At 71.7% G+C, this 56,064-nt stretch carries 50 protein-coding genes and 2 pseudogenes (1 of these 52 only partly in view); 30 read left to right on the top strand and 22 right to left on the bottom strand.

The features are described 5' to 3' along the window. Positions 1-182: 182 nt before the first annotated feature. Genes KBY19_RS05240 through KBY19_RS05250 form a run of 3 tightly spaced genes read left to right on the top strand, consistent with a single transcriptional unit; the run spans position 183 to position 3,060 of the window. A complete protein-coding gene (locus KBY19_RS05240) occupies positions 183-1,280 on the top strand; it encodes a type III polyketide synthase (protein ID WP_099884078.1) in 1,098 nt (365 codons plus the stop codon). Continuing rightward, complete coding sequence (locus KBY19_RS05245) at positions 1,277-1,861, top strand: cupin domain-containing protein (protein ID WP_099884080.1); 585 nt, start codon at positions 1,277-1,279, stop codon at positions 1,859-1,861. The genes KBY19_RS05240 and KBY19_RS05245 overlap by 4 nt, the downstream gene beginning before the upstream one ends. Next, entirely contained in the window at positions 1,858-3,060 is a 1,203-nt protein-coding gene (locus KBY19_RS05250) for a cytochrome P450 (RefSeq protein ID WP_247690622.1), read from the top strand. The genes KBY19_RS05245 and KBY19_RS05250 overlap by 4 nt, the downstream gene beginning before the upstream one ends. A 57-nt stretch (positions 3,061-3,117) precedes the next feature. On the opposite strand, the gene sodN is transcribed toward KBY19_RS05250, so the two are convergent. Beyond that, the gene (gene sodN / locus KBY19_RS05255) at positions 3,118-3,513 is read right to left on the bottom strand and encodes a superoxide dismutase, Ni (RefSeq protein ID WP_099884084.1); all 396 of its coding nucleotides are present in this window, start codon (positions 3,511-3,513) and stop codon (positions 3,118-3,120) included. 163 nt (positions 3,514-3,676) lie between these two features. Between sodN and sodX the strand changes: the two are divergent. Beyond that, positions 3,677-4,105, top strand: a pseudogene (sodX, locus tag KBY19_RS05260) (nickel-type superoxide dismutase maturation protease); the annotation flags it as partial. On the opposite strand, the gene KBY19_RS05265 reads toward sodX, so the two are convergent. Then, positions 4,051-4,725, bottom strand: coding sequence for a CGNR zinc finger domain-containing protein (locus KBY19_RS05265; protein ID WP_307842716.1), 675 nt, complete (start codon positions 4,723-4,725; stop codon positions 4,051-4,053). The pseudogene sodX and the gene KBY19_RS05265 overlap by 55 nt on opposite strands. A gap of 77 nt (positions 4,726-4,802) precedes the next feature. On the opposite strand from KBY19_RS05265, the gene KBY19_RS05270 reads away from it, so the two are divergent. Beyond that, positions 4,803-5,588 (top strand): trans-aconitate 2-methyltransferase, encoded by a 786-nt coding sequence (locus KBY19_RS05270; protein WP_210965259.1) that lies wholly within the window; start codon positions 4,803-4,805, stop codon positions 5,586-5,588. A gap of 154 nt (positions 5,589-5,742) precedes the next feature. Here the strand turns inward: KBY19_RS05270 and KBY19_RS05275 are convergent. Next, positions 5,743-6,888: pseudogene (locus tag KBY19_RS05275) on the bottom strand (NADP-dependent malic enzyme); the annotation flags it as partial. Between the two features lie 582 nt (positions 6,889-7,470). Between KBY19_RS05275 and KBY19_RS05280 the strand changes: the two are divergent. The 6 genes from KBY19_RS05280 (at position 7,471) to KBY19_RS05305 (ending at position 12,932) form a co-directional block, all read left to right on the top strand. Next, a complete protein-coding gene (locus KBY19_RS05280; protein ID WP_247690623.1) occupies positions 7,471-8,427 on the top strand; it encodes an ABC transporter substrate-binding protein in 957 nt (318 codons plus the stop codon). 89 nt (positions 8,428-8,516) lie between these two features. Then, the gene (locus tag KBY19_RS05285; protein ID WP_099886774.1) at positions 8,517-9,449 is read left to right on the top strand and encodes an amino acid ABC transporter permease; all 933 of its coding nucleotides are present in this window, start codon (positions 8,517-8,519) and stop codon (positions 9,447-9,449) included. Beyond that, positions 9,446-10,207, top strand: coding sequence for an amino acid ABC transporter ATP-binding protein (locus tag KBY19_RS05290; RefSeq protein WP_282103016.1), 762 nt, complete (start codon positions 9,446-9,448; stop codon positions 10,205-10,207). The genes KBY19_RS05285 and KBY19_RS05290 overlap by 4 nt, the downstream gene beginning before the upstream one ends. Before the next feature lie 82 nt (positions 10,208-10,289). Continuing rightward, complete coding sequence (locus KBY19_RS05295; RefSeq protein ID WP_099884094.1) at positions 10,290-11,195, top strand: TIGR03620 family F420-dependent LLM class oxidoreductase; 906 nt, start codon at positions 10,290-10,292, stop codon at positions 11,193-11,195. Positions 11,196-11,304: 109 nt separating this feature from the next. Further along, entirely contained in the window at positions 11,305-11,898 is a 594-nt protein-coding gene (locus KBY19_RS05300) for a Uma2 family endonuclease (RefSeq protein WP_099884096.1), read from the top strand. 71 nt (positions 11,899-11,969) lie between these two features. Then, positions 11,970-12,932, top strand: a complete 963-nt coding sequence (locus KBY19_RS05305) for a zinc-binding dehydrogenase (protein ID WP_099884098.1) — start codon at positions 11,970-11,972, stop codon at positions 12,930-12,932. A gap of 36 nt (positions 12,933-12,968) precedes the next feature. Here KBY19_RS05305 and KBY19_RS05310 read toward each other — a convergent pair whose 3' ends face one another. Further along, positions 12,969-13,499 (bottom strand): DUF6624 domain-containing protein, encoded by a 531-nt coding sequence (locus KBY19_RS05310; protein WP_210965260.1) that lies wholly within the window; start codon positions 13,497-13,499, stop codon positions 12,969-12,971. Positions 13,500-13,572: 73 nt separating this feature from the next. Further along, the gene (locus KBY19_RS05315) at positions 13,573-14,397 is read right to left on the bottom strand and encodes a class I SAM-dependent methyltransferase (RefSeq protein WP_210965261.1); all 825 of its coding nucleotides are present in this window, start codon (positions 14,395-14,397) and stop codon (positions 13,573-13,575) included. 275 nt (positions 14,398-14,672) lie between these two features. Here KBY19_RS05315 and KBY19_RS05320 point away from each other — a divergent pair, with 275 nt between their 5' ends. Beyond that, positions 14,673-15,236 (top strand): NADAR family protein, encoded by a 564-nt coding sequence (locus KBY19_RS05320; RefSeq protein ID WP_307843440.1) that lies wholly within the window; start codon positions 14,673-14,675, stop codon positions 15,234-15,236. On the opposite strand, the gene KBY19_RS05325 is transcribed toward KBY19_RS05320, so the two are convergent. Genes KBY19_RS05325 through KBY19_RS05340 form a run of 4 tightly spaced genes read right to left on the bottom strand, consistent with a single transcriptional unit; the run spans position 15,223 to position 18,699 of the window. Further along, positions 15,223-16,326, bottom strand: a complete 1,104-nt coding sequence (locus KBY19_RS05325) for a nitronate monooxygenase family protein (protein ID WP_210965263.1) — start codon at positions 16,324-16,326, stop codon at positions 15,223-15,225. The two genes, KBY19_RS05320 and KBY19_RS05325, sit on opposite strands and share 14 nt — an antisense overlap. After that, entirely contained in the window at positions 16,323-17,075 is a 753-nt protein-coding gene (locus tag KBY19_RS05330) for a CoA-transferase subunit beta (protein ID WP_099884108.1), read from the bottom strand. Before KBY19_RS05330 ends, KBY19_RS05325 begins: the two co-directional genes overlap by 4 nt. Further along, positions 17,072-17,926: a CoA transferase subunit A gene (locus tag KBY19_RS05335; RefSeq protein WP_099886775.1), complete on the bottom strand. Its 855-nt coding sequence runs from the start codon at positions 17,924-17,926 to the stop codon at positions 17,072-17,074. Before KBY19_RS05335 ends, KBY19_RS05330 begins: the two co-directional genes overlap by 4 nt. A gap of 5 nt (positions 17,927-17,931) precedes the next feature. Then, positions 17,932-18,699, bottom strand: coding sequence for an enoyl-CoA hydratase family protein (locus KBY19_RS05340; RefSeq protein ID WP_099884110.1), 768 nt, complete (start codon positions 18,697-18,699; stop codon positions 17,932-17,934). Positions 18,700-18,802: 103 nt separating this feature from the next. Between KBY19_RS05340 and KBY19_RS05345 the strand changes: the two genes are divergently transcribed. Beyond that, positions 18,803-19,561, top strand: coding sequence for an SDR family oxidoreductase (locus KBY19_RS05345; protein WP_185018113.1), 759 nt, complete (start codon positions 18,803-18,805; stop codon positions 19,559-19,561). A 14-nt stretch (positions 19,562-19,575) separates the two neighbouring features. Beyond that, the gene (locus KBY19_RS05350; protein ID WP_210965264.1) at positions 19,576-20,559 is read left to right on the top strand and encodes an SDR family oxidoreductase; all 984 of its coding nucleotides are present in this window, start codon (positions 19,576-19,578) and stop codon (positions 20,557-20,559) included. 21 nt (positions 20,560-20,580) lie between these two features. On the opposite strand, the gene KBY19_RS05355 is transcribed toward KBY19_RS05350, so the two are convergent. The 4 genes from KBY19_RS05355 to KBY19_RS05370 form a co-directional block, all read right to left on the bottom strand. Beyond that, positions 20,581-21,402, bottom strand: a complete 822-nt coding sequence (locus tag KBY19_RS05355; RefSeq protein WP_210965265.1) for a hypothetical protein — start codon at positions 21,400-21,402, stop codon at positions 20,581-20,583. Between the two features lie 105 nt (positions 21,403-21,507). Further along, positions 21,508-22,671 (bottom strand): acetyl-CoA C-acetyltransferase, encoded by a 1,164-nt coding sequence (locus KBY19_RS05360; RefSeq protein ID WP_210965266.1) that lies wholly within the window; start codon positions 22,669-22,671, stop codon positions 21,508-21,510. Between the two features lie 34 nt (positions 22,672-22,705). Next, positions 22,706-23,320, bottom strand: a complete 615-nt coding sequence (locus tag KBY19_RS05365) for a TetR/AcrR family transcriptional regulator (protein ID WP_210965267.1) — start codon at positions 23,318-23,320, stop codon at positions 22,706-22,708. Between the two features lie 34 nt (positions 23,321-23,354). Next, positions 23,355-24,149, bottom strand: a complete 795-nt coding sequence (locus KBY19_RS05370) for an SDR family oxidoreductase (protein ID WP_185018117.1) — start codon at positions 24,147-24,149, stop codon at positions 23,355-23,357. A 105-nt stretch (positions 24,150-24,254) separates the two neighbouring features. Here KBY19_RS05370 and KBY19_RS05375 point away from each other — a divergent pair, with 105 nt between their 5' ends. The 3 genes from KBY19_RS05375 to KBY19_RS05385 are packed head-to-tail and all read left to right on the top strand — an operon-like array spanning position 24,255 to position 27,442. Next, positions 24,255-25,214 carry an enoyl-CoA hydratase gene (locus KBY19_RS05375; protein WP_099884124.1) on the top strand — a complete coding sequence of 320 codons (960 nt, stop codon included), beginning with the start codon at positions 24,255-24,257 and terminating at the stop codon, positions 25,212-25,214. A 2-nt stretch (positions 25,215-25,216) separates the two neighbouring features. Further along, positions 25,217-26,383, top strand: a complete 1,167-nt coding sequence (locus KBY19_RS05380) for an acyl-CoA dehydrogenase family protein (protein ID WP_210965268.1) — start codon at positions 25,217-25,219, stop codon at positions 26,381-26,383. Positions 26,384-26,389: 6 nt separating this feature from the next. After that, complete coding sequence (locus KBY19_RS05385) at positions 26,390-27,442, top strand: acyl-CoA dehydrogenase family protein (RefSeq protein WP_210965269.1); 1,053 nt, start codon at positions 26,390-26,392, stop codon at positions 27,440-27,442. Positions 27,443-27,473: 31 nt separating this feature from the next. On the opposite strand, the gene KBY19_RS05390 is transcribed toward KBY19_RS05385, so the two are convergent. After that, positions 27,474-28,241 (bottom strand): permease prefix domain 1-containing protein, encoded by a 768-nt coding sequence (locus tag KBY19_RS05390; protein ID WP_247690624.1) that lies wholly within the window; start codon positions 28,239-28,241, stop codon positions 27,474-27,476. After that, positions 28,238-28,588 carry a PadR family transcriptional regulator gene (locus KBY19_RS05395; protein ID WP_099884130.1) on the bottom strand — a complete coding sequence of 117 codons (351 nt, stop codon included), beginning with the start codon at positions 28,586-28,588 and terminating at the stop codon, positions 28,238-28,240. Before KBY19_RS05395 ends, KBY19_RS05390 begins: the two co-directional genes overlap by 4 nt. Positions 28,589-28,690: 102 nt before the next feature. Between KBY19_RS05395 and KBY19_RS05400 the strand changes: the two genes are divergently transcribed. Next, complete coding sequence (locus tag KBY19_RS05400) at positions 28,691-29,239, top strand: hypothetical protein (protein ID WP_210965302.1); 549 nt, start codon at positions 28,691-28,693, stop codon at positions 29,237-29,239. 173 nt (positions 29,240-29,412) lie between these two features. Here the strand turns inward: KBY19_RS05400 and KBY19_RS05405 are convergent, their stop codons facing one another. Beyond that, positions 29,413-29,550 (bottom strand): hypothetical protein, encoded by a 138-nt coding sequence (locus KBY19_RS05405; protein ID WP_180289757.1) that lies wholly within the window; start codon positions 29,548-29,550, stop codon positions 29,413-29,415. Positions 29,551-29,680: 130 nt separating this feature from the next. Between KBY19_RS05405 and KBY19_RS05410 the strand changes: the two genes are divergently transcribed. Next, positions 29,681-30,292, top strand: coding sequence for a TetR/AcrR family transcriptional regulator (locus tag KBY19_RS05410; protein WP_099884132.1), 612 nt, complete (start codon positions 29,681-29,683; stop codon positions 30,290-30,292). A 115-nt stretch (positions 30,293-30,407) separates the two neighbouring features. Here KBY19_RS05410 and KBY19_RS05415 read toward each other — a convergent pair whose 3' ends face one another. Next, on the bottom strand, positions 30,408-30,968 hold the full coding sequence (locus KBY19_RS05415) for a transglycosylase SLT domain-containing protein (protein WP_210965270.1): 561 nt from the start codon (positions 30,966-30,968) through the stop codon (positions 30,408-30,410). Between the two features lie 415 nt (positions 30,969-31,383). Further along, positions 31,384-32,661, bottom strand: a complete 1,278-nt coding sequence (locus KBY19_RS05420) for a histidine kinase (protein ID WP_307843441.1) — start codon at positions 32,659-32,661, stop codon at positions 31,384-31,386. A gap of 156 nt (positions 32,662-32,817) precedes the next feature. On the opposite strand from KBY19_RS05420, the gene KBY19_RS05425 reads away from it, so the two are divergent. The 10 genes from KBY19_RS05425 (at position 32,818) to fxsT (ending at position 48,192) form a co-directional block, all read left to right on the top strand. Continuing rightward, positions 32,818-33,033 carry a hypothetical protein gene (locus KBY19_RS05425; RefSeq protein ID WP_099884136.1) on the top strand — a complete coding sequence of 72 codons (216 nt, stop codon included), beginning with the start codon at positions 32,818-32,820 and terminating at the stop codon, positions 33,031-33,033. A gap of 158 nt (positions 33,034-33,191) precedes the next feature. Then, positions 33,192-33,380, top strand: a complete 189-nt coding sequence (locus KBY19_RS05430) for a DUF6104 family protein (protein ID WP_099884138.1) — start codon at positions 33,192-33,194, stop codon at positions 33,378-33,380. Between the two features lie 163 nt (positions 33,381-33,543). Then, positions 33,544-34,515, top strand: a complete 972-nt coding sequence (locus KBY19_RS05435; protein WP_210965271.1) for a hypothetical protein — start codon at positions 33,544-33,546, stop codon at positions 34,513-34,515. Between the two features lies 1 nt (position 34,516). Then, positions 34,517-35,662 carry a helix-turn-helix transcriptional regulator gene (locus KBY19_RS05440; RefSeq protein WP_099884142.1) on the top strand — a complete coding sequence of 382 codons (1,146 nt, stop codon included), beginning with the start codon at positions 34,517-34,519 and terminating at the stop codon, positions 35,660-35,662. A gap of 202 nt (positions 35,663-35,864) precedes the next feature. Beyond that, a complete protein-coding gene (locus KBY19_RS05445; RefSeq protein WP_099884144.1) occupies positions 35,865-36,266 on the top strand; it encodes a CU044_2847 family protein in 402 nt (133 codons plus the stop codon). 240 nt (positions 36,267-36,506) lie between these two features. Further along, positions 36,507-38,843 (top strand): trypsin-like peptidase domain-containing protein, encoded by a 2,337-nt coding sequence (locus KBY19_RS05450; RefSeq protein WP_247690626.1) that lies wholly within the window; start codon positions 36,507-36,509, stop codon positions 38,841-38,843. Continuing rightward, positions 38,840-39,904, top strand: coding sequence for a MoxR family ATPase (locus KBY19_RS05455; RefSeq protein ID WP_099884148.1), 1,065 nt, complete (start codon positions 38,840-38,842; stop codon positions 39,902-39,904). Before KBY19_RS05450 ends, KBY19_RS05455 begins: the two co-directional genes overlap by 4 nt. Positions 39,905-39,911: 7 nt before the next feature. Further along, positions 39,912-43,136 (top strand): SAV_2336 N-terminal domain-related protein, encoded by a 3,225-nt coding sequence (locus KBY19_RS05460; protein WP_099884150.1) that lies wholly within the window; start codon positions 39,912-39,914, stop codon positions 43,134-43,136. Positions 43,137-43,746: 610 nt separating this feature from the next. After that, the gene (locus tag KBY19_RS05465; RefSeq protein WP_247690627.1) at positions 43,747-45,111 is read left to right on the top strand and encodes an HEXXH motif-containing putative peptide modification protein; all 1,365 of its coding nucleotides are present in this window, start codon (positions 43,747-43,749) and stop codon (positions 45,109-45,111) included. Between the two features lie 60 nt (positions 45,112-45,171). Next, positions 45,172-48,192 carry an FxSxx-COOH system tetratricopeptide repeat protein gene (gene fxsT / locus KBY19_RS05470; RefSeq protein ID WP_099884154.1) on the top strand — a complete coding sequence of 1,007 codons (3,021 nt, stop codon included), beginning with the start codon at positions 45,172-45,174 and terminating at the stop codon, positions 48,190-48,192. A gap of 95 nt (positions 48,193-48,287) precedes the next feature. On the opposite strand, the gene KBY19_RS05475 is transcribed toward fxsT, so the two are convergent. From KBY19_RS05475 to KBY19_RS05490, 4 genes are all read right to left on the bottom strand, one after another. After that, the gene (locus KBY19_RS05475) at positions 48,288-52,166 is read right to left on the bottom strand and encodes a multifunctional oxoglutarate decarboxylase/oxoglutarate dehydrogenase thiamine pyrophosphate-binding subunit/dihydrolipoyllysine-residue succinyltransferase subunit (protein WP_210965272.1); all 3,879 of its coding nucleotides are present in this window, start codon (positions 52,164-52,166) and stop codon (positions 48,288-48,290) included. A gap of 224 nt (positions 52,167-52,390) precedes the next feature. After that, positions 52,391-53,620 (bottom strand): ATP-binding protein, encoded by a 1,230-nt coding sequence (locus KBY19_RS05480; protein WP_099884158.1) that lies wholly within the window; start codon positions 53,618-53,620, stop codon positions 52,391-52,393. 34 nt (positions 53,621-53,654) lie between these two features. Then, complete coding sequence (locus tag KBY19_RS05485; RefSeq protein ID WP_099884160.1) at positions 53,655-54,449, bottom strand: response regulator transcription factor; 795 nt, start codon at positions 54,447-54,449, stop codon at positions 53,655-53,657. 70 nt (positions 54,450-54,519) lie between these two features. Continuing rightward, complete coding sequence (locus KBY19_RS05490) at positions 54,520-55,221, bottom strand: spermidine synthase (RefSeq protein WP_210965273.1); 702 nt, start codon at positions 55,219-55,221, stop codon at positions 54,520-54,522. A 134-nt stretch (positions 55,222-55,355) separates the two neighbouring features. Between KBY19_RS05490 and lon the strand changes: the two genes are divergently transcribed. Continuing rightward, on the top strand, positions 55,356-56,064 hold the 5' end (the start) of the coding sequence (gene lon, locus KBY19_RS05495; RefSeq protein WP_099884164.1) for an endopeptidase La. Its footprint extends 1,775 nt past the window's final position; only the first 709 of its 2,484 coding nucleotides appear in the window; it begins with the start codon at positions 55,356-55,358; its stop codon lies off the right edge, out of view.

Raw genomic sequence — 56,064 nt, forward strand, 5'->3', positions numbered from 1 at the left:
GGCGGGGGGGGGGGGGGGGGGGGGCCGGGCTGCGCGGGTGCGGCGCCGTGGGGAACGGCGGCGTGGCGGTCTGTCCCCTATGGTGCGGTTGGTGCCCAGGAAGGCAACTGTGGCCGTTAGGTGGTCAGTTGCCCCTCTTTAGGTGGAGTATCCCTCGGTGTCGGACCGTCGTTGTACCTTCCATGGCGACATTGTGCAGGCCTGCTGTGCAGGTCCCGCCACATGTGATCACGATGGCGGACACACTCGCACTCGCACGTTCACGGCACGCTGACCACCCTCAACTCCCGCTGGCGCTCCGGCTGATCGAGAACACCGGCGTCCGGACGAGACACCTCGTACAGCCCCTGGACCTGACGCTCAGCCACCCCGGCTTCGAGGCCCGGAACGCGGTCTACGAGTCCGAGGCCAAGGCCCGGGTACCGCAGGTGGTCTCCCGGGCGCTGCGGTCCGCCGAGCTGGGCGCGGAGGACATCGACCTCATCGTCTACGTGTCCTGCACGGGCTTCATGATGCCCTCGCTCACCGCGTGGCTGATCAACACCCAGGGGTTCCGCTCCACGACCCGCCAGCTGCCCATCGCTCAGCTGGGGTGCGCGGGCGGCGGAGCGGCGATCAACCGGGCACACGACTTCTGCACGGCACACCCCGAAGCGAACGCGCTCATCGTCGCGTGCGAGTTCTGCTCCCTGTGCTACCAGCCGACCGATGTGGGGATCGGCTCGCTGCTGTCCAACGGCCTGTTCGGGGACGGGCTGGCCGCCGCGGTGGTCCGCGGCGCGGGCGGGACAGGGATCCGGCTGGAGCGCAACGGCTCCTACCTGATCCCGAAGACCGAGGCCTGGATCTCCTACGACGTACGTTCCACCGGCTTCCACTTCGTACTGGACAAGCGGGTGCCGTCCACCATGGGGCCGCTCGCGCCGGCGCTGGGCGAGCTGGCGGCACTCCACGGCTGGGACGTCACCGCACTGGACTTCTACATCGTGCACGCCGGCGGCCCCCGCATCCTGCTCGATCTGGGGGCGTATCTGGAGGTGCCGCAAGACGCCTTCCGGTTCAGCCGGGCCACGCTGACCGAGTACGGCAACACGGCCAGCGTCGTCGTGCTGGACGCCCTCCGCAGGCTCTTCGAGGAGGGCGGGCCCGGCGACGGGGCGCGGGGGCTGCTGGCCGGATTCGGGCCCGGCATCACGGCGGAGATGGCGCTGGGCCGGTGGCGGACGGCCCCGACAACCGTCCCCGAGAGTCCTGCCGAAGGAGCCCTGAGTCCCTCATGACCAGTACCGGACACGAGCACGCGGCACCGGAGCCGCGCTCCGGGCCGAGCACCGGCCTGGTGGTGCCACCGGGTCGGGGCCGCACCGTACGGACCGCTGCCCAGCAGGTCACCTTCAAGGTGACGGGGCAGCACTCGCGTACCGCCTCCAGCTTCGAGGTGGTCGTACCGCCCGGCTTCGACGTCGGTGCGCACGTCCACGCCCGCAGCGAGGAGTTCTTCTACGTGCTGGAGGGCGAACTGGACATCTTTGCCTTCGAGCCGCTGGTCCGCAGCGGCGACAGCTGGCGGGAGTGGCGGTCGGCCGCGGGCGACCGCGTCGTCCGCGCCGTACCCGGCACCGTCGTACTGGTGCCGCCGGGCTGCCCGCACGCGTTCGCCAATCCGACCGGGTCCCCCGCCCGGATGCTGTTCCAGTCGGCACCACCGCCGGATCACGAGCGGTACTTCGAGGAACTGCTGGACATCCTCGCCACGGGGGAGCCCCCGGACGCGGAGGTCGTCGCCGCACTGCGCGCCCGCTACGACATCGAACAGCTCACCCCGCTCCGGCACGGCCCGCGCGGGGCCGAGGAGGGATGAATGTGTCGGAGTGCCCGCTGTACGAGGTTCCGGACAGCCCGCCCGAGCTGACGTTCGATCCGTTCCTGCGGAACGCCCTGGACGCGCCGGTCTCCCGTATCCGGCTGCCGTACGGGGAGGGGGACTGCTGGCTGGCCACGCGCTACGACGATGTCCGGTTCGTCACCTCGGACCCCCGGTTCACCCGGGACATCACCGGTCGCCCCACGCCCCGGATGACCAGACACCTCATCCCGCTGGACCGGGCCGTGAGCTTTGTCGATCCGCCCGACCACGCCCGGGTGCGCTCCGTGGTGGCCCCCGCCTTCACCCGGCGCGCGGTCGAACGGCTGCGCCCCCGGGCACAGACGATCCTGGACGGGCTGGTGGACGACATGCTGGCGGCCGGACCTCGGGCCGATGTCGTGCGTTCCGTCGTCTCACCCTTTCCGCTGGCAGTGGTGGGCGAGGTGCTCGGCACCCCGCCCGAGGACCGGCCGCAGCTGCGGAACTGGGCCGAAGTGGTGCTCACCCGGGCAACTGACCAGGCGGGCCTCGAACGTGCCCAGCAGGCGAAGGCCGCGGCGTCCGGGTACTTCCGCGCGCTGGCGGCACAGCGCCGGAACCGGCCGGCCGACGACCTGATGACGCGGATGGTGGAGGCGGTCGAAGCGGGCCGTATCGACGAGGAGGAACTGCTCGCACTGGCCACGCTGATCGGGCTCAACGGCTGGCACGCGGTGCGTAACAACGTCTCCAACATGGTGTATCTGCTGCTGACCCGCGCCGAGCTGCGCGAGCGGCTGCTGTCCGAGCCGGAGATGGTGCCGCAGGCGGTCGAGGAACTGCTGCGGTGGATCCCGCACAAGAACGGGGTGGGGCAGCCGCGGATCGCCACCGAGGACGTGGAGGTCTCCGGTGTGCTGATCCGCCGCGGCGAGGTGGTCCAGGTGTCGTACGTGGCCGCGTGCCGGGACCCTGGGCACTTCCCCGACCCCGACGCGATCGACCTCGACCGCCAGGGCCCGCCGCATCTGGCCTTCGGGAACGGGCCCCACCACTGCGTGGCGCCGCTGCTGGCCCGGATGGAGGCCGAAGTGCTGTTGTCCACCCTGCTGCGCCGGCTGCCCGGGCTGCGGCTCGCCGTGCCCGCCCAGGAGATCGCCTGGCAGCGCAGCGTGCTCATCAGAGGACCCGTCGGGCTCCCGGTGACCTGGTGAGCGGGCCCGGACGACCTTCCGGCGCGGATGGCGCCGGCCGGTGGGTTCGAAAGGCGTTCAGCCCTTCTTGGTCTCCCAGAAGATCTTGTCGATCTGGGCGATGTAGTCCAGCGCCTTCTGCCCGGTCGCCGGGTCGGTGGACCCCTTGGCCGTGCTGAGCGCCTTGAGGGTGTCGTTCACCAGCTGGTGCAGCTCCGGGTACTTCTCGAAGTGCGGCGGCTTGAAGTAGTCGCTCCACAGCACCGAGACGTGGTGCTTGGCGAGCTCCGCGCGCTCCTCCTTGATCGTGGTGGCCCGGGCCCGGAAGTGCGGGTCGTCGTTGGCCTGGTACTTCTCCTGAATGGCCTTCACGGACTCGGCCTCGATCCGGGCCTGCGCCGGGTCGTAGACGCCGCACGGCAGGTCACAATGGGCACTGACGCGCACCTTGGGGGCGAACAGTCGGGAGAGCATAAAAGCCATCCTTCCTCGTGATCGTCTTCTCACGTGCGAGATTACTCCGTGTGGGAAGCCTTTTCGCGTGTGCCCCCACGGGCTTAGGACAAAAGTCCAGTGACGGGCTGGATCTGCTGGAGTAATCGGGCCGGAGGCGGCCTTGGGACCGGAGGCGCAGAAGATGCCGGAGCGTACGCCGCAGCGCGGGCCGACCCACGATGCGCAGGACCCGGAGCGGGGCGGGCACGGTGGGCTGCTGAAGCGGATCGGACTTGCCGAGGTCTACAACCCCTCGATGGAGCCGACCCTCTTGCCCGGGGATCAACTGGTCGTCACCTACGGCGCCGCCGTACGTCCGGGTGACGTGGTCGTACTGCGCCATCCCTTCCAGCACGATCTGCTCATCGTCAAACGCGCCACCGAGCGGCGCTCCGGCGGCTGGTGGGTACGGGGCGACAACCCGCGGGTGAAGAACGACAGCCGGGAGTTCGGCGTGGTCCCCGACGACCTCGTCGTGGCCAGGGCGTGGCTGCGGCTGCGCCCGCCGCGCGGGCTTCAGCGCTCGCCGCGCTCCGTTGCCCGCTGGTCGGCCTCGGCCGTGCGGCCGCTGGTCGGGCCGCTGCGGTCGCGTCCGCCCGTCGAGGGTGCGTCCTCGGGAGCGGCCGGGCTGCTCTCCAGGCGCTTGCGGGCGCGGTAGGCCGCCACGTTGGCGCGGGTCGCGCAGCGGTCGGAGCAGTAGCGGCGCGAGCGGTTGGTCGAGGTGTCCAGATAGGCGTTGCGGCAGGGGGTCGCCTGGCAGATCCCCAGCCGGTCGACGCCCAGGTCGGTGAGGTGGAAGGCGAGCCCCATGCAGGCCGTCGCCGCGTAGGCGGCGGTGGCGTTGGCGGGCTGCTCGGCGAGATGCATGTGCCAGCGCGGACGCCCGTCGTCGTCCAGGTCGCCGTGTCCGGAGATCTGCGGACTGGTCGGGAACTCCATCAGCAGCGCGTTGAGCAGATCGACGGCGCGCACCTCGTCGCCCTCGGAGGCCGCGGTGAAGACGGCGCGCAGCCGGGTGCGTACCGCGCGGAGCCGGTTGACGTCGGCCTCGGTCGCCCGCCGGGCCATGGTCCCGTGCGACCCGAAGAGTTCGCGGACAGCCTCGACAGAAGTGAGGGTGTCTTCCCCGCGCTCGGGTTGCTCACTGTTCACCAGGCGCACTGCCAGATCTGAGTAATAGTTCAGTTCCACTTGTGATCCTTACGGCGGGCGTTCTATTGTCGGTAATAGCTGAATCCACCACGAGCGTATTACGGCGGAGGGCAGGTATGACGACCCACGCACTGAACGAGGCCGACTGGAAGCGCTGGCAGGAGAGTTGGGACCGGCAACAGGAGTGGTACCTGCCCGACCGTGAGGAGCGGTTCCGGGTCATGCTCGACATGACCGAGGCCCTGGTGGGCCCCGAACCCCGGGTGCTCGACCTCGCCTGTGGTACGGGCAGTATCTCGGACCGGGTTCTGCGGCGGATGCCGAACGCGACGACTGTCGGGGTCGACCGCGACCCCGCACTGCTGTCCATCGCGCGCGGCACCTTCGCCGGTGACCGGCGGGCCACCTTCGTGACGGCCGACCTGAGCGACCCGGACTGGCCCACCCTGCTGCCCGAGGGACCCTACGACGCCGTACTGACCGCCACGGCACTGCACTGGATGCACACCGAGCCGCTGCGCGCCCTCTACGGCCGGCTCGCCGGGGTGGTACGGGAAGGCGGCGTCTTCATGAACGCCGACCACATGCCGGACGAGTCGACACCGCGCATCAACGCCGCTGTGCACATCTACGAGGAGGAGCAGCGCAAGCGGCGGCTGGCGGAGGGCGCGCTCGACTGGAGCGGATGGTGGCGGGCGCTCTCCGAGGACCCCGCGCTGGCGGCGGTCGCCCAGGAGCGGTTCGCGCTGTTCGGGAACCCCGCCGAGGTGCGGCACGACCACAACAACGAGGAGTTCCAGACCGCGGCGTGGCACGCGTCCACCCTGCGGGAGGTCGGCTTCGCCGAGTCCCGCACGGTGTGGGCCTCCCCCACTGACGCGATCGTCCTCGGCCTGCGCTGACGCGCCCCGCATGGGGGCCGGCAAGCGCAGGAGGGCTCCCCTTCAGGGGTGCGGGGAACCGCGCGACCAGCCACAAACAACCAGCAGTCAGCAGGCAACCGACAGGGGCGCCCCCTCACCGGACACCGGCGAGGGGGCGCCCCGAAATGTTTGGCTAACGCCGCGCGACGCCTTCCGCTCGCGCCGCAGCCGCAACGGCGGAGGTCACCGCAGGTGCCACCCGCTCGTCGAAGGGGGAGGGGATCACCCGGTCCGCGCTCAGCTCGTCGGCGACCACGGCGGCGAGCGCCTCGGCGGCGGCCAGCTTCATGCCCTCGGTGATGTCCGTGGCACGGACCTGCAGCGCTCCGGCGAAGATGCCCGGGAACGCCAGCACGTTGTTGATCTGGTTCGGGTAGTCGCTGCGCCCGGTGGCCACGACGGCCGCGTACTTGCGGGCCACGTCGGGGTGGATCTCCGGGTTGGGGTTGGCCATGGCGAAGATGAACGAACCCTCCGCCATCGTCGCGACGGCCTCCTCGGGCACCGTGCCGCCGCTGACGCCGATGAACACATCGGCGCCCTCCAGCGCGGCGTCCAGGGAGCCGGAGAGGCCCGCCTTGTTGGTGAAGCCGGCCAGTTCCCGCTTGACCTGGGTGAGGTCGTCGCGGTCCTCGGAGACGACACCCTTGCGGTCGCAGACCGCGACGTCCCCGATGCCCGCCTCGACGAGGATCTTCGCGATGGCGACACCGGCGGCGCCCGCCCCGGAGATGACGGCACGCAGCGAGCCCAGCGCGCGGCCGCTCAGCTTCGCCGCGTTGCGCAGCGCCGCCAGCGTGACGATGGCCGTTCCGTGCTGGTCGTCGTGGAAGACCGGAATATCCAGCCGCTCCTTGAGGCGGGCCTCGATCTCGAAGCACCGGGGTGCCGAGATGTCCTCCAGGTTGACGCCGCCGAAGGACGGCGCGAGCCGCGCCACCGTCTCCACGATCTCGTCCGTGTCCTGGGTGTCCAGCGCGAGCGGCACCGCGTCGACGCCGCCGAACTGCTTGAAGAGGATGGCCTTGCCCTCCATGACCGGGAGTGAGGCACCCGGGCCGATGTCGCCCAGACCGAGCACCGCGCTGCCGTCGGTCACCACCGCGACGACCTGGGACTTCCAGGTGTAGTCGTCGACGAGCTCGGGCTGTTCGGCGATGGCGCTGCAGACCTTGGCGACGCCCGGCGTGTAGGCGAGGGACAGGTCGTCGGCGTCCCGCACCGGCACGGTCGCCTGGACGGCCATTTTGCCGCCCCGGTGCAGGGCGAACGCCGGATCGATCACGTCCGACTCCAGCCCGTCCTTCTGATTGACGATCTCCGCTGCCACTGTGTTGAACCCCTTTGTCGAATCTGTGTGAGGGTGACCGCTCCCTGCGGTGAGGAACGGGCGGGCACCACGTCCGATTCCCGGGCGAGCGGCCTGTCGCGGCCCGGAGGGAGGTACGGACGCCGGGCGCGCCGCACACGCGCCCTGGTCCCCGGGTGAGGGGTGTAATCGACCTTTCTACCCGACACCGGCCGCCGGGGACGACCTACTTCTGGCCGTACCGGTATCCAAGCTGGCGGAATGCGGGGCAAAGTGTCTCGACTCCGGCTCGAAGTCCGCGGAGTGAGACAGGCGGCCGGTGTGAGGGACCGCACTTCGGTCGGTCGCCCCCTTTACGGCCTTTCGCCGTGCCCTGTAATCGGAGTCGAGTATCCGTTATCCGATTTTGACCTCGGAGGCGTCCTGCTGCCGCTTGTCCGGATGGCAAGATGCCCCCCATCGTTCATCCGTTCATCCGTCGGACACGGTCGCGACATCCGAAGGTGTGTGCCCGACCCCACGGCTTCCCCCGCATCCCAGGAGGACCCGCCCATGACCGTAAGCAGGCTCATGACTGCCGGCCGGGCCGCACGTGTGGCCACGCGGCGTGCCGGGATCGTGCCGGTGGCCCTCGCGGTCAGCGGCGCCCTGCTGCTGGCCGGCTGCGGTGACCAGACCGACGGCGCGAGCGGCGGCTCCGGCGGCGGAAGCGGCAAGCTGAACGCCATGCTGCCCGACAAGATCCGCAGTGCGGGCGTCATCAAGGTCGGCACGGACGCCGCGTACAAGCCCATGGAGTACAAGGAAGGGGCCGAGATCGTCGGCCTCGACCCCGACCTCGCCGAGGCGATGGGCAAGAAGCTCGGTGTCCGTTTCGAGTTCACCAACGGCACCTTCGACGGCCTGATCACCTCCATGCAGACCGGCCGCTTCGACATGATCATGTCCTCGATGACGGACACCAAGGACCGCCAGGAGGGCCTGGACGACAAGGGCAAGAAGGCGGGCAAGGGCGTCGACTTCGTCGACTACCTCTCCGCGGGCTCCTCGATCCTGGTCAAGAAGGGCAATCCGGAGAAGATCGAGTCGGTCGACCAGATGTGCGGCAAGAAGGTGGCCACCCAGCGCGGCACCACCTCGCACGAGATCCTCAAGGCGCAGACGAAGAAGTGCGTCAAGGCCGGCAAGAAGAAGATCGACATCGAGCCGTACAACACGGACGACGAGGCCCGGGTGCGGCTGAAGACCGGAGGTGTCGTCGCCGACATCTCCGACTTCCCGGTCGCCGCAAACGCCGCCAAGTCCGGCGCCGACTTCGAGGTCGTCGGCGAGCAGATGCAGTCGGCGCCCTACGGCATGGCCGTCAGCAAGGACAACAAGAAGCTCCGCGACGCCCTCAAGGCCGCCATGAACGCGATCATCGAGGACGGCTCGTACAAGAGGGCGCTGGAGAAGTGGGGCGTCCAGGACGGCGGCGTGAAGAAGGCCACCATCAACGCCGGTGGCTGAGCCACGCGGCGAAGACTCAACCGACACACCCGCAGGACGCCGAGGACGCTGAGAGGCAAGCCCCCGTGACACCACCCACCACCGAGAAGATGCCCTCCGGCGGGGCACCCCCGTCGAAGGCGGCCCCGGAGGCCATCAAGGCCATACCCGTACGGCACTACGGGCGGTATGTGTCCGCCGTCGTGGTGCTCGGGCTGCTGGCGCTGATCGTCCGCGCTTTCGCCACCGCCGAGGGGCTGCGCTGGCAGGCCGTGGGCGACTTCTTCTTCGACGACCAGATCCTCCAGGGCGTCAAGAACACGCTCGTCGTCAGCGTGCTCTCGATGATCATGGGGCTGGTCCTCGGCATCGTCCTCGCGGTCATGCGGATGTCGAAGAACCCGGTGACCTCGTCCGTCGCCTGGGGCTACATCTGGTTCTTCCGCGGGACGCCCGTCTACGTACAGCTGCTGCTGTGGTTCAACCTGGCCCTGATCTTCCCGGTCCTCAACATCATGCCCATCTACAAGGACGAGATGACCGACGTCATGACTCCGTTCATGGCGGCGCTCCTCGGCCTCGGTCTCAACGAGGCCGCGTACATGGCGGAGATCTGCCGGGCCGGTATCCAGTCGGTGGACGAGGGCCAGACCGAGGCCTCGCAGGCGCTGGGCATGACCCAGGCGCAGAACATGCGCCGCATCGTGCTGCCCCAGGCGATGCGGGTGATCGTGCCGCCTACCGGCAACGAGTTCATCAACCTGTTGAAGACCTCTTCGCTGTGTTCCGTCGTGATGTACGAGGAACTGCTGCGCAAGGGACAGAACATCGGCAACAACTCCAGCGCGGTCGTGGAGCTGCTGTTGGTGGCCACCATCTGGTACCTGGTCATCACCAGCATCTTCAGCGTGGGCCAGTACTACCTGGAGCGGCGCTACGCGCGCGGCTCCCTCCGCCAACTGCCCGACACCCCGTGGCAGCGCGTACGGAAGAACCTTTTCACCATGGGCCGCGGCACGGGATCGGGGGTGCAGGGCGCATGAGCACGATGGTCAAGGCCGAACGCGTCTGCAAGTCGTTCGGGCACGTCGAGGTCCTCAAGGGCATCGACCTGGAGGTGAAGACCGGCGAGGTCTTCTGCGTCGTCGGCCCCTCCGGTTCCGGCAAGTCCACCTTCCTGCGGTGCATCAACCACCTGGAGAAGATCAACGCCGGGCGGCTGTACGTCGACGGCACGCTCGTCGGCTATCGCGAGAAGGGCGGCAGGCTCTACGAGCTGCGGGACCGCGAGGTCGCGGCCCAGCGGCGCGACATCGGCATGGTCTTCCAGCGCTTCAACCTCTTCCCGCACATGACGGCGGTGGAGAACGTGATGGAGGCGCCCGTCCAGGTTAAGCGGACCCCGCGGTCCGAGGCCCGGCGGCGGGCCACCGAGCTGCTGGACCGGGTGGGACTGGCCGACAAGGTCGACAGCTACCCCGCGCAGCTCTCCGGCGGCCAGCAGCAGCGCGTCGCCATCGCACGGGCGCTGGCCATGGATCCCAAGCTGATGCTCTTCGACGAGCCGACCTCCGCGCTCGACCCCGAACTGGTGGGCGAGGTGCTCGACGTGATGAAGGCGCTGGCCCGGGACGGTATGACGATGGTCGTCGTTACCCACGAGATGGGCTTCGCGCGGGAGGTCGGCGACTCACTGGTGTTCATGGACGGCGGCGTCGTCGTCGAGTCCGGCGACCCCAAGGACGTGCTGGGCAACCCGCAGCACGAGCGGACCAAGTCGTTCCTGTCGAAGGTGCTGTAGGGAGCGTCGGCGGCGCGGCTGACGTTGTGCGTGTGGCCGCCGTTGCTGGAATAGCGGGCGCCGATGTGATGCTGTGTCCGCCATGGCATACAACGCACATCTCGGCAAGGTCGGCATCTGGGCGGGCGCGCTGCGCACGGACGACGCCGAACGGCGGCCGCAGGTCGAGGAGGCCGCCGTCGAACTGGAGGAGCTGGGCTACGGCACCCTCTGGATCGGCGGCAGCCCCTCGCCGGACATGGCGCACCAGTTGCTGGCCGCGACCTCGCGGGCGACGGTCGGTACCAGCATCCTCAGCATCTGGCAGCATGCGGCCCCCGAGGTGGCCGCCCGGCACGCGCAGCTGACGGACGAGTACGGCGGCCGCTTCCTGCTCGGCCTCGGCGTCAGCCACCCGGAGGCGCAGACCGGTCACACGCTCGACCACCCGCTGGCCGATCGCCCCTACTCGGCCATGCGCTCCTACCTCGACGTGCTCGACAACGCCGCGCGCCCGGTGCCCGCCACGGGGCGCGCGCTGGCGGCGCTCGGGCCGAAGATGCTGCGGCTGGCGGCCGAGCGTTCGCTGGGCGCCCTGCCCTACCTCGTCACCACCCAGCACACCTCGGAAGCCCGCGACATCCTCGGTGCCGACCCGGTGCTCGCCCCCGAGCTGAAGGTCGTCCTCCAGCGTCCGGGCGCCGACCGCGCCGAGGCCTATGCGACCGCACGCGGATACCTCTCCTTCTATCTGGGCCTGGCCAACTACCGAAACAGCCTGCTGCGCCTGGGCTTCGCCGAGTCCGACTTCGAGGACGGCGGCAGCGAACGCCTCGTCGACGCTGTCTACGCCATCGGTGACGCGGAGGCCGTCCGCGCCCGCGTGGACGAGTTCTTCGCCGCCGGCGCCGACCATGTCGCGCTCCAGGTGGTCACTCCGAACGTCGGCACCGAACTTCCCCGCGAGGAGTGGCGCACCCTGGCCGACGCCATGCCGCTGAACGGCTGACCCGCCGCGGAGCGAGTGGATCACCCGTTCGGAGTACCGGACGGGTGAATCGGTACGACAAGCCGTCCGGTCCGCCAAGACTGTCCCCGACAAGGAAGGAGGTGCCAACATGACGGTTATGGTCGAGCGGAACGCGCACAAGCCCGCAGGGCAGATGGCCGTGGAGGAGTTCGAGCAACTCGCCTCCGGGGCCCCCGAGACCGTCACGCTGGAGTTCCTCGGCGGACAGATCGGGGTCAAGAAGGTGCCGGACGGAGATCACGACGAGATCATCAAGTGGGTGCAGAGGCAGTGCATGCAGCATCGCCCGGAACTGTGGCTGTACCCCGAGCGGGGCTTGGTGGTGGAGGCGTATCGCAAGGGGCGGGCGCGCCCGGACGGTGTGCTGGCTCCCGACGGTCACTTCGCAGGGCATGGCGAGTGGTCGGACACCGAAGGCGTCCTGATGACGGCGGAGGTCACCTCGTACGACCACGACACCGACCAGCGCGACCGGTGGGAGAAGCCCAGGGCGTACGCCCAGGCCGGAATCCCCGTATACCTGTTGATCGACCGGGACTCCTGCACCGTCACCGTGCACAGCGGTCCGGAACGGGGCCATTACCGCGACACCCACACCGTGACCTTCGGCGAACCGGTCGAGCTGCCCGATCCGGTCGACTTCACCCTGGATACGACGAAGTTCAAGGACTACGTGCGCTGACGGCGTGAGATGGGTCGCTCGGGAGCTGGTTGGTCTGTCCCCGGGCGGACAGTGCGGCGTAGCGTCGGGGCATGTTTGCTGCTTACGCCGCTCGTATCGACAAGGAAGCGCCGCTCGACGGGTTGGAGCTGGGGGAGAGGCCGGAGCCCAAGGTGCCGCCCGGGTGGATGACCGTGGCGGTGAAGGCGGCATCGCTCAACCATCACGACCTGTGGTCGCTGCGCGGCGTGGGGCTCGGTGAGGAGTCGCTGCCGATGATCCTCGGCTGCGACGCGGCCGGGATCGACGACGACGGCAACGAGGTCGTGCTCCACTCCGTCATCGGGCAGACCGGGCACGGGGTGGGCCCGCGCGAGCCCCGGTCGATCCTCACCGAGCGCTATCAGGGCACGTTCGCCGAGCGGGTCGCCGTACCGCAGTGGAACGTCCTGCCGAAGCCGAAGGAGCTGTCCTTCGAGGAGGCGGCCTGTCTGCCGACGGCCTGGCTGACGGCGTACCGGATGCTGTTCACCAACGCCGGGGTCCGGCCCGGGGACTCCGTGCTGGTGCAGGGGGCGGGCGGCGGGGTGGCCACCGCCGCCATCGTGCTGGGCGCCGCCGCGGGGCTGCGGGTCTTCGCCACCAGCCGGGAGGAGTCCAAGCGGAAGCGGGCGCTGGAGCTCGGGGCCGAGGCCGCCGTGGAGGCGGGCGCCCGACTGCCGCACAAGGTGGACGCCGTACTGGAGACGGTGGGCGCCGCCACCTGGTCGCACTCGGTCAAGTCGCTGCGCCCCGGCGGCACTCTGGTGATCTCCGGCGCCACCAGCGGCCCCAACCCGCCCGCCGCCGAGCTGAACCGGATCTTCTTCCTGGAGCTGAAGGTGGTCGGCTCCACCATGGGCACCAAGGAAGAGCTGGCGGGACTGCTGAACTTCTGCGCAGCCAAGGGCGTAAGGCCCGTCATCGACTCCGTGCTTCCGCTGGACCGCGCCCGCGAGGGCTTCGCGAAGATGGCGGAGGGCGATCTGTTCGGCAAGGTGGTGCTGACCGTCTGACCCCCGGCGTGTGGCGCTGCTCTGCGGCGGCGCGGGTCAGCTCTTCGGTGCGTGCTGCGCGGTGTACTCCGTGAACGGCGGAATGCCTGCCTCCGCCCGGTGGGCATCCAGCTTCTCCGGGTCCTCGACCGGCCAGGGAATCGGGGCTCCGTCGGCGGTGACGCCCTGGATCTGGGTGCCGTAGCGCTGCGGCAGGCCCGCGTTGACGTGCAGCCGGTCGCCCAGGAAGGCGAGCCTTCCTGGGCCTTCCGGCCCGGCGGAGCCGTCCTCGACGGCCCGCTCCAGCAGCCGCAGGGCCAGCCGCTGCACCTCCAGCTGCCGGTCCGCGTGCTGGGCCACCAGCCAGGCGCCCAGGGCCGCTTCCTCGCCGACCTCCTCGGCGGTCGGCCAGTGCCCGTGCTGCTCCAGCAGGGTGCGCAGCCGGTCGCCGTGCTGTGCGGTCAGCCGCCGCCAGGCGAGCTGCCGGGCCGGGTCGTCGCTGTTGGCCTTGGGCGCGGCGGCCTGGTCCGCGGCCTTCATGGTGAGCAGTTCGTGGCTGAGTTCGGAGTGCTGTTCGAGCGCGGTCATGGCAGCGACTCTAGGGGCGGTTTCCGCGCCGGATATCGTCCTGGAAGACGGTGACGAGGGCCCCTTGGAGCCGTCATACTTGAACAGACGGCGAGGCCGCGACGGAGTCCGAGGACGTGGCGGGCTCGGCCGTGACGCGGATCTTCGACTGGCCGTGACCGAGGAGTTCCCAGTCGTCCATGAAGCGGGCGCTCAGGCCATGCCGTTCGGCCAGCCCGGTCAGCGTCTCCGTTCGGTAGTAGAAGTCCTCGCGCAGCACCTGGTGTTCGGTGCCGACCGTGCGGTCGAACGTGAAGTCGAAGAAGCCGCCGGGGGCCAGCACCCGTCCCACATGGGCCAGACACTCCTCGATGACGTCGAGCGGGGAGTGCGAGAAGACGCTGTGCGCGTGGACGACGTCGAAGTGCGCGTCGGGCAGGAAGTCCAGCGTCAGGTCCTGGGTGAGCGTCAGGTGCGGCAGTTTGGCCTGCAGGTCCCGTTCGGTGAGGGTGCGCTTGGCGGCGATCAGCACATCGGGGGAGATGTCGATGCCGTAGTAGTTGCCCTGCTCCAGATAGGAGATGAAGCGCCAGCCGGCGCGGAGGTTGCCGCAGCCGATGTCGAGCATCCGCGCGGACGGCTTCAGACCGTGGCTGCGCAGATAGTCGAACTGGAGCTGTCCCAGTCTCAGCCACTCGGCACGGTTCGGGCTGCCCACGGCGGCGTCCGGGCTGCGCCGGGTGTCGGAGGCCATGACCGCGCGGTAGTAGCTGACGTGGTCGCGGTGTTTGAAGGCCAGCCACCGGTCCCGGCCCGCGCGCCGGAGGTGGCCCGGGATGCGCTGCGGGTGGGCGAGGGCGTAGCGGGCCTTGTGGGCGAGGGCTGTCCGGTCGGCTACGAGATTCTTCCTGCTGGCCATGGGTACTCCGCAGACGAGACGTAGGTGCGGGCGGGCCGCTCGAAGGATTCCGCTGCGTCCATATTTGTATGACAAACGCAGTGCTGTCAGTGTCGGCAGCCGCGCCTGCCTGCGGTCCGGCGAGTTGCGCCGTACGGCCCTCACCACCACCCGGAGGAGGGATTCGCACCCCATGGAAATCCACTGGGCCACACGGGTGACCTTGTGCCATGGTGCGCGCGGGCGTGCACGGGGCGCGGAGAGCAGGACGTGGAGCGGCAGGGGGAGCGGTGGACGTGACGGCCGTACGCGAGCGGGAAGAGCTGCGTGTGGCGGTGCGGCGGGGCCACCGCGTCAAGTACCTCTTCTTCTGGGGCCACCGCCCGCCCAGGGCCGGCGGCGTGGGCCCCGGCTGTCTCAGCCAGTGGTGGCCCGCCCGGTTCACCGTGGACGGGGTGGAGTACGCCAGTGCCGAGCACTACATGATGGCCGCCAAGGCGCGGCTGTTCGGTGACGAGGTGACGGAGCAGCGCGTGCTGGCGGCGCCCCATCCCGGCGCGGCCAAGGCACTCGGTCGGCAGGTGCGCGGCTTCGACGAGGGGTGCTGGGCGCGAGAGCGGTACGGCATCGTCGTACGGGCCGGCAGGGCGAAGTTCGGGCAGGACGCGCGGCTGCGGGACTTTCTGCTGGGGACGGCCGGTCGGGTGCTGGTGGAGGCCAGTCCGCTGGACCGGGTGTGGGGCATCGGACTGGCGGCCGACGACGCGGGCGCCACCGACCCGGAGCGCTGGCCCGGGCTCAATCTGCTGGGCTTCGCGCTGATGGAGGCCCGGGAGGAACTGGCGGTCACACAGCCGTAGACGGGCCGCCGACGGCCGGCTCGCGCAGCAGCCGTGCCGCCTGGTCGACTGTCCGCTCCACCACCTCGGCAACGCTCGGCAGGTCGTCGATCACCCCCGCGACCTGCCCGGCGGCCATCACCCCGGCGTCCGTACGGCCCTCGACCATGGCGGCCTTCAGCAGCATCGGGGTGCTGGCGGCGAGCAGCAGCTGTCCGAGGGACAGCTGCTTGCCGTGCCGCAGGGCGCGGCCGTCCCGCAGCATCGCCGCCCACGACAGGCCCGAGTGCTTCTTGAACGCGGCCGTATGGCGCACCGCGCGCAGCAGCGTGGCGGCCCTGCCGGAGGACTCCAGGGCCGCGACCATCTCGCTGCGCAGCATCCGGTGCGGCAGCCCGTCGACCTTCGTGGTGACGGTGACATCGGTGACCTGCGCCGCCAGGTAGCGGGCCTTGACCGCTTCGGGCACCGTCGACTCACGGGTGAGCAGGAAGCGGGTGCCCATGGCGACGCCCGCGGCGCCGTAGCAGAGCGCGGCGGCCAGCCCGCGCCCGTCGTGGAAGCCGCCGGCGCCGACGACCGGGACCGGGACGGCGTCCACCACCTGCGGCAGCAGCACGGAGGTGGCGACCTGCCCGGTGTGTCCGCCGCCTTCGCCGCCTTGCACCAGGACCGCGTCCGCGCCCCACTCGGCGACCTTCCGCGCGTGCCGTACGGCGCCGACGGACGGGAGGACGACGACCCCGGCGTCCTTGAGCTGTCCGATCAGCTCCCGGGAGGGCGCCAGGGCGAACGAGGCGACCCGGACGCCCTCGTCGACCAGCAGCCGCACCCGGTCGGCCGCGTCGCCCGCGTCGGCCCGCAGGTTGACCCCGAACGGTGCTTCGGTGCGGGACTTCACCTCCCGGACGGCGTCGCGCAGTTCGGGCAGCGTCATCGTCGCCGACGCCAGGATGCCCAGCGCCCCCGCCTCGGCGGTGGCGGAGACGAGCCGAGGGCCGGACACCCAGCCCATGCCGGTCTGCACGAGAGGGTGGCGTACCCCGACCAGCGTGGTGAACGGGGTGCGGAGCGGGGCGTCGGAGCCTGCTGCGGCCGGAGGCGGGGTCATGTGCGCACCTCGCGGTCACGGGTGCCGTGCGGATCCAGTACCTCGCGCAGCAGCCGCAGTTCCTCCTCGGTCGGCTCCCTGGTGGTCGGCACCTCGCCGTCCACCGCCAGTGCGAACCCCGTTTGTTCGCGCACCTGGTCGGTGCCGACGCCCGGGTGGACGCTCGCCAGCCGCATCCGGTGGTCGGGGGTCGCGAAGTCGAGCACGGCCAGATCGGTCACGACCCGCCGCAGCCCGTGGAAGCGGGCCACGGCCGGGCCCCCGGCAGCCGCCCGGTCGTAGCCCACGCCGCTGACCATGTCCACCCGGGGTACGAACACCCGCGGCGAGTGCCGGGGCACCCAGTAGGAGACGGGGTGGTTGACGGTGTTGGAGGGCGCGCCGCGTGCACCGAGGAGCTGCCGCCGGGGGCGGGCCCAGTCGCCGACGCAGGAGATGTTCTGGTTGCCGTACCGGTCGAGTTGAGCGGCGCCCATCATCATGTGCCGTTTGCCGCGCGCGGCCAGGGACAGATGTTTGCGGTACGGCAGCCAGCCCTCGATCCGTCCGGGATCCTGCGGTGTGCTCAGCAGCATCGCCTCGCCGTCGGTCAGCAGCAGGTGCGGGCTGAACGTCAGCCGTGCCAGCCGGGCCCCCAACGCGGGCACGGTGCCCGCCGTCGCGGCCAGTGTCTCGCCGTCACCGCGCCAGGCCTCGGCGCAGGCGACGACACAGATCTCGGCGCGGGTCGCGCCTGTCGGTGTGGTCATGCGGTTGCCTCTTCCGGTTCCAGGCCGTCCACCGCCCGCTGGTAGGCGTGCTCGTCCCCGGCCAGGAAGCGCGCCTCGAACTCCCGCCAGGTGTCCGGATCGCCGGCGGCCCGCACATAGGCGCGCTGGAAGGCCTCGTCCCGCCCGTAGTCGGGTGCGCAGCTGGTGAAGTGCGCGCCGCGCGGGGTGTGCAGTACGCCGGTCACGTTCTGCCGCTGCACCAGCAGCGACTGCGGTGGCCCGGCGAAGCGGCCGACGATCTGTTCGCAGGACAGATAGGTGTGCCGGGCCGCCTCGGTGAACAGGTCGTCGAAGTACGGGTCGGGGCCCAGCGACTGCCCGTTGCCGCGCACATCGGCGCGGTTCATGTGCACCAGCGCCACGTCCAGGTCCAGCGCGGGGGCCGCCAGCAGCTCCTCGCCGTCCTCGTACGGCGAGGTGACCGTACGCAGCCGGGGGGTGCGGCGCGGCACGTCGGAGCCGAGGCCGCCGCGTACCGGCATGAAGGGCAGTCGGTGCGCCGCCGCCGTCAGCCCCCACAGGAACATCGACTCGTCCCACTCCTCGAAGCACAGGGCCCCCGACTCGCGGGCGGCCCGGAAGTGCGGCTCCAGCGGCACCGAGTCGAGCGTCACGAACGGCGCGATCAGTGTCCGTATCCGGCCCGCCGCCGCCAGCAGCCCCACGTCGGGGCCGCCGCAGGAGACGACGGTCAGATCCCTGACGCCGGTCCGCAGCAGCGCCCGTACCAGCGCCATCGGTTTGCGCCGCGCGCCCCAGCCGCCGATGCCGACGGTCATACCGGAGGTGATCCGCCCGGCGAATTCGGGCAGGGAGAGCCGTTTGTCCAGGCCGGTCACGGTCGGCTCCCTTCGTCGGGCCGGGCATCGAGGAAGGCGTCCCGGTGCCGGTCGGAGACTCCCGCGAGGTCGGCCTCGAAGGTGAATCCCTGTTCGTAGCGGTAGCTGCGGCGCACATCGACCGGGTCGATCCCGTTCAGCGCCTCCTTGGCGAGGCGGAGCAGCAGTCCGTCCTTGGCGGCGATCCGGTCGGCCAGCTCGAACGCCACCTCCAGCAGCGCGGTCCGGCTCCGGGCGAGGGCCCAGACAGCGCCGTGGTGGTGCAGTTCGCCGGCCGTGACGGTGCGGCCCGTGTAGTAGAGCGGGCGCACCAGCTGCGGGGGCAGCATCCGGGACAGATGGGTGGCCGCGCCCAGGGCTCCCCGGTCGAGCTCGGGGAGGCCGAAGGTGGCGTCCTCGGTCGCCACGACCGCGTCGGCGTTGCCGACCAGGCCGATGCCGCCGCCCAGGCAGTGGCCGTGCACCGCCGCGATGACCGGCACCTCGCACTCGTACACCGCCGCGAACGCGGCGGCGCAGCCGCGGTTGGCGCCGATGAGGGCGCCGTGGCCCGGGGTGCGCTGCAGCTCCTTGATGTCGACCCCCGCGTTGAAGCCCCGGCCGGTGCCGGTCAGTACCACCGCCCGGTGCGCGGGGTCGCGGCCCGCCGCCGTGAGGGCTTCCGCCAGGTCGTACCAGGCGTGCACCGGGAGGGCGTTGACGGGTGGGTGGTCGACGGTGACCACTGCGACGCCGTCGCGTGGTGTGGAGGTGGAGACAGACATCGCGGGGATCAGCTACCTTTCCACGTAACGAATCCACCTAACGTTTGTTTGGTGCAGTCGAGCAAGCTAGCAGCGCACTCGCCCCCGCGAAAGGGCCGAAGCCATGAGCATCGCTGTCGTCACCGGAGGAACCCGCGGGGTCGGTGCGGGCATCGCCCGCGCGTTCCTCCGCGCCGGCGCGGAGGTCGTCGTCTGCGCGCGCCACCCGCCCCCGCGCCCCCTCACGGCAGCGGGCCGGCAGGCCCGCTACCTCCCCCTCGATGTGCGGGACCCCCAGGCGGCGGCGGAGTTGTGCAGCCGCGTCGCCCGCGACCACGGCTCCCTCGACGTACTGGTCAACAACGCGGGCGGCACCCCTTACCGGCCGCTGTCCGAGGGAGCGCCGCACCACCACGCCCGTGTCGTCGAACTCAACCTCCTCGCCCCGCTGCACCTCTCCCGCGCGGCGCACACGGTCATGCGCGGGCAGCCCGGTGGTGGCGCCGTCGTGATGGTCGGCAGCGTCAGCGGAGGCCGCCCGTCGCCGGGCACCGCCGCCTACGGGGCGGCCAAGGCGGGGCTGGAGAATCTGGCGCGGTCGATGGCCATGGAGTGGGCCGGGGACGGAGTGCGGGTCAACACCGTGGTGCTGGGGATGGCCCGCACCGAGCTGACCGAGCTGCACTACGGCGATGAAGCGGGCGTCGCGGCAGTCGCGGCCACCGTGCCGATGGGGCGGCTGGCGGAGCCCGAAGAGGTGGGCGACGCCTGCGTCTTCCTGGCGTCGGACGCCGCGCGCTACATCTCCGGCGCCTCCCTCGCGGTGCACGGCGGCGGCGAGCGGCCCGCCTTCCTGGACGCCGCGAACGTCAACAGACCCTGAGCCCGGAGGTCGTCATGCCACAGCAGCGAAACAGCCCCACGCCCGACCGCCCGGCCGAGGGCCGTGTCGTCGTCGTCACCGGCGCGGGCCGGGGCCTGGGCCGTGCGCACGCCCTGGCCTTCGCCCGTGCGGGCGCCAAGGTGGTCGTCAACGATCTGGGCGTCGCCCTCGACGGCGCGGGCACAGCGGACGCCGCGCAGACCTCCGCCTCCGTCCCAGGCCCCGCACCCGCCCCCGCACCCGCCGAGCAAGTGGCGGCCGACATCCGCGAGAGGGGCGGCGAGGCGGCCGTCAGCACCGACGACGTGGCCGACAGCGGGGGAGCGGCGCGGCTGATCCGTACGGCGCTCGACCGCTTCGGCCGCCTGGACACGCTCGTCAACAACGCGGGGTTTTTGCGCGACCGGATGCTGGTCAACCTGGCCGAGGACGACTGGGACGCGGTCGTACGGGTCCACCTCAAAGGGCACTTCCTGCCGATGAAGCACGCGGCGGCCCACTGGCGTGCCGAGTCGAAGGCGGGCCGCACATCCCGCGCCCGGATCGTCAACACCTCCTCGGGCGCCGGCCTGCTGGGTGCGGTGGGGCAGGGCAACTACGCCGCGGCGAAGGCCGGTATCACCGCGCTGACCCTGGTCGCAGCCGCCGAGTTCGGTCGCTACGGCGTCCAGGTCAACGCGGTGGCACCGGCGGCCCGCACCCGGATGACCGAGCGGACGTTCGCACAGGAGATGGCCGCGCCCCGGGACGGGGCGTTCGACGCGATGGACCCGGGGAACGTCTCACCGCTCGTCGTCTACCTCGGCTCGGACGCCTCCGACGGTGTCACCGCGCGCGTCTTCGAGGCGGAGGGCGGCCGGATCACCGTCATGGACGGCTGGCGCCGTGCCGCGTGCGCCGACAAGGGTGCCCGCTGGGAGGAGGCGGAACTGGACACCACCGTACGGAGCTTGCTCCGCAGGTCACCCGCCCCGGAGCCGGTGTACGGCGCGGAGTGAGCCCGGTCAGGGGCGCACCCCTCATCGCCCCACGGCGCCGGTCATCCTTCCGGTCCGGCCACCGGCCAGCAGCTCCGCGTGGGTGAGGGCGAAGTCGCCATTGGGCAGTAGCCCCGAGAAGTGCTCACCGCGCACCTCGGCGGGCAGGAACTCGCGCAGCCGGTGGCGCATGCCGCGGCCGTGGTCGACCGGCTCGCCCCAGCCCGTGGGCGCCTCGTCGCTGCCGAACAGCACCCAGTGGTCGACCGGGACCTGCCCCACCATGCCGGGCGGGCGCCCGGTGTGGGCGTCCAGCGCGGGCGCCGTGAGCACGTCCGGGTCCAGCGGCGTGTACCACATCAGCAGCGGCTTGGCCTTGGCCGCCTCGGCGTTGTCGAAGCAGCACACGGCCATCGCGTACCCGGGATAGCGCTCGGCGTAGAACCGCGTCAGCTCCGGGTCCAGGTGCGGGCGCTTGTGCGCGGGCACCCGGTGGAGCGCCGCGGGCAGCGCGGTAGGGTCCGAGGCCAGCAGCACGGTGTAGATGTCGTGTTCGAAGACCTGCACCTCGTGTGCCGGTGGGGCCGACCCCATCCAGGCCATGCCACCTGCCGACACGGATCTGGGCCGCACGGCCTCCACCATCCGCTCCAGTACGTCCGAACTGCGACCCACGTCCAGGAAGTTGTCCTGCGTCATGCCCTGTGCGGGAAGGTGCAGCAGCATGGCGTTGGGGCCGTCGGCGCGGTTGACCGCGGTGTTCTGGTAGCCGAGGACGTGCACCAGGCCGTGCCGGGCGTGGTGCAGCCGTCCCATGTACAGCGTGGTGCCGGAGAACTCGGCCGGGCCCATCGAGACACACATGGACCTACGATCTCAAAGCCGCGACCGGTGCCGTTCATGACCCGTCCCCGGCCCGCCCGCCCCGCCAGCGGCCGTTTTCAGAGGCTCGTCAGAGGCGTTCGTCTGTCAGAGGCGTTCGACGATGGTCACGTTGGCCTGGCCGCCGCCCTCGCACATGGTCTGCAGCCCGTAGCGGCCGCCCGTGCGCTCCAGTTCGTGCAGGAGGGTGGTCAGCAGCTTGGCGCCGGTGGCACCGAGGGGGTGGCCCAGGGCGATGGCGCCACCGTTGACGTTGACCTTCTCCGGGTCGCAGCCGGTCTCCCGCAGCCAGGCGAGGACGACGGAGGCGAACGCCTCGTTGATCTCGACCAGATCGATGTCCTCCAGCGTCATCCCGGCCCGCTTCAGGGCGTGCGCGGTCGCCGGAATCGGCGCCGTCAGCATGCGGATCGGGTCCTCGCCGCGCACCGCCAGATGGTGCACCCGGGCGCGTGGGACGAGGTGGTGGGTGCGTACGGCCTCCTCGGAGGCGAGCAGCACGGCGGCGGAGGCGTCCGAGATCTGCGAGGAGACCGCCGCCGTCAGCCGGCCGCCGGTCACCAGCGGATCGAGGGCGGCCATCTTCTCCAGGCTGGTGCCGCGCCGCGGCCCCTCGTCCACCGCGTGGTCCTGGTAGGGGGCGATCTCCCGCTCGAAGCGGCCCTCGTCGATGGCGCGTACCGCCCGCTGGTGCGAGCGCAGCGCCCAGCTTTCCATCTCCGCGCGGCTGATGCCCCACTGTTCGGCGATCAGTTCCGCGCCGTGGAACTGATCGACGGGCGCGTCGCCGTAGCGGGCCCGCCAGCCTTCGGAGCCCTGGAAGGGGCCCTCGGTGAGACCGAGCGGGGCGCCCGCCTGCCGGGATGCGTAGGCGATGGGGACCTGCGACATGTTCTGCACACCGCCCGCGACCACCAGATCGGCCGTGCCGGACATCACGGCCTGGGCCGCGAAGTGCACGGCCTGCTGCGAGGAGCCGCACTGCCGGTCGACGGTGACGCCGGGCACCGACTCGGGCATTCCCGCGGCCAGCCACGCCGTGCGCGCGATGTCACCGGCCTGCGGCCCCACGGTGTCCAGGCAGCCGAAGACGACGTCCTCCACCGCCTCCGGGTCCACCCCGGCCCGCTCCACCAGCGCGCGCAGCACGTGTGCGCCCAGGTCGGCGGGGTGGACCCCGGCCAGTGCCCCGCCACGCTTGCCGACGGGCGACCTGACCGCCTGGACGATGTACGCCTCACCGTGGGACATACCGGTCACGCTCCTTGAGTCAGCTTTCGATCGGTCATCCGGCCACCGGGCGGGTGGCGATTCCGTCGAGCACCATCGAGGTGTACTGCTCGGCGATCTGTGCCGCGCTCTTGCGCCCCTGGGGCCGGAACCAGACCGCCGCCACCCAGACGGTGTCGCGGACGAACCGGTAGGCGACGGGGATGTCGAGGTCGGCCCGGAAGCTGCCGTCGGCCACCCCGCGCTCCAGGGTCCGCGTCCACAGCTTCTGGAAGCGCTCCTGGGAGTCGGCCAGATACCGGAACCGCTCCTGCGGGGCCAGATGGCGGGCTTCCTTCTGATAGAGGGCGACGGCCGGACGGTGCCGCTCCATCTGCCGGAACGACTCGGCGACCAGCCCCTCGAACGTCTCGCGCGGCCCCCGCTCGGCCTCCTCGATCCGCTGGTAGCCCGCCCACAGATCGGTGAGGAAGGCACTGAGGATCTCGTCGGCCATCGACTCCTTGGAGTCGAAGTGGTAGTAGAGGCTGCCCGCCAGCATCCCGGCGCGGTCCGCGATCGTGCGGACGGTGGTCGCGTTGTAGCCCAGCTCCGCGAACACCTCGGCCGCGGTCGCCAGCAGCTCGGCCCGGCGCTCGGCGCCGGTGGCGGTCTTCTTCGGCGTCACCATGGGTCCATTGTCCGTCGGCCTGCCGGGCGGCCGGTCATGGATGCTGGCTGCTCACGGCGACCGTCTCGCCGGTCATGTACGACGCGTAGTCGCTGGCCAGGAAGACGATGACATTGGCGACCTCCCACGGCTGCGCGTACCGCCCGAACGCCTCCCGGGAGGTCAGCTCCTCCAGCAGCTCGGGCGTGGTGACCTTCGCCAGATGCGGATGCATCGCCAGGGAGGGCGAGACGGCGTTGACCCGTACGCCGAAGTCCGCAGCCTCCAGTGCCGCGCAGCGGGTCAGTGCCATCACGCCGGCCTTGGCCGCCGCGTAGTGCGCCTGGCCGCGCTGGGCACGCCAGCCGACGACCGAGGCGTTGTTGACGATCACCCCGCCGCCGCCCGGCTGGTCGCGCATGGCGCGCAGCCCCGCGCGGGTGCAGCGGAAGGTGCCGTTCAAGGTGACGTCCAGGACGCGGGACCACTGCGCGTCCGTCATCTCGACCAGTTCGGCGGTGCCGCCCAGGCCGGCGTTGTTGACGAGGACGTCGATGCGGCCGTGCCGGGCCGTGCAGGCGCCCAGCAGCGCGCCCACCTGGTCCTCGTCGGTGACGTCGCAGGGGACGGCCTGTACCCGTGCCGGGCCGAACTCCCGGGCGAGCGCCTGCCGCGTCTCGCCGAGCCGGCGCTCGTGCACGTCGCCGATGACGACGCCCGCCGCGCCCTCCTCCAGTACGCGTCGCGCCGTCGCCCCGCCGATCCCGCTGCCGGCCGCGGCGGTGACGACGACGAAGCGGTCGGTCAGCAGACCGTGCGGTACCGGGCAGACGGGTGCGGTGCTGCTCATACGGCGGCCCCTCGTGGCTCTCGACGGGTGGCTCTCGACGGGTCGGCCCGGTCACGTTAACCTACCAAACACTTGTTAGGGAAGCTTCGTCCGAGGAGCGCGCTCATGCCCGACGACCGCCCAGGAGCCCCGGACACGGTGACGTACGAGCGCCTCGGCGCCGTCGCCCGCGTCACCCTCGACCGCCCCGAGTACCGCAACGCCCAGAACTCGGCGATGACCTACGCGCTCGACGCGGCCTTCCAGCGGGCCGCCGGCGACGACGCGGTGCACGCCGTCGTTCTCGCCGGCGCCGGCAAGCACTTCAGCGCCGGGCACGACATCGGCACCCCGGGCCGGGACGCACACCTGTCGTTCCCCCGGAAGGCCGGACTGTGGTGGGACCACGTCGGCAAGGAGGGCGCCGAGGCCCGCTACGCCCGTGAGTCCGAGGTCTACCTGGGCATGTGCCGTCGCTGGCGCGAGCTGCCCAAACCCGTCGTCTGCGCCGTGCAGGGCGCCTGTGTCGCGGGCGGGCTGATGCTCGCCTGGGTGTGCGATCTGATCGTTGCCAGCGAGGACGCCTTCTTCGCCGACCCGGTGGTACGGATGGGCGTCCCCGGCGTCGAGTACTTCGCCCACCCGTGGGTGATGAGCCCGCGCATCGCCAAGGAGTTCCTCTACACCGGGGACCGGATGACCGCCCGGCGCGCATACGAGATCGGCATGGTCAACCGCGTCGTTCCGCGCGCCGAACTCACCGCCGAGGCCGAGGCGCTGGCGGCCCGCATCGCCGAGATGCCGCGCTTCGGCCTCGCCCTGACCAAGCGCGCCGTCAACCAGGCCGAGGATCTGATGGGCCTGCACAGCGGACTGGACTCGGTCTTCGGCCTGCACCACCTCGCGCATGCCCACAACGCGGAGACGGGCAGCGACGCGCTGGGCGGGATGGACGCGCGCACGATGCGCGCTGCGGCTGCCCGTGGCGCGGAGGACCCCCCTTCGGACCCCGGGCCCGGCTCCAGAGGCGGTTCCGGCACCGGCTCCGGGGCCGGTTCGGGGAACGGCTCCGGGGGCGGGGCCTGAGCATGGACCTGCAATTCAGCGCCGCCGAGGAGGACTTCCGTGCCGAGGCCCGAGCCTGGCTGCGGGCACATGTGCCCGACGCACCACTGCCGTCCCTGGAGACGGCCGAGGGCTTCGCCGCACACCGCTCCTGGGAGCGCGAACTGTACGAGGGCGGCTGGGCGGTCGTCTCCTGGCCGCGTGCGTACGGCGGCCGTGGAGCGACCCTCACCGAGTGGTTGATCTTCGAGGAGGAGTACTACGCGGCCGGCGCGCCCGGCCGCGTCAGCCAGAACGGCATCAACCTGCTGGCCCCCACCCTCTTCGTGCACGGCACCGAGGAGCAGCGGGCACGCATCCTGCCGCCGACGGCCGCCGGTACGACGGTCTGGGCACAGGCCTGGTCGGAACCCGAAGCCGGCTCCGACCTGGCCGCGCTGCGCTCCCGCGCCGAGCGCACCGAACGGGACGGCGGAGGCTGGCTGCTGAGCGGCCACAAGACCTGGTCCTCCCGCGCCGCTTTCGCCGACCGCGCCTTCGGCCTCTTCCGCACCGACCCGGAACAGGAACGGCACCGTGGGCTGAGCTATCTGATGTTCCCGCTGGACGCGCCGGGCATCACCGTACGGCCCATCGCCAGGCTGGACGGCAGGCCGGCCTTCGCGGAGATCCTGCTGGACCGCGTCTTCGTGCCGGACGAGGACGTCATCGGCGAGCCGGGACAGGGATGGCGGGCGGCCATGTCGACGGCGGGAAACGAGCGCGGCCTCGCCCTGCGCTCGCCGGGCCGCTTCACCGCAGCCGCCGAGCGGCTGCGACACCTGTGGCGGGAACGGGCCGACCCCGGTGACACGGCGGTCGCGCAGCGGGTGGCCGACGCCTGGACCGGGGCCCGCGCGTACCAGCTCGCGGGGTATGCGGCGGCCTCGGGGGAAGCGGAAGACGAAGCCGCCCCGCCCTTCAACGCCTCCATGAACAAGATCTTCTGGTCCGAACTCGACATCGACCTGCACGAGACGGCGCTCGACCTGCTCGGCCCCGGCACGGCCGAGATCGCCGAAGGGCTGCCGGAGTCCGGCTGGCTGGACGGCTGGATCTTCGCCCTCGCCGGGCCGATCTACGCCGGGACCAACGAGATCCAGCGCGACATCGTCGCCGAGCGGGTGCTCGGCCTGCCGAGGGGACGCTGAGCCGCGATGCGCTTCGTACCGGACCGGGAGCACCGCGGCTACGCCGCAACCGTCCGCCGCCTGCTGGCCGACGCCGGGCCCCACAAGGCCGCCCGCGCCTGGGCGGCGGGCGACCAGCGGCCGGGCCGCGCCCTGTGGCGGTCCCTCGCCGACACCGGCCTGCCCGCACTCGCCGTCCCGGAGGAGCACGGCGGCCTCGGCTGGTACCCGCCCGAACTCGCCTCCGCCTTCGTGGAGACGGGCCGCGCCGGTGTCCCCGGCCCCCTGGTGGAGACGGTCGCCCTCGCCGCCGGACTGCATCCCAGCACCCCGTGGCCCGCCCGCCTCCTGACCGGCGAACACCTCGCGACGGTCACCGATCCGGCGACCGCCACCGGCCGCGCGTCAGCCGGCGAGCCGACGAGCGTCACCGGCCGTGCGGCAGCCGCCGGCCCCGGCGCGGAGACCCGCCCGGGGGTCGGCTACGCGGTGGACGCACACATCGCCGACCTGACGTTCGCCCTCGTCGCCGGGGGCCTGACCACCGCCGCGGCCGTGGGCACGCCGCTGCGTTCCGTGGACCCCGGCCGTCATCTGGTGCGTTGTGTGCCCGGCGAAGCCGTGTCCGCCGACCCGCGACGGATCCGGGCGCTCGCCACCTTGCTGACCGCCGCTCAGTTGCTCGGGGCCGGCGAGGCGCTGCTGGAGGGGAGCGTGGCGTACGCCGGGCAACGGCGGCAGTTCGGGCGTCCGGTGGGGTCCTTCCAGGCGGTCAAGCACCAGTTGGCGGACGTCGCCGTGGCGCTGGAGTTCGCACGGCCCCTGCTGTACGGCGGAGCGCTGGCCGTACGGGGCGACGCGGCTGCCGACCCCCGCGATCTGCCCGCGGCCAAGGCGGCCTGCTCGCGCGCCGCTCACCTGGCCGCACGTACGGCGCTGCAGGTGCACGGCGCGCTGGGCTACACGGACGAGTACGACCTGACCCTTCTGCTGCGCAAAGTCCGTGCCCTGCAGACCGCTTGGGGCACCTTGGCCGCTTGCCGCGCCGCCGTGCTCACCGGCGAGCCACTGCCGGGTTGACCCGCGCCACCCCGGGAGGCCGAGCGGAGCTTCACCCCGTGAGGGAGCCGGGTTCGCGCTCGGAGAGTGCAGCAGCGGGCGCGAGACAGCGGCGGCTGACGCGGGCCGAGGTGCTCAGCACGGCGTGCGAGACGGCGGCCAGCGCGCCCGCCGGTGCCAGCAGCGGCCACTGCGCGGTCATGAACGCGGTGCAGGCCAGCGCCAGGGCGGCCACCGCCATGCCGACACTCGCCCCCGTCCCCGTCCAGGCGACCATGCGGGGCAGGGCCCGGGGGACGGGGAACCGGCGTGCCAGTACGCCACCGGTGGTGGCGAGGGTGAATGCGGCCAGCAGGGTGCTCACCGTGGCCAGCAGCGCCAAAGGGGCGGCCGACGGGCCGACGGCGGTGCGCGCCAACGCCCAGCAGACCAGCAGGAAGGGGGCGCACAGTGCTGCCGCGCACGCGGTATGGCGCGTCTGTGCGACTGTCAACTCGCGCTGGCATTCCGGCGCCAGTACGGCCACCGGTCCGAAGTCCCGCACCGCACGGTGGGCCGCCTCGGTGCGGGGAAGCCCTTCCTGGACGTAGGCGTCGGTGGCGTCCAGCAGCCCGTCGTGGATCTCCGCGAGCATACGGGCCTTGGCACGTGCCGGGCCCAGCAGCGCGGCGCCCAACGCCTCGGTGTGGGCGACCAGCGGGTCCGGATGTGGGTGTGGGGGTGGCTGCTGTCTGTTGCTGCCGCCCATGCCGCAGCGGTCGCTCATGTCGTTGCCGCCACTCGTGCCGCTGCTGTCGCTCTTGTCGCTGCCGTTGCTCATGTCGCAGGCCGGATCCGTGCGGGCCGCGCGGGTGTCTCGAGGACCGCGCCGATCGCCTCGGTGAACTCGCGCCATGCGGTGCGCTCCTCGGCGAGCGTCCGGCGTCCGGCGTCGGTGAGCGTGTAGCAGCGTCGGCGCCGCTCTCCGGTGGACTGCCAGTCGCCGGCCAGCAGCCCCAGCCGCTCCAGCCGCTTGAGCGCCGGATAAACGGTGCCCGTCCGTAGCTCCAGCGCGCCCCCGCTGCGCTCCTGCACCGCGGTGATGATCGCGTACCCGTGCAGCGGCCCGGGTTCGAGCACGGCCAGCAGCAGTCCGTCGAGGTGTCCTCGTACCGCTTCTGTCTTCATGGGGTCAGTGTAGGCAAGGAACGTATTGGTGTGCTACCTATTGGCCGTCAATCTATTTGCGTTGGCTGCCAACCTATGAAGCTGTCGAATCGGGGGTCCTCGGTGACCAAGCTGCTGCTCTCCCTCCATGTACTCGCGGCGATCCTGGCCGTAGGGCCTATCGCGGTGGCCGCGTCGATGTTTCCGCGCTTCGCAAGAGAGCTGCCGGCCGCCGGTGCCGGTGCCGGTGCCGGAGCCGGAGCCGGAGTCGGAGCCGGTTCTGATGTCGGCGCCGGAAAGGGACGCGGGGCGGCAGCCGCCGCGCTGCTGCACCGCATCTGCCGGGGCTACGCCCTGTTCGGCGTGGCCGTCCCGGTCTTCGGGATGGCCACCGGCGCCCAGCTCGGCGTCCTCTCGGACGCATGGCTGGTGGCCTCCCTCATCCTGACGACCCTCGCCGCGGTCCTTCTGGGGGCCGTCGTCCTGCCCCGTCAGGCCCGGATGCTGGGTGCGGCGGGCATCGGCCTCGACGAGGGGGAAGCGGTGCCCGTCATACCCGCCCCCCGGGCCGCCGCGGCCCAGCTGGCCATGGTGACCGGCATCTTCAACCTGCTGTGGGCGATCGTGGTCGTCCTGATGATCGTCCGACCGGGCTCGACGACAGGGGTATGACCGTTCGGGCCGCACCCTCCGTACGTACTCGGCCGGGGCGGCGCACTGAGAAGACGATCCGCCCGCCTCGGAGGTGCGTGCGGACTGATGGCGCCCTCCTGGAGGTCCGGTGCTGCCCGGACCTCCAGGTCTGTCTGTGGCTGTGAGGGCCGGGCGCCGGGGCCGGGTGCCGCTCAGCGCCGGGTGCCCGGCTTGGGTAGAGGGCGGGGGCGCGGGACGGAGTGCGGCCTGAGGGGCTTGCGCCAGGGCTGGTGGCGCTGCTCGCTGCGGAACTCCGGGCGGCCGGCGGTGCCGTTGAACTGACCTCGCATACTGACTCCCTTGAAGTGCTTCGCTTGTACTACTCTGTCTGCAGTGGTTCGACCGTAGTACTTCAAATGAAGTGGTGCAAGGGCATTCGGGAAAACCCCGGAAATCTCCGAGAGAGGCAGGGAAGCCGTCATGCGGCAGAACACCGAGCGGCGTACCGCGCTGCTCGACGCGGCCATCGAGGTGCTGGCCCGCGAGGGTTCGCGCGGGCTGACGCTGCGCGCCGTCGACAAAGAGGCGGGCGTACCGACAGGCACCGCGTCCAACTACTTCGCCCACCGCGGCGACATGCTCACCCAGGTCATGCGCCGCACCCGCGAGCGGCTCACACCCGACGAGGCGGCCCTGGCCGAACGGATGAGCGCCCCGCGCACACTCGCGCTCGAAGTCCAACTGATGCGCGATCTGGTGGAGCGCATGCGCGCCGATCGCAGCAGCTATCTCGCCATGCTGGAGCTGAGGTTGGAGGCGACCCGACGGCCGGAGCTGTACGAGGAACTGTCCGGGTTCCTCCGGGAGGAGTTCCAGGGCCTCATCGCCTACCACCGCGAGGTCGGGATGCCCGGCGACGACCTGGGCGTCGCCCTCCTCTATCTCGCCATGGCCGGCCTGCTGGTCGACGACATGACGATTCCCGACGTCCTGCGTGAGCCCTACGACGTCGACAGTCTGATCCAGGCGATGGTCCCCCGCGTCTTCGGTGAACCCGCCGCACACGACAGCCCCGCCGGGCCCTCCGACTGACGGCCAAGGGCGCCACGGCATATGCGAAGGAGCGGGTGGGAGGTGGTGTTCCTCCCGCCCGCTCCTGTTCGCATGCGTGGCGTGGTGCTGTGTGTGGTGCTGCAGGGGTTGCTGGTCAGTAGGCGGAGTCGACGTTGTCCATGGAGCCGTAGCGGTCGGCGGCGTAGTTGCAGGCGGCGACGATGTTGGCGACCGGGTCGGTCAGCTGGTCGGGGGTGCCTTCGACGTGGTAGCGGTCGAAGGTGGGCTGGATCACCTGGAGGAGGCCCTTGGAGGGGGTGCCCTTCTTGGCGTTGATGTCCCAGTCGTTGACGGCGTTGGGGTCACCGGCCGACTCGCGGATGATGTTGCGCTTGATGCCCTCGTAGGAGCCGGGGATGTCGTGCTCCTTCATGATGGCGCGGGCCTCGCGGATCCACCCGTCCAGGTTGTCCGCGTACTCCTTGCCACCGGCCTTCTTCTCGTCCTTCTTCTCGTCCTTCGCCTTCGCGTCGGCCTTCGCCTTGGCGTCGTGGGCGTGTGCGACGGCGGCGGGCTTGGTGGCGGGCTTGGCGGGGGCCTGGGCGGCGTGGGCGGTGCCGGCCAGGGCGGTGGTGGCGATACCGGCCGCGCCCAGGGCGGTCAGGCCGGTGGTGGCCAGGCGGGCGGGCTTGAGCGAGCGAAGAGCGGTACGCATGCGAGCGGAGAGCCTTCCAGTGGGGGACGTGTCCGGCCGCGCACCCCCCGGGGGCCGCACCTTGTGGTGCGTTTGTCCCGGTCTCGTCGCGACCTGGCACCCACCCTGGGAACCGGCTCCCCGGCCCGACAACTGTGTGACCTACGACCCCGCATAGTGCGACATACCCGACTCGATCGAGCCGCCGCACCCCTCGCCCCGTATCCACGAAAACCGGGGCATACGATTCGGCTTCGTAAGTGATCCGGCTCCTATGGGCGGCCTCACACACCAACCCCCTCGGCGCCCGTCCCCGTTCACCAACGGCAAGATCAACTGCACACGCTGTACGGAAGTTCGGCGAGATGACCGGCGAGATGTCCGGCCGGGGACCGGCACCGGGCTCGCGCAGCGGTCAGCGGTCAGCGGCCGGTGGTCAGCGCGGCCAGGGGAGGGTGGCGTAGAGCCGGTAGTCGGTGCCGTCCCAGCCGTGTTCGAGGGTGCCGCCCGCGAGCAGGGTGCGCTCCTTCAGCCCGATGAGGCCCTGTCCGGCGCCGGGGATCGCGGTGCCGGTGCTCGTGCTGTCGTGCTGTGCGGCGTCGCGTCGCGCGGGGTTGCGGATCTCGACCGTCAGGCCCTTGCCGGAGCCGCCCCGTACGGTCACGGAGACCGGGGCGTCGGGGCCCGGACCGTGCTTGCGGGCGTTCGTCAGGCCCTCCTGGACGACGCGGTACGCCGTACGGCCCGCCACCGGCGGGGCCGTGCCGGGACCGCCCGCCACGTCCATGGCGAGGGTCACGAGGGAGCCCGCCTGCCGCGACTCGGCCGTCAGCTGTTCGACGTCGGCCAGCACCGGCTGGGGGCGGTCGCCGTCGTGCGGTGCGCGCAGTACGCCGATGATCTCCCGTAGGTCCTCCAGGGCCTGGTGCGCGCTGTCGCGGATCACGCCTGCCGCCCGTCCCACCTGGTCCGGGGAGGCGCCGGGATTGAACTCCAGGGCGCCCGCGTGCACGCTCAGCAGCGAGAGGCGGTGCGCCAGCACGTCGTGCATCTCGCGTGCGATGTCCTCCCGCGCCTCGCGGCGCGCCTCGGTGGCGGCACGTGCGGCCCGCTCGCGCAGCGAGAGGACGAGTTGGCGCCGGGACCGTACGTACAGGCCCCAGCCGATCGCTCCGGCCAGGAGTGCGAAGTAGGTGAGGGCCGACGCCGTTCGCGGGTCGTCGGCTGCCGGTCCGCTCGCCAGGAAGATCGGTACCGGCCCGAACGCCGGCACCGACAGCAGGGCCGTCACCCTCGGCGCCCTGTTCACCGCGACAGTGAACAGGGCGACAAGGATGGGACCGGTGGTGAAGTGCGAGAAGGGCTCAGCGAGCAGCAGTACGGTGGCGAGTGGAACCGGCATGCGGCGCCGCAGGAAGACCGCCGCGCAGGCCAGGCCGCCGACCAGTTGGTCGAGGAGCAGTGCGGTCGGTGAGGTGCCGGGGTCCACCCATACCGCGTCCGCGCTGAGCACCATGAAGCAGCCGGCGAAGACGAAGGCGCCGATGTCGGCGGCCCACTCCCGGCCCCCGCGGCGGCTCATCCGGCGCTCGACGCCCACACCTGCGGATTGCCCCGCCCGGCGCACTCGACCGGCCAACTGGCGGACCGACCACTGCGTGTGGGGGATCCAGCGGATCCGGCGCCCCGTACGGTCCATCTTCAGCAGCCCCATGCGGCGAATCTACGGCTTGCCGTGTGCGGTCGTGGCCGGTCGGTGGGAGGTATCGACTTTGGTATGACCCCGGTGCGCCGCATCGCAGACTTCCGTCGTCCCCGCCGCCCCCGAAGGCCGATCCCTGGAGAACACCGCGACGGCCAGCCTGCTGCCATGAAGAAATTTCTCGGCTTCGTCTCGTTCGTTCTCATCGTGCAGGGCGGGGGCGGCCTCGTGCACGAAGTGACCGACGGCCGGTTCAACCTCCCGTGGGCGGCCGTCCACCGGCTCGGCCTTCTGGACGGTTACGAGGTGTACGCCTGCGTCCTGCTGATCGTTCTGGGCATCGCGGTCGGCGCAGCCTCGGACGCGGTGAAACGGCGCGGCTGACACGACAGTGGGCACGGCGCGGCCGACACGGTGGGCGAATGCGGCCGGGCCCCAGGTCCCGAGGACCGGGGGCTGCGGACCCGGCATATTCTGAGGCGGAGGCGGAGGCGTAGGCCGCGCCCTCACCCCCTTGTAGGCACCTGACCAGGAGCAGAAGCGTGTACTTCACCGACCGTGGCATCGAAGAGCTGGAGCAGCGGCGCGGCGAGGAAGAGGTCAGTCTCGCGTGGCTGTCCGAGCAGCTGCGGACCTTCGTCGACCTGAACCCGGACTTCGAGGTGCCGGTGGAGCGGCTGGCCACCTGGCTGGCCCGGCTGGACGACGAGGACGACGAGGACGAGGAGTGACGAGGGGGCACAGGGGAAGCGCGAGATCGCGACAGCGGAGGGAGCGGGAGGCTTGCACCTCTCGCGATACGCGACATAACGTGTCCGGGAGAGACGCGATATGTCGTTGCGCGTGAGTGCCGTGCGCCCGTACGCCGCAGCGCCCGAGCCTGGGGAGGCCGCAGTGCCCGTACCCGACGACTGCTCGTGGGAGATCGGCGAGCCACGCCGGATCGAGTTCGACGATCCGGTGACGGAACTGGACGTCCGTGTGGTGAACGGCACCGTCAACGTCGTAGGCACTCCCGATGCCACCACCCGCGTCGAGGTCGGCAAGGTCGAGGGTCCGCCGCTGCTCGTGCGGCGGGAGGGCGGCAAACTCGTTCTCGCCTACGACGACCTGCCCTGGAACGGCTTCCTCAAGTGGCTGGACCGCAAGGGCTGGCGGCGCGAGGTGGAGGTCTCGGTCCGGGTCCCGGCGCAGGTCGCGCTGTCGGTCGGCGTGGTGGCGGCCAGCGCCGTCGTCTCCGGAGTACGCGGCCGCACCCGGGTGGCCGGGGTCTCCGGCAGCACCACGCTGGTGGGTCTGTCCGGCCCGGTCACGGCCGAGACCGTCTCGGGCGACGTGGAGACCCAACGCCTCTCCGGCTCACTGCACTTCTCCACCGTCTCCGGCGATCTGACGTGCATCGACGCCTCCGCCGGCGAGATCAAGGCGGACTCGGTCAGCGGCGCGATGATCCTCGATCTGTGCTCCCCACGCTCCGCCCGGTCCCCGCGCGCGGACGACCCCGCCGACATACGGCTCTCCAGCGTCTCGGGTGAACTCGCCCTCAGACTGCCCGACGACGCGGATCTGACAGTGGACGCGCGCACCGCGGGCGGCGCCGTCTCCAGTGCGTTCGACGGGCTGGCCACCGGCGGCTGGGGAGACCACCGGATCACCGGCACGCTCGGTGCGGGCCGCGGCGTCCTGCACGCCTCCAACGTCTCCGGCGGCCTCGCACTCCTCCGCCGTCCACCGGGCGACGACACCCTGTACGAGCCGTCCGGCTCATCCGGCTCGTCCGGCTCCACCGGCAGCGACGCCACGGTGGTCGGCGGCCCGCATCCGCCCGAGCACCCCGGCAACCCCTCTCCGGCGAAGGACCTGTGACATGCCTCCCGTCTTCGCACACGGCCGCCTGCGCCTCTATCTGCTGATGCTCCTCGACGAGGCGCCGCGCCACGGCTACGAGGTGATCCGCCTCCTGGAGGAGCGCTTCCAGGGGCTGTACGCGCCGTCCGCCGGCACCGTCTACCCGCGGCTGGCCAAGCTGGAGGCCGAGGGCCTGGTCAGCCACACCACCGAGGGCGGCCGCAAGGTCTACTCGATCACCGAGGCCGGCCGCGCGGAACTGGCGGACCGGCAGGCCGAGCTCGCCGAGCTGGAGGTCGAGATCCGCGATTCCGTCGCCGCGCTCGCCGCCGACATCCGCGAGGACGTCAGCGGCACGGCGAGCGACCTGCGCCGCGAGATGCGGGAGCAGGCCCGGAACGCACGCGGCCGTACCAAGGCAGGCCGCGCCCGGCCCGGCACCGGCACCCCGCCCGGCACCGGTGAGCCCCCCGGCTGGGACGACGGCTGGGAGAGCGGCTGGGACGGCGTCTGGGGCGACAAGGAGGCGTGGCGGCACGCCAAGGAGGAGATGCGCCGCGCCAAGGACGAGTGGAAGGAGCAGGCCCGCAAGGCCAAGGAAGAGGCCCAGCAGGCCCGGCGCCAGGCCAAGAAGGAGCGTGAGGCCCACACCGAGGCGCTGGCCGAGGTGCGGCGTATCGCCCGCCAGGTGCAGGAGCAGGTGCAGACCCGGATGCGAGCGGGTGACTGGCCCGGCGCCGTCCGCGACGGTATGTCCGAACTGGCCCGCGAGATGGGTGATCTGAGCCGCCTCACCGGCCAGGCGCCCCCCGGGTCCTCGCAGGCCCGGCCGCAGTCGGCAGGACCGGAACCGGACCGTCCGGCGGATGCGCGGGCGGATCACCCGTCCGGTACGGAACCGGCCGCCGAGGCCGAGGTGCCCTTCCCCGATCCGACCGGCGACCCGGTACGCGACCTCGAACGCCTGCTGGACCGCTTCCGCGACGATGTGCGCGACGCGGCTCGTGACCACGGCGTGAGCGACACCCAACTGCGCGAGGTGCGCCGCCAGCTGTCCACCGCGGCGGCCCATATCGGTGTGGTACTTCGTGGTCCCGGTGGAGGGGCAGGGCCCACGGCCCCGGGCAGAGAGGGAGCGGACGGCTTCGGCACGGGCGGGAGTTGACCTCTTCCCGCCCCCCCGAGACCCTGGCAGTCTAGTACCGCGCCCGCATTGCGGCACGCCCCCGTCGCGGTTCCGGTCGCGCCGATGGGCCGGCCGGGGTTCAATGTGACCTCGGGCAGGGCACGTTGACGCGAGCAGCGAAGCTGCGGAGCAGGCGGAGCAGCAGCGTGGGCGGGCGCGAACGGGGAAGCGAGGGGCGCACATGGAACGGGAGATCCGGGAGATCACACTGCCGGGCGGGGAGACGGTGCTGGCTCGGGTGCACGTCCTGGACGACGACGAAGTGCCCTCCGGCGCTGAGGAGTTCGAGTACGACGACGTCGGCATCCGCGATCAGCTCATCGCGCGGGCCCAGCAGCTCAACGAGGTGATCGGCGGCGTGGGTGCCGCGGTGCTCGCCGCTGCCCGGCATGCCGGTCCGGACGAGGTCAGTGCGACGTTCGGCATCGAACTGGCCGTCAAGTCGGGCAAGGCCCTCGCCGCCGTGCTCGCCGAGGGGGAGGCCAAAGGGGCGGTCTCCGTCACCCTCACCTGGCGCAGGCCCGAGGCGGCGGCCGACCCCCCGGACGTCGGTGGTCCGGCTCCGGCCCCGCAGGGCGGGTGAGCGCGGGCGGACGAACGGACGGCCTCGACGGCCGACGGCCAAGTCGCGGATTGGCGTGCCTGGTTGGGGCCCCGCCCCTCCCGTCTGTCGGACCCGGCGACTAGCCTGCTACCTCATACACCTCACACAGGGAAGCCGCGGGGGAACGGGGCGTAGAGGGGGGAGCGCTGTGACAGGAGTGCGAGCCGCACGGGGCGGGCGGTCACGATTCGGCGTGCTGCTGTGCGCGCCCTGTGCCGTATGAACGCCCCCGCGGGCCTCGCCGACTCCGTTCGCGCTTCCGTCGTGCGCATCGGGGCACCCCCCGAGGGGTACGACGGAAGCAGCGGGACAAGCGACGACGGCCGTCGCCGCGACAGGAACCGGCGTGCGTTCTGGGGGACCGGCTTTTTTGTCGCGCCCGGATGGGTCCTCACGTGCGCCCATGTCGTCGGCAAGGGTGCCGCGCCCATATGGAGGGGGGAGCGCGCCATCGGCATCACGATCGGGGACACCGTGGACACCGTGGACAGCGCCGCTGACGCCGCAGGCGTCGGCAGCGCAGCCGGCATGGGCGGCACCGACAGCGCCGGCGCCACCGTCCTCCTCGGAGAGCTGGCCTTCGGACTCCCGCTGCCCGAGGATCCCCAGGCGCCCCCGGCCCCCTGGCCGTTCCCCGATCTGGCGCTGGTGCGGGTGCCGGGCGCCGAGGACGCCGACTGCCTGTGGCTGAGCGACCGTTCCGTACTGACCCCGGCGGACATCGGGCTGTACGGCTGGGCGCCGTCGGAGGTCAGGGGCGAGCAGATGTTCTTCACCGGGTTGGGGAAGGCCACCGGGGTCGTCGGCCGTCCGCTCATGCTCAGCGGTGACCAGCTGACCGAGGGCTGCTCGGGCGGGCCCGTGCTCGACCAGCGGCGCGGCACGGTGCTCGGCGTCAGCAAGGGCGCGGGCCGCAGGCCTGGCTCGGGGCTGGCCACACCGATCACCGCGCTCCGCAAGCTGTGCGATGGGGGGCCGCGCGGCGCACGCGTGCTGCACGAGGTGCTGTCGGCGCACGACAAGCACCATCTGAGGCGCTACAACGGCTTCGGACACAGCTGGCACCGGCAGCACGCCAGGCTGGGCCCCTCCGGCGGGGAGCCCGCCTACGGTTTCACGGTCGACCGGCGCGCCGAGCTGTACGCGCTCTTCGCCGAGGTGGAGCCGCCCACCGGTGCCGGGCAGGTGCTGCAACTGGCCAACGAGGCCCGGAACATGGTGCTGCGCTGGCCCTACACCTTGCGCGACCACGATCCCCGCTCCTGGCGGGAGGGCGCCGGGCTGCTCTACGACCCGCGGGACGACAGCACGGCGGAGGTGGAGCCCTCCTCCGACCTCGCGCTGGAGGCGGTGGTGCTGTACGCCGCGAAGGTGACGGCCGCGCTCACCCGATCGGGTAAGGCACGTACGCCTCGTGCGATCCGTGCGCTGGCCGACCTGCGCGAGTGGGTGGAGCGCACGGCGCGGACGCTGCTCAACGACGTCATCCGCGCCCGCGTCCCCGGTGTCCTGGACGGTCACCGTCCGGCGTCGGCGGCACGCGCCGATGTGCTGGTGGAGATAGAACCGGACATCTACGGCTCGGGGCGGCACGCGTGGCGGGTAGCGCTGGTCCGGCCCGCCGACAAGGACGACCTCCACGGCGGTGCGGCCCCGGCCCTGGGCGCCGTCGTCGAGGCCGGGGACTCCTCTCCGGCCGAGGACGCGGAGCGCGAGGAGATCACCGTCGAACAGAGCCGGGAGGAGGTGCCGCGCTCCCGGCTGGAGGGGGCCGTGCGCGCGGCCCTGTCCCAGGCCCTGGACCAGTGCGACGTGGACGACCATCTGGCGGCGGTGGAGTTCCTGCTGCCGCGGGCCCTGTTCGACGAGCCGGTGGACGCCTGGCGGGCCCGGCCCTACGACCCGTCCGACCCGTTCAACCCGCACACGCTGCCGCTGGGCCAGCGCAGGCTGGTCGTGGTGCGCGACAGGTCGCGCAAGGACCACGGCTTCACCCCCGAGTGCCGCAGTCGCGCCGCCGCCGTGCTGGGCGGCCCGATGGAGGCCGTGCCGCTGCGCCGCGAGGTTCCCGAGGCGGGACACGACGCCTCCGCCCCCGAGGGCGGGCAGGCCGCCTACGGGCGGCTGCTGGCGGCGCCGCCCGGTGCCGTGCCGGTGTACTGCGCGCGGACGGGCAGCGGCCCGGGAGCGCGCGCCATGGCGGCGGCACTCGGTGCGGGCCATGCCATGGCGCTGTGGCGGCACTCCTACAGCGACGACCACGACCACCGCGATTGCGCCGAATTCCACGAGCGGGCCGCCGAGCTGCTGCGCGAAGTTCCCTCGGCCCGGCAGCTGCCGCTGCACATCAGAGCACTGCGCAACAGGAACGCCGACCTGACCGACGACACGGATGGCGCAACTGACGTCGGCAGTGCGCCAATTGATCGTTCGTCGGCCTGGGCACGGCATATCGTCCTGCTCTACGATCCGCCCCACAGGACCTCGGGGGACGGACCGCTGCGCGAACCACCGCTCATGCCCAGGCCGCCGACAGCGTTGAGGAGCACACCGTGAGCGATTGGCGCATCTACCGCGGTGCGGGTGTCCCGCACGAAGGTGTGCGTGAGCTGCCCGAGCCGCCGCCTTGGCGTGACTTCACCGGAGCCGGCACCGGGCCCGACTCCCCGGGCGGGGCGAGTGGCGACGACCCGGAGGGTGCCGACACCGCCCGACGGCTGGGCGCGAGGCGACGGCTGGTGGAGAGCCTCCATCCGCGGCCCGAGGAGGTCGAGGCCGTCAACGCGGCGCTGTATCTGCGGCGTCCGCTGCTGGTCACCGGCAACCCGGGCACCGGAAAGTCCACCCTCGCGCACGCGGTCGCCCACGAGCTGGGCCTGGGCCGGGTGCTGCGCTGGCCCATCGTCAGCCGCACGACACTGCAGGACGGTCTCTACCACTACGACGCCATCGGCCGCCTCCAGGACGTCCAGCTGGACCGGGCCGTGGCCGGGGACAGCAGTACCCCGCCCGCCCGTCCCCCGATCGGGTCGTATCTGCGCCTTGGCCCGCTCGGTACCGCGCTGCTGCCAGCCCGGCCCGCCGAACCGGACAGGGCGCCGCTGCCCCGGGTGCTGCTCGTCGACGAGCTGGACAAGAGCGACATCGACCTGCCCAGCGACCTGCTGAACGTACTGGAGGACGGCGAGTTCACCATCCCGGAGCTGGAGCGCATCGCCGACCGCGAGCCGGTCGCCGAGGTGCTGACGGCGGACGGCGAGAAGGTCCGGATCGAGGGGGGCCGGGTGCGCTGCACGGTCTTCCCGTTCATCGTGCTCACCTCCAACGGGGAGCGGGACTTCCCGGCCGCCCTGCTGCGCCGCTGCATCCAGCTGGACCTCAAACCACCCGGCGACGAGCAGCTCGCCGCGATGGTCTCCGCGCATCTGGGGGAGGAGGCGCTGGAGGAGGGCGCCGAACTGGTCCAGCGGTTCCTGCGGCGCCAGCCGGGACAGGTGATCGCCACCGATCAGCTGCTCAACGCCCTGTTCCTGACACAGCGCACCTCGGGTGTCGAGCGGGTCACCCGCGACCGGCTCGCCGAGATGCTGCTGCGCCCCCTCGACCGCCCGAGGTGACCGTCACATGAGTGCGGCGTCGACCCCGCCGCGGCAACCTTCCGACCATCCGCGGTCCGCGGCGGCCCCGTGGGCCGAGCGGCAGTCCGTGCACGACGTGGCGGAGCTGGTGGCGCGGTTGCGGGCCGCCGGCTGGGATCCGTCGTCCGAGGAGCTCGCCGAGGCGCTGTGGCTGGCCCGCTTCGGTTTGGGGCGGACTGCAGGGGAACCCGATGTGGACTCCACCGGGCTCCGCTATTCAGGGACCCGGACGCCGCAGCCGGAGCCTCCCATGCCACCAGCCGAGGACCACGACGCCACCGAGCCGACGGAGACGCCACCGGCCACGGAGCGCACCGCGCCGGTCTCGCTGTTCGCACCGCGCAGGCACGGCGGAGCACCACCGGCGGGCTTCCCGGTCCGGGCGCCGGCGGCCGGGGCGCTGTCGGGACTGCTCGAACTGCAGCACGCGCTGCGCCCCTTGCACGGCTACCGGCCTCCGCTGCCGCCCGCCACCGGCGCCCTGGACGAGGCGGCCACCGCCGATCTGAGCGCCCGCTCCACCGCGGTGCGGCCCGTCTTCGGCACAGAGGTCCGCCGCTACAGCGAGATCCAGCTCATCATGGACGCCTCGCCCACCGCCTCGGTGTGGCAGCCCACCCTGGAGCGGCTGCGGCAGACCTTCGAGCAGCTCGGCGCCTTCCGTGACGTCCAGGTGCGCTATCTGCACCGCGCCCGGGACGGCGCCCCGCTCATCGGCACCGGGCCGGTGGACGGCACCGCACGGCTGCGGCCCGCCGACGAGTACCGCGACACCACCGGACGGCGCCTCACCCTCGTGGTCAGCGACTGCGTGGGCGCGCTGTGGCAGGACGGCCGCGCCCAGCGGCTGCTGCACCACTGGTCGGGCCGCTCCCCGCTGGCCGTCGTACAGCCGCTGCCGCCCCGGCTGTGGCCGCGTACGGCGCTGCCCGCGGAAGCGGGTCTGCTGCTGCGCGGGCGTGGCTCGGGCGGACGCGTCACCTTCGAGCCCGACAGCTACGGTCCGCCCCCGCCGGCGGGCGCCGTGCCGGTGCCGGTGCTGCTGCCCACGCCCGAGGCGCTGGGCAACTGGGCGCGGCTGCTGGGCACCGACAGCGAGCGCGCCGTGGCCGGTGCCGCCGCCTGGGTACTGCCCCGGCACCCGGCGATGCCCGCGCCGCGTACCCCGGCGGGCGCGGTACCGGCGCGTACCCTGCTGCGCGAGTTCCGCAACACCGCCTCACCCGGGGCGCTGGATCTGGCCGTGCATCTGGCCGTGGTGCCGCTGCTGCTGCCGGTCATCCACCTCGTGCAGGAGGCGATGCTGCCCGACACCGGGCCGATGGAGCTGGCCGAGGTGCTGCTGTCCGGGCTGCTGACCCGGCTGCCGGAGGAGGACGAGCCGGACGGGACCGACCGCCGCGGAAGCCTGCCCGGCCCGCGCTACGCGTTCGCGCCCGGTGTCCGCGAACTGCTGCTGCAGTCCCTGGACCAGGGCGCGGCCGTACTCATCCTCAAACATCTGTCCGGGTATGTGGCGCAGCGCTTCGGCAAGGGCACCCGTAACTTCGCCGCCATGGCCGTCGCCCAGCTCACCGGCCGCAGCGAGTCCGCGCGCGCCGGCCGCGAGCCGGCAGGCACCGTGGGGGACGGTGCGGAGCCGGACGAGGCGGAGGACGGCGACGAGATGTTCGCGACGATCCCCGCCGAGGTCGTCCGGTTCTACCTGCCCGAGCAGACCGCGGCCGACCAGGTGGCCGAAACCGAGCGACTGCTGCGCCGCTGGCGCTCCCAGGGCGACATCCAACTGCTGCACCGGGCCCGCTCCGTCGGCGAGGCAGCACGTGCCGCCGACCGCGACAGCGCACGGGCCCGGCTGGCACTCGGCCGGGTGCTGCACGCACTGGCCGGCACGGCGGCCGTACGCCGCAGCCCGCAGGGGCCCGAGCCGCTGCTGCGGGACGCCGCCGAACTGCTGACCGACAACGAGCCGGGCACCCTGCTGGAGCGCGCGGGCGTCGAACACTCGCTGTGGCAGGTGCGTGGCGGGACCCGGCATCTGCTGCGCGCCGAGGGTCTGCTGCGTTCGCTGGCGGGCCGCACCGGTTCGGCGACCGCGCAGGCGGCGGAACCGGCGGCAGGAGACCGGGCGGCAGGAGACACGGCGGAACGGGCACTGCTGCCGGACGCCGAGCGCACCCGTAAACTCCGGCTGGGCCGGGTGCTGCTCGCACTGGCCCAGACCGCACCCGAACACCGCCACAGGGCGGCCCCCGAGGCCGTCAGCGAACTCCGCGAAGCGAGCGACATGCTGGCAGACCGCGCGCCCGGGTTCCCCGAGCCCTCCGGTGCCCCCGCGACCTCCGAGACCCAGCCCGCCCAGGTGGCCCCGCAGGCACCCGACTCCCGCACATCCGACGAGGCGCGGGCACAGCGCTGCGGCGCCCTCCTCGACCTGGCGTCCGCGCTGCGGCTGAGCGGCGCCCCGCCGCAGGAGCGCCTCGATGTGCTGGCGCAGGCCGGGGCCCTCGCGGGCGAGCGGTCCGGGCTGCGGTTGCGCTGCGCCAGGGAGCGCGCCCGTGTGCTGCGCGAGACCCGTGACTGGGAGGCGGCGGCCGAGGCGTACACGGAGGCCGAGCGGCTGTCGGGACGCGACAGCACACAGCGGGGCGAACTGCTCATCGAATGGGGCGAGATGCTGCTCACCGAAGCAGGCGACCTGTCGCGCGCGGAGGGGCTGCTGCGCGAGGCCCTCACCCGCGCCCCTTCCGGGAGCCCGACGGTGGCCAGGGCCGCGCTGCTGCTCGGACGGGTGCTGCTGCTGCGCTACGAACGCGAGAGTTTTCTGCCCGACCTGTACGAGGGCTGCCATCTGCTGGAGCAGGCGGCCCGGCAGGGCCCCGATGCGGAGAGCAGGGCGCAGGCATGGCTGCGGCTGGGCAGGGCACGGACGCTCTTCCCGGCGGCTGCTCCGGAGTCCCAGCAGGTGGCGGCCGATCTCACCAGGGCGTTGGAGGAACTGGCCGATGCCCGCGAGGGCGGCTCCGTCACCGCAGCCAGGGCGCTGCACGGGCGGGCCGAATTCCATCGCTCCCAGGGGCGTACCGAGGAGGCGCTGGCCGACTACCGCGCGGCGGAGGCCGAATGGCAGCTGCTGGCCGGGCAGCTGGCGGACCTCCCCTGGGCCGAGGTGCGCGACACCAGGGACCGGGTGGCCGAACTGGCGGGTTGAGCGCAAGCCACCGAACCGGGTGCGCCGACGCGCCGGCCGGGGGAGGCATCAGCGTGCGGAACGGGGGGAACGGACGGGGGAACGGGGAGGAACTGACGGGGGAACGGGGGGCTGACCTGATGTGGCACGCGGGGGAAGGCGAGGACCGGCCGAATGCGGTGGCCCCGCTCCTCGCACGTGTTTCCGGCTACCTGCCCCGGGAAAGAGACATCATCCGTGTTACCGCCCCCGGGTGGGGGTCCTAGGGAGGAGAAGAGCGTGCCGAAGCGGACCGAGGGCGCGTCCCGCAGCCCGGGCCGTGGGCCCGACGCCGCACCGCCGTCGCCCTTGCCCGATCTGACGGATGTGTCCCTGCGTACCCTCAGGACCTGCGACGATCCCGCCGTCACCGCCGCCGTGGAGAGTGCGCTCCGCACCCCCGAGGAACTGTCGCGGGTGTGGCGGTCCTCCGGCGGGGAAGCCGGTCGTATCGGCAGGCGTCGACACTCCGGCGGACCCCCGGCAGGCAGCCACCGGGCAGCCGGGAAACGGGGTGTGATCCGGTCAACCTTCGGCTCGGTCCACGGCACCTCCGGCCCGCCTCCGGGTCCGGGAGACAGCGTGGGCCGTCATGAACCCCTTTGAGATACCGGGCCCCCAGCTCCGTCGGATGGGGGAGACGCGGCCGGTGCCGGGAGAGGCCGCCGTACTGGGCGGCTGGCTGCACAGCAGACGCCTCGTCCTGCTCAAGACACTGCTGACCAGGGCCGAGCGCACCCAGTTGCCCCCACAGACGGCCCGCGCGCTGCGCGAGCACTGGACGCTGCTGGAGGACGCCGAGCACCACGACCCCGCCGCGGCGCGCGGCGTCCTCGGCTATCCGGCGGCAGGCAACTGGCTGGCGCACGCCCTGGCCGCGCCCGGCGACGACTTCGTCACGGCGCTGGCGGGTCTGGGTGCGCTCGCCGCGACGGTGGCCACCGCAGCCGGCTGCGACTTCCGCCTCGTCCTGTCGGCGCACGACGGCATCCTCGCCCTCCCCGGCCTGGGTTCGTACATGACCACCGCGCCCCGGGTGCGCATGGAGGCGACCGACGACACGGTCACCTTCACCCCGCAGGACGGTCGGCCGACCGCCCTCGCGCGGGGCGACCTGCTGAGCCGTGCGGCGCCACCGGCGGAGGGCTGGCGCCCCCTCGGCCCACTGCCCGGCGGGCCCGCCGTGCTCGACGACCAGGACCCGCACCTCGCCCGGGAGACGGGCCGCGCAGGGCTCGCGGGACTGCTGCCTGCCGCCCTGATCGCCCCGGACGAGGCATACGAGTGGCGGGAGCTGTGGAGCCGCGCGCTGGATCTGCTGGGCGACGCCGACCCGGAGCGCGCCGCCGAGGTGGTGGGCCTCGTCCGCGCCGTCGTCCCTGTGCTGTGGAAACCCGACGGGCGGGCCAGCGCCACCCGACTGGCCGCACCCTGGGCCGTGCTGACGACCCTTCCGCGAACGCCGGAGGAGATGGCCGAGGTCCTCGTCCACGAGGTGCAGCACAGCAAGCTCGCCGTCCTCGGTGGTGTCGTACGGCTCAACGACGAGTCCGCCGAGGCCGTCTACCGCGTCGGCTGGCGCAGCGACCCCAGGCCGCTGGGCGCCGTCGTGCAGGGCACCTACGCGCATCTGGCCCTCGCCGATCTGTGGGCCAGGCTCGCCCGCCGGGCCTCGGCGACGCCCGCCGAGCGCGCGGCCGCCCGGCGCCGCGCGGCCGACTACGGTGCCCAGGTCGACCACGCTCTTTTCCTCCTTCTGGGCTCTGGTCAACTGACCCGTCAGGGCACAGAGTTCGTGGAGGGCATGCGCCATCGCTACCGGCGGCTGAGCTCCCCGGGCGGGAGGGCCGCCCGGGACGCGGAGTCGGCGGAGCACGCCGGGAACACCGACAGCGCGGGCAACGCGGCCGACAGCGAAAACGCAGCCGACAGGCTCACAAACGGTCACTTTGGGTAATCTCGCCGTACACGTCGCCCGCGAGGCGGCGACGGCTGCTGGACGAGGGAGAACGCAAGCATGGTCGCTCAGCGGGAACCGGCTCAGGGCGGGGCGCCCGGAGGGGAGTCCGAGCACTTCGTGGTGGTCTTTCCCGGCTATCACCGGGGCTGGGGCAACTGGATCGCGCACCGGCTGGAGAGCCATGGGCATCGCACCACGCTCCAGCGCTGGGACCCGGACCGCGAGCAGCCGCTGGACGAGGCGCTGGGCGACCTCCAGCTCGCCACCGGCCGCGTCCTGCTGGTCATCAGCGATGTGTTCCTCCAGCTCGGTCCGCGCACCGAGGCCGACTGGAACGCCGTGCTGCGCGGCTATGTCGCCCAGCACGCGGACCGGTTCGCCGCCGTCAACCTGACCAACCGCGAACTGCTGCCGGCCACCGCGGTGCTGGAGCCGGTCAACCTGTGGGGCGTCGGCGAGGAGGAGGCCGAGCGGCGGCTGCTCAACCGGCTCGGACTGCGGCCCCGCCGCATCCCCGTCCCGCAGCCCGGCTACGCCAGCCGCTACCCGAACGACCCGCCCGCCATCTGGGGCGAGGTACCGCGCCGCAACGCCCGCTTCACCGGCCGCGACGTCATCCTCGGCGACCTCCAGCAGCGGCTGATGGACGCCGAGCACGGCGCCGCCGTCTGCTCACTGGTCGGGACGGCGGGCATCGGCAAGACGCAGATCGCGGCGGAGTACGCGCACCGCTTCGCACCCGACTACGACGTCGTCTGGTGGGTCAACTGCGATCAGCGCAACACCCAGCGCGACACCTTCGGCTCGCTCGCCACCGAGATCGGTCTCGACAGCTCCGGTGAGGTCGGCGAGCGGGTGCGCGCCGTACGCGAGGCGCTGCGCAGGAACGAGCCGTCCGGCCGGTGGCTGCTGATCTTCGACGGCTGGGAGGAGCCCGAGGAAGCCGCCACCTACCTCCCCCAGGGCGGCAGCGGCCACGTCCTGATCACCTCCCGCAACAAGAGCTGGCGCTCCCTCACCGACATCAAGCAGATCAGCGCCTTCCGCCGCGCCGAGTCCACCGGCTATCTGATGCGCCGTGCCCCGCACATCACCGTGGAGCAGGCCGACCAGGTGGCCGACGAGTTCCAGGACCTGCCGCTCCAGCTGGCGCAGGCCGCGGCCTGGCTGGGCGAGGAGGGCATGGAAGTGCCCGAGTACCTGCGCATGGTGCGGGGGGTGGGGCTCACCCGGCTGGAGAGCAACACCATGCCGGACGACTACCCGTACTCCTCCCTGACCTCCTGGTCGATGCTGCTCAACAAGCTGCGCAAGTCCGAGCCGCGCGCTGTGGAACTGCTCTCCTTGTGCTCCGTCTTCGCACCCGGCCGCATCCCGCTGGGGCTGGCCCGGGGCATCCCGGCCGCCGAACTTCCCGAGACGCTGCGCTGGTTCAGCAAGGACCGCTCCGGCTGGACGCGTGCGCTGGACTCCCTCGTCAACTACTCGGTGCTCACCCGTGAGGCCCGCACTCCCGCCGTCGGCGACGGTGACCAGAGCGACTCCGTCCATATGCACCAGGTCGTCCACCGCGTCATCGCGGAGCTGACCCAGGGCAGGCAGAACGACATCTATCGCGAGACCGTGCACCGGCTGCTGGTGGAGGCTGATCCCGGCACTCCCAACGACAGCCGCCAGTGGGGCCGCTACGCCGAGATGCTGCCCCATCTGATCGCCTCGGGCGCACCCTCCAGCAAGGATCGCCGCGTCCAGGAGATGCTGCTCAACTGCCTGCGCTACTGCTACTCCAGCGGTGAGTACACTCTCGGCGCCGAGCTGGCCGACAGCATTCGCGGGGACTGGGAGACGTTCCTGGACGCCACGGCTTCGCAGATGCTGGCGCTCACCACCATGCAGGGGAACCTGCTACGCGGGGGTGGCCGGTTCCGCGAGGCACAGGCGTTCGACAGCGCCCGGCTGGAGCGGCTGCGCGAGATGCCGCCCTCCGACGGCGCCCACGAGGAAGCCGTCATGGACGCCACCAGCTGTCTCGCCTCCGACCTGCGGCTGCTGGGCCAGTACGACGAAGCGCTGCAGTTGCAGAGGCAGGTTGTCGAGGTCTCCGCTCGGCTGTACGGCCCGGAGGAATGGACGAGCCTGCTGGCCCAGCACAATCTCGCCGTCGGCCTGCGGCTACTGGGCCGCTACGAGGACGCCTACGAAACGGATCTGGACACCCTCCGCAAACGCGAGCAGGTGCTGCGGGCCCGCCACCCCAACACTCTCGCCTCCGGCAACGCCTGCGCCCGAGACCTGCGGCTGATGGGCCGCTACCAGGAGGCGCTGGCCCGCCAGGAGCTCGGCATGCGGCTGCATCTGCAGGTGCTGGGCGCCCAGCATCCGCAGACCCTCATGGCCCGGCACAATCTGCTGCTGTGCCAGCGCAGGGCGGGCACTCCGCGCCAGGACATCGCCACCGCCATGGCGCTCCTGCTGGAGCAGCACGAACAGGTGCACAATCGCACCCACTACTCCACGCTCTCGCTGCTGACCGACTACGGCAACTTCCTGCGGGAGCACGGCGACCTGGCACTCGCCCGCGAGTTGCTGACCGAGGCGGAGGACGCCTTCCGCTCCCTGCTGGGCCCCGCGCACCCGGTCCCCACCGCGATGCAGTCCAACGCGGGGCTGGTGCTGCAGGCGGAGGGCGAGCGGGATGGCGCGCTCAACATGTTCGAGCAGGCGCTGGCCGGGCTCACCACACTGCTGGGCGCCGACCACCCCGCCACACTCGGCTGCGCCCTGAACACCAGCGGCGGCCGAAACTTCAGCGAAGCCCTGGAAGACGCCTTCGAGCTGAGCCGCGACACCCTGGAGCGCTCCCAGCGGGTGCTGGGCGCCGACCACCCCCTCACCCTTTCGTGCATGGTGGCCCACGCCGGCGATCTGCGCTCCCTGCGGCGCCGCGAGGAGGCCCGCGCGCTGGAGAGTGACGCCCTGGAGCGGTTCACCCGCTCGCTGGGCGCCCAGCACCAGCACACCCTCGCCGCCCGCCAGCGCACCCGCCCGTACTGGGACTACGAGCCGTACCTGGGCTGAGCCGGCCGGGTCCCGCACACGGCCGAGGGCCCCCGCCGCAATGCGCGGCGGGGGCCCTCGGCTTCGTACGACGGGCCGTCATCGGCCCGGTCGGCTCAGATCTCGAAGACCTCCTGGATGAGCTGCGCCTGCTCCTCCGCGTGCCGCTTGCCCGAGCCCACGGCGGGCGAGGACGAGGACGGCCGGGAGACGCGACGCAGTCGGTCCGCGTTCGGGACGGGTTCCGAGCCGATGATCAGGTCGAGGTGGTCGACCAGGTTGAGGGCGATGAACGGCCAGGCGCCCTGGTTGGCCGGCTCCTCCTGCGCCCACACGTACTTCTCGGCGTTGGTGAACCGCGCCATCTCGGTCTGGATCTCCTTGCCGGGCAGCGGGTAGAGCCGCTCCAGCCGGATGATCGCCGTGTCGGCGGACTCGGGGTCGGTCAGACCCCGCTTCTGCCGCTCGGCCTCCAGGTCGTAGTAGACCTTGCCGGAGCAGAAGACGACCTTGCGGACCTTGGCCGGGTCCATCTGGCCGCTGTCCACCAGCGTGTCACCGATCACCGGACGGAAGCCGCCGCTGGTGAACTCCTCCGTCTTGGAGGCCGCCGCCTTCATCCGCAGCATCGACTTCGGGGTGAAGACGACCAGCGGCTTGTGGTGCGGGTTGTGCACCTGCCAGCGCAGCAGGTGGAAGTAGCTGGAGGGCAGCGACGGCATGGCGACCGTCATGCTGTTCTGCGCGCACAGCTGGAGGAACCGCTCGATCCGGGCCGAGGAGTGGTCCGGGCCCTGGCCCTCGTAACCGTGCGGCAGCAGCAGGGTGACACCAGAGGTCTGGTTCCACTTCTGCTCGGCCGAGGAGATGAACTCGTCGATGACCGTCTGGGCGCCGTTCATGAAGTCGCCGAACTGCGCCTCCCACATCACCAGCGCCTCGGGGCGGGCCAGCGAGTAGCCGTACTCGAAGCCCATCGCCGCGTACTCGCTCAGCAGCGAGTCGTAGACGTTGTAGCGGGCCTGGTCGTCGGACAGGTACAGCAGCGGCGTGTAGTCGTCGCCGGTGTTCTGGTCGAGCAGCACCGCGTGCCGCTGGCCGAAGGTGCCGCGTCGCGAGTCCTGGCCCGCCAGCCGGACCGGGGTGCCCTCCATCAGCAGCGAGCCGATGGCCAGCGTCTCGCCCATGCCCCAGTCGATCGTGTCGTCCTCCACCATCTGCGCGCGGCGCTGGAGCTGCGGCGTCAGACGCGGGTGGACGGAGATCCGGTCGGGGATGTTGACCTGCGACTCGGCGATCCGCTTGACGACCTCCTGGCTGATGGCCGTCTCCACGTGCACGGGGAACTCCGGCTGCGGAGCCGGGACCTCGGCCGGTGCCGGTGCCGATGTGGCGTCCCGCACCTCGGTGAAGACCTTCTCCAGCTGCCCCTGGAAGTCCTGGAGAGCCTGCTCGGCCTCCTCCAGCGTGATGTCGCCCCGGCCGATCAGCGACTCGGTGTAGAGCTTGCGCACCGAGCGCTTGCGGTCGATCAGTTCGTACATCAGCGGCTGGGTGAACTTCGGGTTGTCGGTCTCGTTGTGACCGCGGCGCCGGTAGCAGATCAGGTCGATGACCACGTCCTTGTTGAACGCCTGCCGGTACTCGAACGCCAGTCGCGCCACCCGGACGACGGCCTCGGGGTCGTCGCCGTTGACGTGGAAGATCGGCGCCTCGACCATCCGGGCCACGTCCGTCGAGTACATCGACGAGCGCGCCGACTCGGGAGCGGCGGTGAAGCCCACCTGGTTGTTGATGACGACATGGATGGTGCCGCCGGTGCGGTAGCCGCGCAGCTGCGACATGTTGAGCGTCTCGGCCACCACGCCCTGGCCCGCGAAGGCCGCGTCACCGTGCAACGCGATCGGCAGGACGGTGAAGTCCGTGCCGCCCTTGCCGATGATGTCCTGCTTGGCGCGTGCCACGCCCTCCAGGACCGGGTCCACGGCCTCCAGGTGGGAGGGGTTGGCGGTGAGCGAGACCTTGATCTGCTCGCCGTCCAGGCCGGTGAAGACGCCCTCGGCACCGAGGTGGTACTTCACGTCGCCGGAGCCGTGCATCGACTTCGGGTCGAGGTTGCCCTCGAACTCCCGGAAGATCTGCGCGTACGGCTTGCCCACGATGTTCGCCAGCACGTTCAGCCGGCCGCGGTGGGCCATGCCGATGACGGCCTCGTCCAGCCGGGACTCGGCGGCCGCGTCGATCACCGCGTCCAGCAGCGGGATGACGGACTCGCCGCCCTCCAGCGAGAAGCGCTTCTGGCCGACGTACTTGGTCTGCAGGAACGTCTCGAACGCCTCGGCGGCGTTGAGGCGGCGCAGGATGCGCAGCTGCTCCTCGCGCTCCGGCTTGACGTGCTGCAGCTCGACCCGGTCCTGGATCCACTTGCGCTGCTTGGGGTCCTGGATGTGCATGTACTCGATGCCGGTGGTGCGGCAGTACGAGTCACGCAGCACGCCCAGGATGTCGCGCAGCTTCATCATGGACTTGCCGGCGAAGCCGCCGACCGCGAACTCCCGCTCCAGGTCCCACAGGGTGAGCCCGTGCTCGGTGATGTCCAGGTCGGGGTGCTTGCGCTGCTTGTACTCCAGCGGGTCGGTGTCGGCCATGATGTGGCCGCGCACCCGGTAGGAGTGGATCAGGTCGAAGACGCGTGCGGCCTTGGTGACGTCGTCGTCGTGCGAGGCGTCGATGTCCTGGTTCCAGCGCACCGGCTCGTACGGGATGCGCAGCGCCTTGAAGATCTCGTCGTAGAAGTTGTTCTCGCCCAGCAGCAGGTTGGCCACCTGGCGCAGGAACTCGCCCGAGGCCGCACCCTGGATGACGCGGTGGTCGTAGGTGCTGGTCAGCGTCATGACCTTGGAGACACCCAGCCGGTTGAGGGTGTCCTGGGAGGTGCCCTGGAACTCCGCCGGGTACTCCATGGCGCCGACGCCCATGATCAGACCCTGGCCGGGCATCAGACGGGGCACTGAGTGCACGGTGCCGATGCCGCCCGGGTTGGTCAGCGAGCAGGTGACGCCGGAGAAGTCCTCCATCGTCAGCTTGTTGTTCCTCGCCCGGCGGACGATGTCCTCGTACGCCTGCCAGAACTCGAAGAAGGTCAGCGTCTCGGCCTTCTTGATGCCCGCGACCACCAGCTGGCGCTCGCCGTTCGGCTTCACCAGGTCGATGGCCAGACCGAGGTTCACATGCTCCGGCTTGACCAGGGTGGGCTTGCCGTCCTTCTCCGCGTAGGAGTAGTTCATCGACGGCATCGCCTTCAGTGCCTGCACCATGGCGTAGCCGATCAGGTGCGTGAAGGAGACCTTGCCACCACGGGCGCGCTTGAGGTGGTTGTTGATGACGATGCGGTTGTCGAACAGCAGCTTCACCGGGACCGCCCGCACGGACGTGGCCGTGGGCAGCTCCAGGGAGGCGTTCATGTTCTTCGCCACAGCCGCGGACGGGCCGCGCAGCGGCAGGTACTCCGGGCCCTCGGCCTCCTGGGCCGCGGGCGCCGCCTTGCCGGCCGGAGCCTTCGCCCCGTCCGCCTGCGCGGGCTGCTGCGCCGCCGGCTTGGCGGGCGCGGCCTGCTGCGGCTGGGCGGGCTTCGGCTGCTGCTTCGGCGCGGCAGGCTCCGCCTTCGCCGGGGCACCGGCCTGCGCGGGCTGCGGGGCAACCTGCTCGGCGGCAGCCGGAGCCTGGGCCGGTGCGGCCTTCGCGGGCGACGGGGCGTTGTCCCGCGGGGTGCCCGCGCCGTCCGGCGCCGTGCTTCCGTCTGAGGACTCCGGCTGATAGTCAGCGAAGAAGTCCCACCAGGCTCGGTCTACCGAGTTCGGATCCTGGAGGTACTGCTGGTAGATCTCGTCGACGAGCCACTCGTTTGGCCCGAACGACGGGCCAGGGTCCTTGCCCTGTCCGTCCTTCCGTTCCGTAGTGGTGCTCGATGAGCTGTTGGGGGACTGTGACGACACGGCGGCAACCGCCCTCTTCCGCTTCCTTAGGTGGTGGACAGCGGAAATAAAGGCTACGCCTCTCCGGACGATTGGTGGAGTCCGGGCCGCTCTTGGTCACGTACGTCACATCGCGGCGGCGGTTTCGGGGCCAAAATTGACGGGAATCACTCACAGTTTTGCCCCAGCCCGGGAACCGGGCAGCCCATATTTCGCGTCCGCGGGTTCTCACCTGCGAGGGTACGTCAACCCTGCGCCGCTCCCGTCCCCGGAAGGGTGAGCTGTATCCGGCAGCCGCGGGGCGATTCGGCCACCCGGATCCGGCCCCCGTGCAGCTCCACCGCCCAGCGCGCTATGGCCAGCCCCAGTCCGGTGCCGCCACCGGGGCTGATCCCGCCCTTGCGGCCCGGGGTCGAGTCGGCGCTGTGCGCGCCGCTGAACCGGTCGAAGACCCGCTCCCGCTCCGACTCGGGGATGCCGGGCCCCTCGTCCAGCACCTCGACCTCCAGGCTGCCGTCGCCCGGAGCCCCGGAGCCGGCGCCCGCGCCCTGGCCCCAGCTCGCTCCCGGCCTGGCCTTGACCGTGACCCGGCCGTGCTGCGGACTGTGCTTGACGGCGTTGTCGATCAGGTTGGCCACCACCTGGTGCAGCCGCTCGGGGTCCGCGTAGGCCATCAGCTCGGGAGGCGAGACATCCAGATGGAGGTGGACATCCTTGCGGGAGTGGCCCGAGCCCTTGCTCATGTTGGCCTCCTTGAGCACACCCGCCAGATACGGCCACACCTCGAAGTGGCGCGAGTGCAGCGGCACCACCCCGTTGTCCAGCCGGGAGAGGTCCAGCAGGTGGGCGACGAGCCGGCCCAGCCGCTCGGTCTGGGACAGGGCGGTGCGCATCGTCTCCGGGTCGGCGTCCGAGACGCCGTCCACCACGTTCTCCAGCACCGCGCGCAGCGCCGCGATGGGGGTGCGCAGCTCGTGCGAGACGTTGGCGACCAGCTCCTTGCGGTGCTGGTCGACGGCTTCCAGATCGGCGGCCATTCGATTGAAGTTCGCGGCCAGCTCGCCGAACTCGTCCCGCCGCTCGCCGCGCACCCGTCGGGAGTAGTCGCCGCTCGCCATCGCCTTGGCGGCGTCCGTCATCTCGTCCAGCGGCGCGGTCAGCGACTGCGCCACGAACTGGGTGATCAGCAGCGAGGCGACGATGGAGATGATCGTGATGACCCGCAGCTCGGTCGCCGACTGCATGGCGAACAGCGCCAGCAGCGTGGTGATCACCACGGAGACGATCACCAGCCAGCCCAGCGCCGCCTTGACCGACCGGTAGGGGTCCACCGGGCGCAACCCCTCCCACAGCCGCTCCCAGGCGTGGGCGGCATGCCGGACGGCGGCCCGCCTGCAGCGGGCCGCCCCGCGAAGCAGCAGGCGGGCCAGGGAGCGCGCGAGGGAGCGCGTGCGGGCCGTCAGGGAGAAGGACATGGACACGGACACGTCGCTCCGTCTCCGCCGGCCGTCAGGAGCTCTCCGTCGCGGCGCCCGTCACCGGCGCCGTGGCGCCCTCCGGGCCCGGGGTCTCCAGGGCGTATCCGACGCCGTGCACGGTGCGGATGCGCTCCGCGCCGATCTTGCGCCGCAGAGCCTTGATGTGGCTGTCGACGGTGCGGGTGCCGGAGGCATCCGCCCAGTCCCACACCTCGGCCAGCAGCTGCTCGCGCGAGAGCACGGCGCGGGGGGAGTGCGCCAGGCACACCAGCAGGTCGAACTCGGTGGGTGTCAGGTGTACGTCCTCACCGGTGACGCGGACCCGCCGCTGCGCGTGGTCGATCTCCAGCTCCCCGAGCCGGAGTATGCCGCTGCGCGGTGTGTGCGCGGCCAGGGTGGCCCGCTCGACCCTGCGCAGCAGTACGTGCACCCGTGCGGCGACCTCCCGCATCGAGAACGGCTTGGTCATGTAGTCGTCGGCACCCACACCGAGGCCGACCAGCATGTCCGTCTCGTCGTCCCGCGCGGTGAGCATCAGCACCGGGACCGGTCGCTGGGCCTGTACCCGGCGGCAGACCTCCAGGCCGTCGAAGCCGGGCAGCATCACATCCAGCACCAGCAGGTCCGGCTGCCATGCCTCGGCGGTGTCCACGGCAGCGGGCCCGTCGCCCGCCGTCTGCACCTGGAAGCCCTCGGCCCGCAGCCGCCGCGCGATGGCGTCGACGATGGTGGGGTCGTCCTCGACGACGAGGATGCGACGCTGGGCGCCCGGGGTGGTCGCGGCGGCAGCGCCGCCAGGTGTCTGAGTGGTGTTCTTCTGGTCCATGCGACCCCGCCCCTGTGGCTCTTTCCGGCTTTCCTGGGACAGCAGCGTAAGGGCCTGCTACGGGCCTAGGCTACGCCGGTCGCGCCGCGAAGTGGACCACGTCGGGGACGCCTCGGGCGACTGTGATCTCATCCGTCCGAACACGGCAGAATCCCGCATTACGCAGACATCCTTCGAATCTCTGCGACGGCTGTGCCGACCACACGGCGAGGATTCCGCCGGGGGTGAGAGCCGCCCGGCAGGCGGCCAGTCCGGCGGGGGAGTAGAGCGTGGTGTTGTCGTCGGTGACGGTCCAGTCGGGGCCGTTGTCGATGTCCAGGCACAGCGCGTCGAAGCGCCGCCCGGCGGCGGCCGACTCGTGCACATACGCCACCAGGTCGGCCTCCACCAGCTCGGTGCGGGCGTCGGCCAGCGCCCGGCCGGTGATCTCGGAGAGCGGACCGGTGCCGTGCCAGTCGAGGATCGCGGGCTCCCGTTCGACGACGGTGATATGGCCCCACCGGGGCTCGGCCGCTGCCTCCGCCAGCGAGAAGCCGACCCCGAGCCCGCCGATCAGTACGTGCGGCGCGGTCCTGGTGGCCAGCTCGTCCAGGGCCGCGCGCACCAGCAGCCGCTCGGAGCGGCCGTCCGAGGTGTCCATCAGGAAGCACCCGTTGGCGACGATCTCGTACTGCGGCCCCCGCTGCCGCAGTACGACCTCCCCGTAGGGGCCGTCCCGCCGTTCGATCGTGGTCGGCGGCTGGTGGGCTACTGCGTTGACGGCGTTCGGCATGGGGGCAGGGTAGGACGAGCACCGCCCGTTCTCGATCGCTGACAGCGAACAGAACTTCCCGGATCCGGGGGAACACAAGCAGCCTCAAAAGCATTGAGTGGGTACTACTCAACTTGCCTGCCTAGGGAGAGATCATGGCTGCTGAGTCCCTGGAGTCCACACCGCTCACCCTGCCTGTGCTGCCCATCGACGCCGAGGACGGCGTCGTGCTGCCGGGAATGGTGGTGCCGCTGGATCTCTCGGACAACGATGTGCGGGCCGCCGTGGACGCCGCGAAGTCCGCCGCCTCGGACGCGCCGGACGGTGACAAGCCCCGTGTGCTGCTCGTCCCGCGGGTCGAGGGCAGCTACGCCGAGATCGGCGTCGAGGGCCGGGTGGAGCAGATCGGACGCCTCGCCGACGGTGACCCGGGCGCACTCATCCGCGGGCTGCGCCGCATCCGCGTCGGCACCGGGACCACAGGGCCCGGCGCCGCGCTGTGGGTGGAGGGCACGCCGGTCGCCGAGACCGTGCCCGACCCCCTGCCCGGTCATGTCACCGAGCAGATGAAGGAGTACAAGGCCCTCATCACCGACTGGCTGCGCAAGCGGGGCGCCTGGCAGGTCGTGGACCGGGTGCAGCAGATCGACGACGTCGGCCAGCTCGCCGACAACGCCGGCTACTCCCCGTTCCTGTCCACCGAGCAGAAGCTGAAGCTGCTGGAGACCGTCGAGCCGGTCGAGCGACTGAAGATCGCCACGACCGCCCTGCGCGACCACCTCGCGGAGCAGGACGTGGCCGAGTCCATCGCCAAGGACGTCCAGGAGGGCGTCGACAAGCAGCAGCGCGAGTTCCTGCTGCGCC

Source organism: Streptomyces sp. B15 (assembly GCF_018070605.1).
Classification (GTDB): Bacteria; Actinomycetota; Actinomycetes; order Streptomycetales; family Streptomycetaceae; genus Streptomyces; species Streptomyces smyrnaeus.

What these genes read in the sequence shown, in the direction of transcription:
- KBY19_RS05240 (WP_099884078.1), top strand. Translation starts at nt 183, where the DNA reads ATGGCGACATTGTGCAGGCCTGCTGTGCAGGTCCCGCCACATGTGATC.
- KBY19_RS05245 (WP_099884080.1), top strand. Translation starts at nt 1,277, where the DNA reads ATGACCAGTACCGGACACGAGCACGCGGCACCGGAGCCGCGCTCCGGG.
- KBY19_RS05250 (WP_247690622.1), top strand. Translation starts at nt 1,858, where the DNA reads ATGAATGTGTCGGAGTGCCCGCTGTACGAGGTTCCGGACAGCCCGCCC.
- sodN (WP_099884084.1), bottom strand. Translation starts at nt 3,513, where the DNA reads ATGCTCTCCCGACTGTTCGCCCCCAAGGTGCGCGTCAGTGCCCATTGT.
- KBY19_RS05270 (WP_210965259.1), top strand. Translation starts at nt 4,803, where the DNA reads ATGACGACCCACGCACTGAACGAGGCCGACTGGAAGCGCTGGCAGGAG.
- KBY19_RS05280 (WP_247690623.1), top strand. Translation starts at nt 7,471, where the DNA reads ATGACCGTAAGCAGGCTCATGACTGCCGGCCGGGCCGCACGTGTGGCC.
- KBY19_RS05285 (WP_099886774.1), top strand. Translation starts at nt 8,517, where the DNA reads ATGCCCTCCGGCGGGGCACCCCCGTCGAAGGCGGCCCCGGAGGCCATC.
- KBY19_RS05290 (WP_282103016.1), top strand. Translation starts at nt 9,446, where the DNA reads ATGAGCACGATGGTCAAGGCCGAACGCGTCTGCAAGTCGTTCGGGCAC.
- KBY19_RS05295 (WP_099884094.1), top strand. Translation starts at nt 10,290, where the DNA reads ATGGCATACAACGCACATCTCGGCAAGGTCGGCATCTGGGCGGGCGCG.
- KBY19_RS05300 (WP_099884096.1), top strand. Translation starts at nt 11,305, where the DNA reads ATGACGGTTATGGTCGAGCGGAACGCGCACAAGCCCGCAGGGCAGATG.
- KBY19_RS05305 (WP_099884098.1), top strand. Translation starts at nt 11,970, where the DNA reads ATGTTTGCTGCTTACGCCGCTCGTATCGACAAGGAAGCGCCGCTCGAC.
- KBY19_RS05310 (WP_210965260.1), bottom strand. Translation starts at nt 13,499, where the DNA reads ATGACCGCGCTCGAACAGCACTCCGAACTCAGCCACGAACTGCTCACC.
- KBY19_RS05315 (WP_210965261.1), bottom strand. Translation starts at nt 14,397, where the DNA reads ATGGCCAGCAGGAAGAATCTCGTAGCCGACCGGACAGCCCTCGCCCAC.
- KBY19_RS05325 (WP_210965263.1), bottom strand. Translation starts at nt 16,326, where the DNA reads ATGACCCCGCCTCCGGCCGCAGCAGGCTCCGACGCCCCGCTCCGCACC.
- KBY19_RS05330 (WP_099884108.1), bottom strand. Translation starts at nt 17,075, where the DNA reads ATGACCACACCGACAGGCGCGACCCGCGCCGAGATCTGTGTCGTCGCC.
- KBY19_RS05340 (WP_099884110.1), bottom strand. Translation starts at nt 18,699, where the DNA reads ATGTCTGTCTCCACCTCCACACCACGCGACGGCGTCGCAGTGGTCACC.
- KBY19_RS05345 (WP_185018113.1), top strand. Translation starts at nt 18,803, where the DNA reads ATGAGCATCGCTGTCGTCACCGGAGGAACCCGCGGGGTCGGTGCGGGC.
- KBY19_RS05350 (WP_210965264.1), top strand. Translation starts at nt 19,576, where the DNA reads ATGCCACAGCAGCGAAACAGCCCCACGCCCGACCGCCCGGCCGAGGGC.
- KBY19_RS05355 (WP_210965265.1), bottom strand. Translation starts at nt 21,402, where the DNA reads ATGTGTGTCTCGATGGGCCCGGCCGAGTTCTCCGGCACCACGCTGTAC.
- KBY19_RS05360 (WP_210965266.1), bottom strand. Translation starts at nt 22,671, where the DNA reads ATGTCCCACGGTGAGGCGTACATCGTCCAGGCGGTCAGGTCGCCCGTC.
- KBY19_RS05365 (WP_210965267.1), bottom strand. Translation starts at nt 23,320, where the DNA reads ATGGTGACGCCGAAGAAGACCGCCACCGGCGCCGAGCGCCGGGCCGAG.
- KBY19_RS05370 (WP_185018117.1), bottom strand. Translation starts at nt 24,149, where the DNA reads ATGAGCAGCACCGCACCCGTCTGCCCGGTACCGCACGGTCTGCTGACC.
- KBY19_RS05375 (WP_099884124.1), top strand. Translation starts at nt 24,255, where the DNA reads ATGCCCGACGACCGCCCAGGAGCCCCGGACACGGTGACGTACGAGCGC.
- KBY19_RS05380 (WP_210965268.1), top strand. Translation starts at nt 25,217, where the DNA reads ATGGACCTGCAATTCAGCGCCGCCGAGGAGGACTTCCGTGCCGAGGCC.
- KBY19_RS05385 (WP_210965269.1), top strand. Translation starts at nt 26,390, where the DNA reads ATGCGCTTCGTACCGGACCGGGAGCACCGCGGCTACGCCGCAACCGTC.
- KBY19_RS05390 (WP_247690624.1), bottom strand. Translation starts at nt 28,241, where the DNA reads ATGAGCAACGGCAGCGACAAGAGCGACAGCAGCGGCACGAGTGGCGGC.
- KBY19_RS05395 (WP_099884130.1), bottom strand. Translation starts at nt 28,588, where the DNA reads ATGAAGACAGAAGCGGTACGAGGACACCTCGACGGACTGCTGCTGGCC.
- KBY19_RS05405 (WP_180289757.1), bottom strand. Translation starts at nt 29,550, where the DNA reads ATGCGAGGTCAGTTCAACGGCACCGCCGGCCGCCCGGAGTTCCGCAGC.
- KBY19_RS05410 (WP_099884132.1), top strand. Translation starts at nt 29,681, where the DNA reads ATGCGGCAGAACACCGAGCGGCGTACCGCGCTGCTCGACGCGGCCATC.
- KBY19_RS05415 (WP_210965270.1), bottom strand. Translation starts at nt 30,968, where the DNA reads ATGCGTACCGCTCTTCGCTCGCTCAAGCCCGCCCGCCTGGCCACCACC.
- KBY19_RS05420 (WP_307843441.1), bottom strand. Translation starts at nt 32,661, where the DNA reads ATGGGGCTGCTGAAGATGGACCGTACGGGGCGCCGGATCCGCTGGATC.
- KBY19_RS05425 (WP_099884136.1), top strand. Translation starts at nt 32,818, where the DNA reads ATGAAGAAATTTCTCGGCTTCGTCTCGTTCGTTCTCATCGTGCAGGGC.
- KBY19_RS05440 (WP_099884142.1), top strand. Translation starts at nt 34,517, where the DNA reads ATGCCTCCCGTCTTCGCACACGGCCGCCTGCGCCTCTATCTGCTGATG.
- KBY19_RS05445 (WP_099884144.1), top strand. Translation starts at nt 35,865, where the DNA reads ATGGAACGGGAGATCCGGGAGATCACACTGCCGGGCGGGGAGACGGTG.
- KBY19_RS05450 (WP_247690626.1), top strand. Translation starts at nt 36,507, where the DNA reads ATGAACGCCCCCGCGGGCCTCGCCGACTCCGTTCGCGCTTCCGTCGTG.
- KBY19_RS05460 (WP_099884150.1), top strand. Translation starts at nt 39,912, where the DNA reads ATGAGTGCGGCGTCGACCCCGCCGCGGCAACCTTCCGACCATCCGCGG.
- KBY19_RS05465 (WP_247690627.1), top strand. Translation starts at nt 43,747, where the DNA reads ATGAACCCCTTTGAGATACCGGGCCCCCAGCTCCGTCGGATGGGGGAG.
- fxsT (WP_099884154.1), top strand. Translation starts at nt 45,172, where the DNA reads ATGGTCGCTCAGCGGGAACCGGCTCAGGGCGGGGCGCCCGGAGGGGAG.
- KBY19_RS05480 (WP_099884158.1), bottom strand. Translation starts at nt 53,620, where the DNA reads ATGTCCTTCTCCCTGACGGCCCGCACGCGCTCCCTCGCGCGCTCCCTG.
- KBY19_RS05485 (WP_099884160.1), bottom strand. Translation starts at nt 54,449, where the DNA reads ATGGACCAGAAGAACACCACTCAGACACCTGGCGGCGCTGCCGCCGCG.
- KBY19_RS05490 (WP_210965273.1), bottom strand. Translation starts at nt 55,221, where the DNA reads ATGCCGAACGCCGTCAACGCAGTAGCCCACCAGCCGCCGACCACGATC.